The sequence below is a fragment of the Nocardia sp. NPDC051321 genome (assembly GCF_044455225.1).
In the GTDB taxonomy this organism is placed as follows: Bacteria; Actinomycetota; Actinomycetes; order Mycobacteriales; family Mycobacteriaceae; genus Nocardia.
On the sequence record NZ_JBITEM010000006.1, the window covers coordinates 313,230 to 370,900 of the forward strand.

Sequence of the window (57,671 nt, forward strand, 5' to 3'; positions counted from 1 at the left end):
TCTGCCGAGGGGCTCGGTAGCGGGTCACGCGGCCGCACCGTGCGGAACAGAGCAAAGTCCTGCACTCGAAACCGGTGGTCTGCCGAGGGGCTCGGTAGCGGGTCACGCGGCCGCACCGTGCGGAACAGAGCAAAGTCCTGCACTCGAAACCGGTGGTCTGCCGAGGGGCTCGGTGGCGGGTCATGCGGCGGCACCGTGCGGAGCAGAGCGAGGGAAACCGTGTGTTGCCCATAGCGCAACCGGGGTGCTGTCTGGTACAGACACACGCGCTGGACCAGGCACTAGGCGGATCCCTCGGGCGCGATCTCAGAACGGGTTATAGGCTCGCGAGCGTGGGAGTACCAACAGCAGTGCCTCTTTCGGCGGAGCCGAAGCTGGAAACAGGGTGGCCGAAGCGCGCGGAAAAGGCCCGCTTGCACTATGTCTCCGGAAAGGGAGGCACCGGCAAGTCGACGGTGGCCGCGGCACTCGCGTTGGCGTTGGCCGCGGGTGGGCGCCGGGTGCTGTTGGTGGAGGTGGAGAGCAGGCAGTCCATTGCCCAGCTGTTCGATCTGCCGCCGCTGCCGCCCACCGAGACCAGGATCGCCACCGCAGACGGCGGCGGCGAGGTGATCGCGCTCGCGCTCGACATCGAGCACGCGTTCCTCGAATACCTGGACATGTTCTACAACCTCGGCTTCGCGGGCCGGGCGATGCGCCGGATGGGTGCCATCGAGTTCGTCACCACCATCGCGCCCGGTCTGCGTGACGTCATCCTGACCGGCAAGATCAAGGAGACCGCGGTCCGGGTGGACAAGTCGGGCAAGCGGGTCTACGACGAGATCGTGGTGGACGCCCCGCCGACCGGCCGGATCGCCGGGTTCCTCGACGTCACCAAGGCCATGCTGGAGGTGGCCAAGGGCGGGCCGATCGCCTCGCAGGCCGAGGGCGTTTCCAAGCTGCTGCACTCGGATCAGACGATGATCCACCTGGTCACCCTGCTCGAGGCGCTGCCGGTGCAGGAGACCGCCGACGCCGTCGCGGAGTTGAAGGCGGCGGATCTGCGCATCGGCACGGTGATCGTGAACCGCGCCACCGAGGGGCAGTTGCCGTTCGAGCTGCGTGCCAAGGCCGCACAGGGCGAGGTGGACACCGATGCCGTCCGCGCGGGTTTGGCTGCGGCGGGGATCACCTTGGCCGACAAAGACTTCCAGGGGCTGATCACCGAAACCATCGAGCACGCGGCGACTTTGCAGGCGCAGGACGACAGCGCCGATGAGCTCGCCAAGGTCGACGTGTCTCGCATGTATCTGCCCGCGTTGCCGGAGGGCATGGACCTCGGTGGCCTCTATGAATTGGCCGAACATCTCAGTAAACAAGGGGTCCGATAGTGCGCGAGCGAACCAACAGCACAGCCGCCATCGGGGTGCGCATGACGGAGCCGAGCGTCGGCGAGGCGGAGTCATGAGCACGCCGAGTGTGGCCGCGTCGCTTGATGTTTCGGACATCATCGACGATCGGACCGCGAAGGTGGTGGTCTGCTGCGGCTCCGGCGGCGTCGGTAAGACGACCACCGCCGCCGCGATCGCGTTGCGCGCGGCGGAGCAGGGTCGAAAGGTGGTCGTTCTCACCATCGATCCGGCCCGGCGACTGGCCCAGTCACTCGGCGTCGCCGACCTCGGCAACACCCCGCAGCGGGTGCCGCTCGGCCCGGAAGCCAAGGGCGAGCTGCACGCGATGATGCTGAACATGCGGCGCACCTTCGACGACATGGTGCTCGAGCACACCAGCCCGGACAAGGCCGAGCAGATCTTCGCCAACCCCTTCTATCAAACCGTCGCGTCCTCGTTCGGCGGGACACAGGAGTACATGGCGATGGAGAAGCTCGGTCAGCTGGCCGGGCGCAAGGAGTGGGACCTGATCGTGGTCGACACGCCCCCGTCGCGCAACGCGCTCGACTTCCTGGACGCGCCGAAGCGGCTCGGAAACTTCTTGAACGGCAGGATGATCCGGGTCATCATGGCGCCGGGCCGCGGCGTCACCAGGCTGGTGACCGGCGCGATGAGCCTTGCGGTGCGCGGGGTGTCCACCATCGTCGGCGGGCAGATGCTCAAGGACGCGTCGAACTTCCTGCAGTCGCTCGACTCGTTGTTCGGCGGCTTCCAGGATAGAGCGGACCGCACCTACGCGATGCTCTCCAAGCCGGGCACGCACTTCCTGGTGGTTGCCGCGGCGGAGCCGGACGCGCTGCGCGAGGCGTCGTTCTTCGTCGACCGGCTATCCACCGAGCGGATGCCGTTGGCCGGGCTGGTCCTCAACCGGACGCATCCGGCACTCAGTTCGCTCTCCGGCGGTCACGCGTTGACGGTGGCCGAGCAGTTGGCCGAGAGCGATCCGCTCACCTCGGCCGTGCTGCGCATCCATGCCAGGCGGGTCGCCACCGACAAGCGCGAACAGCATCTGCTGCACCGGTTTACCGGAGCGCATCCGCGGGTACCGATCGTGGCGGTGACCGCGTTGCCGTTCGAAGTGTCGGATCTGGAGGCGCTGCGCGCGGTCGGTGACCAACTGACCGGTAACCGAGCATCTGCTTGATACATAGACGCATCGGCTATTGCAAACGGAAGTAATTGCGCTTTAAACGGAACTGAGCCCGCGTCAGCAGGCTCAGTTCCGAATGGTCACCGGGGCTACATTGCCACCTGATGCTGGCGCTGGGCCTGGAAGAAGTCGGCCCAGGAGGTCACCTCGGGATGCTGCTTGAGCAGCGCGCGACGCTGCCGCTCGGTCATACCGCCCCACACTCCGAACTCCACTCGATTGTCGAGTGCGTCGGCACCACACTGCATCAGCACCGGGCAGTGCCTGCAGATCGTCGCGGCTTTGCGCTGCGCAGCCCCGCGGACGAACAACTGATCGGGATCCACTTCCTTGCATCGGGCCTGGGCTACCCAGGCGATCCTTGCTTCGGCCTGCTCCACGTCCAATCGAGCGATGGGGGTTGTCATGTGCATTTGGTGTGCCCCTTTGCAGTCCGAACACCGGGTCAACGGCGCTCCAGAATCGCGTGTCAGCGTCGCAGCAACCCAAACCCCGCTGCGCTCTGCACCACATTCCACTTTGAGTGTTAGCTCTATCACACTGGGTTCTCAATCTAGGTAAAGGTATGGCCCTAGCGCAAGACCGCCCCCGGAATTTTTGGTACGTCCGTCCCTGCAAAATGCCGCAAGCGGCGGCAGGTCCGGCACATTCGCGGCGCGCCGTCCCGCGACACGCCAGACTCGCCCCCGCGACACGCCCAATCGTTCGTACGAATCGCCTTCGGGTAAACGCACGGAAGAGCGCTCGGACCCCACCCCGTAGGCTGGGGTTCGTGCCGATCACACAAACGCTCGCGAGGCTGGCCGGCAGCTGCGTGCTGGCCGCCGTGCTCGTCGCCGGGTTGATGTTCCCGCTCGCAGGTGGTTTCGGATTCGTCTCGAACCGGGCCGCCGACGCCGTCGACAACGTGTCCTCGGAACTGGTCGAGGGCACCGCGCCCGCCGTCTCGACCATGGTCGACGCGAATGGAACACCGATCGCCTGGCTCTACGAGCAACGCCGCTTCGAAGTTCCCAGCGACAAGATCTCCAACGACATGAAGCTGGCGATCGTCTCCATCGAGGACCGGCGCTTCGCCGAACACGCAGGTGTCGACTGGCAGGGCACGATGCGCGCGTTCCTCACCAACACCAGCAGCGGCGAGGTCCAGCAGGGCGCCTCGACGCTCGACCAGCAGTACGTGAAGAACTTCCAGCTGCTCGTCGTGGCCAAGACCGACGCCGACCGCCGGGCCGCCATCGAGACCACCCCCGCGCGCAAGATCCGCGAGATCCGGATGGCGCTCACCCTGGACCGCGAGCTGACCAAGGACGAGATCCTCACCAGGTACCTGAACCTGGTGCCGTTCGGTAACTCCTCCTACGGCATCCAGGACGCGGCGCAGACCTACTTCGGCGTCGACGCCTCCGACCTGAACGTGTCCCAAGCCGCGATGCTCGCCGGCATGGTGCAGAGTTCCTCGAAGCTGAACCCGTACAGCAACTCCGAGGGCGTGCTGGCCCGGCGCAACACCGTGCTGGACACGATGATCCAGAACATCCCCAGCCGCGCCGACGAGTTCCGCGAGGCCAAGACCAAGCCGCTCGGCGTGCTGCCCGAGCCCAAGGGCCTGCCCCGCGGCTGCATCGCGGCCAATGACCGCGGCTTCTTCTGCGACTACGCCATTCAATACCTGGCCAACGCGGGCATCAGCAGGGAGCAGATCGACAAGGGCGGCTACCTGATCAAGACGACGCTCGACCCTGCCGTGCAGGACTCGGTCAAGCGCTCGGTGACCGACGCGGCCAACCCGAACCTCGACAACATCGCGCAGGTGATGTCGGTGGTCGCGCCGGGCCAGGACTCGCATCCGCTGCTCGCCATGGCGAGCAGCCGCACCTACGGCTTGAACCGCGACGCCAACGAAACCGTGCAGCCGCAGCCGTATGCGATGGTCGGCGACGGCGCGGGCTCGATCTTCAAGATCTTCACCACCGCCGCGGCCATGGAAAAGGGCCTCGGCATCAACGCCCAGCTCGACGTGCCGACCCGGTTCGAAGCCAAGGGCATGGGTAACGGTGGTGCGCGCGGCTGCCCGGTCGCCACCTACTGCGTGGAGAACGCGGGCAAGTACAAATCGCCGATGTCGGTTACCGAGGCGCTGGCGACCTCGCCGAACACCGCGTTCGTCAAGCTGATCCAGGCCGTCGGCGTGACGCCGACCGTCGACATGGCCGTCCGGCTCGGCATGCGCTCCTACACCGAGGCGGGCAGCTCGGGCCACGGCAACCAGAGCCTGGCCGACATGATGAAGGAACAGAACCTCGGTTCGTTCACCCTCGGCCCGGTCGCGATCAACCCACTCGAGCTGTCCAATGTCGCCGCGACCCTCGGTTCCGGCGGTAAGTGGTGCCCGCCGAATCCGATCAAAGAGGTCGTCGACCGGTCCGGCAAGCAGGTGCCGCTCACCCAGCAGGCCTGCGAGCAGGTCATCGAGCCCGGCCTGGCCAACACCCTGGCCAACGCGATGAGCAAGGACGACGTCAGCGGCACCGCGGCGGGCGCCGCGCAGTCCGCGGGCTGGAACGCACCGCTGTCCGGCAAGACCGGAACGACCGAGAGCCACCGCTCCTCGGCCTTCGTCGGCTTCACCAACTCGCTGGCCGCCGCCACCTACGTCTATGGCGACAGCCCGACGCCCGGCGAGATCTGCTCGTTCCCGCTGCGCAACTGCGGCGACGGAAACCTGTTCGGCGGTAACGAACCCGCGCGGACCTGGTTCAACTCCATCAAGCCCGTGCTCAACCGTTTCCCGCCGCCGGCGCTGCCGCCGCTGGACGACAAGTACGTCCGCGGATCGAACAACGCGCAGGTGCCCGACGTGACAGGCCAGACCCAGGGCCAGGCGACCGCGGCACTGGTCGGCGCAGGCTTCCAGGTGACGCCGGTGACCGGTCCCGGCGCGCAGGCCAAGGGCACCGTGATGGGGACCTCGCCGAACGGATCGGCGATTCCGGGTTCGGTGATCACGCTCTACATCAGTGACGGCACGCAACGGGCCGCGCCGCCGCCGGGCCCACCACCGGGTCCGCCGGGGATCCCGGGGCTGCCACCGCCACCGCTGTTGCCGCCCATCCCGATCCCCATTCCCATCCCACGTTGACGAAAAGGGCCGCGAACCAATCAGGTTCGCGGCCCTTCACGTGGGAATCACCGGTTCAGAGTCGGGATTTCACCGCTGCGGACAGGCGCGAGCCATCGGCCTTGCCCTCCGCAAGCGCGGTGGCGACCTTCATGACCTGGCCCATCTGGCGCATGCCCGGCCGCTCGCCGAGTTCCTCGGCAACCTGCGCGATCGCGGTGTCGGCGACATCGGCGACCTCCGCCTCGCTGAGCTGGGTTGGCAGGTATTCGTCGATGATCCTGGCCTCGGCGTGTTCGTTGGCGGCCAGCTCTCCGCGCCCGTTCTGGGTGTAGATCTCGGCCGACTCGCTGCGCTTCTTCGCCTCTTTCTGCAGCACGGCGATCACGTCGGCATCGGAGAGTTCGCGCGCCTCGGAGCCTGCGGTCTCGGCCGTCTGAATGGCGGCGAGCAGCATCCGCAGCGTGGCAAGACGCAGCGTGTCCTTGGCTTTCATCGCGGCGGTCATGTCCGTCCGCAGTTGCGCTTTGAGTTCCGACATGAGGCTCACGGTAGCCGGTCGCTCGCAACCCGCCCACCACATTTGCGCAGCTGCGGCGAATCGTGGCGCTGTTTTACGGGGTGGATCGATGGCCGCAATGCAAGCGCTTGTGCGTAAACACACTCGGCGTTCCGCAACGGGGTCACCTATGCTGGGCAAATGCCCGTAATCTCGACCTCTGCTGTCCGCACGACCGCGTTGGGAGCCGCCGGGGCGGCCGTGGCCGGAATCGGCTACGCCTCGTTGGTCGAACGCAACGCCTTCGTTCTGCGGGAGGCCACGATGCCGGTCCTTGCGCCGGGGTCGTCGTCGCTGCGGGTGCTACACATCAGTGATCTGCACATGACGCCAGGCCAGCAGCGTAAGCAGCAGTGGCTGCGTGAACTGGATCGGCTGGAGCCGGATCTGGTCATCAACACCGGTGACAACCTCTCGCACCAGAAGTCGGTACCCGCGGTAGTCCAGGCCCTCGGCGGATTGCTTTCCCGCCCGGGGCTTTTCGTTTTCGGCAGCAACGACTACTTCGCGCCGGTGGCGAAGAACCCGATGAAGTACTTCAAGAAGGATCACCGCCGGGTCTACGGCGCCCCGCTGCCGTGGAAGGACCTGCGCGCGGCCTTCACCGAGCGCGGCTGGCTGGACCTGACGCACATCCGCCGCGACCTCGAGGTCGCGGGCATCCGGATCGCCACCGCGGGCGTCGATGACCCGCATCTGCACCGCGACCGCTACGACACCATCGCGGGCGCGCCGAACCCGTTGGCCGACTTGCGCATCGGCCTCACCCACTCCCCCGAGCCGCGCGTGCTCGATCGCTTCGCCGAGGACGGCTACGACCTGGTGATGGCCGGGCACACGCACGGCGGTCAGCTGTGCCTGCCCGGGTACGGCGCGCTCGTCACCAACTGCGGCATCGATCGGTCCCGGGTCAAGGGCGCGTCCAAGTGGGGCGAGCACACCCAGCTGCACGTCTCCGCGGGCGTCGGTACCTCGCCGTGGGCGCCGTACCGCTTCTGCTGCCGCCCGGAGGCCACCCTGTTGACGCTGGTCGCCGCGCCGCCGAAGCGGCCGTCGGCCGACACCGGCCAGGGCGTGTCCACCTCGGAGGCCGTCGCCCGCTAAGGTCGCGTGCCGAGACGTGTGTCAGGCAGGGGACAACTGTGAGTGGATTCGACGACCGGCGCAACGACCCGACCGTTCTGGGCCAGCCCGGTGCGGCGCACCCATATCAGCAACAGTCTTACGGCGCAGACCAATCCGATCCGGCCGGGTCGGACGCGGAAACCGCCGAGCAGCCCGCACCCGCGCGGCCGTGGAAACGGGATTCGGGTTTCCACGAGCAGGTGCAATGGCCGCAACCGGCGCCCGCGCCCGGGCAGCCCGATCCGACCGTCCAGTGGCAGCCGGGGGCGAACGCACCGGGCGCCGACCCCACCGTGCAAGGGCAGCCGGAGCAGGCACCCAACTATCAGTGGCAGCCGAGTCCGACCGCCCAGCCCACGCAGTGGCAGCCGGGCGGATCGGCTCCCGCGGCAAACCCGCAGTGGGGCAACGCCGGGTCGGCTCCGGCCACGAACGCACAGTGGCAGCCGGGTGGATCGACTCCGGCATCGAACTCGCAGTGGCAGCCGAGCGGTGGCGGTGCCACGCCCAGCGCATCGTGGCAGCAGGCCAGCGGTCAGCAGTGGCAGGCGCCCACCGTCGGCCGCGCCGACCCGACCGTCATGGCACAGCCGGTCGCCGGTGCTCCGGCGCAGTGGCAGGCACCAGGGCAGGCCGACCCGACGCTGTTGGCACAGCCGCAGTCTCGCGGTACCGGTGAGCCGGTCGGCCTCTGGCAGCCGAGCCTCGGCACCGCCGAGCCGAGCCCTAACTCGCCGGGCGAAGCGGCACCGACCATCCTCGGATATCCCAACGCCACTCGACTAGGCCAGCCCGATCCCACGCCGCAATGGCAGTCTGCGGCTCCCGCGCCGGCTTATGCCGCACCGCAGTACGGACAGCCGTCGGCCGGTGCGTACGCGCCACAGAGCGGGTTCGGCGGGCCGCCGCCACAGCACCTGCCGCCCGGCCACGGCGCGAGCGGGCCACCGCCGGGCGGGCGCGGGAAGGCGATGCTGCTGATCGGATTGGTGGTGCTGCTGGTCGCCGCGGGCGCGGTGACCGCGGTGACGCTGGCCGAGCGTGGGTCGAACAATGCCGACTCGCAACGCAATTCGCCCTCCATGGTGAGCGCGCTCACCACCAGCGAAGGTGCGCAACCGACACCGTCGAAGGTCACCACCGCACCGCCGACCCCGAGTAGCTCGGGCCGCCACGAGAATCCGGTCGTCCCCGGCTACCAGGTCGTTGTCGCGCCCGATCGCGGCGCGGCCTACGACGTGCCGCCAGGCTGGACGATCGCACCGGAGACCGCCATCGGCGGGTTCGGTGAGCCGCCGAACGCGGTGGCGGGCAAGGGTTATGCCAGCGACGGCAAGGGCTACTGCCCCGGATCGACCCGGACCGCGTCGTTCCTCACCGGCTCGAAGGACGCCGATTCCGGTACCGCCGCAACCGATATCGGCACCCGGACCGCCAAAGTCGCCTACACCGCCTCCGTCGACGCCCACCCGGCCCCGCCCGTCCCGCTCGAATCGCTGGACGGTTCGCAGCGCGGCATGTTCGTGGAGACCAAGGGCACCGTCACCCAGGCCAAGCCCGGCTGCGCCACCGCGTACTCCATCTACACCGCCGCCTTCCCTACCGAAAACGGCAGCTTCGTCATGGTGATCGCCGCCGACACCGGCGTCCCCAACGCGCTCGACGCCGACACCGCCAAGCGCATCTTCACGAGCATCCGCCCGCACGACGCCTGACCTCCCGCCAGGAATACCCCACTGAGCAGGCGGTTTAACGTCTACACCGTCCTTGTTGTAAGGTAGTCCAGGTTCGATTCACGGGGTGTGGCGCAGCTTGGTAGCGCGCTTCGTTCGGGACGAAGAGGTCGCAGGTTCAAATCCTGTCACCCCGACTCGTGGTTGAGACGAACGGTCTGCCCCCTGCCCTCACCGGCAGGGGGCAGACCCGTTTCCGGAGCCTGCCGCACGCGCAAACAGCAGCACAAGATCCCATCCAAACGGGCCTTTCAGGGTCTTCCCCTATTGCGCGCCAAGTTAGTATCTGCCATATACTATCTGCCAGATACTTAATTTCCCCCGATAACTGAAAGTCGGACACCCATGACCGATCAGCTGGTCTCGACTCGCGCCCGAATCCACGACGTAGACGCACTGCGCGGGTTCGCGCTGCTGGGGATCTTCATCGTCAACATCACGTTCATGTCCTCCGGATATCCCGGCAATCTGGTGACCGACCCCGCCTTCGACTCGTCGCTCGACGACCTGGTTCGCGCGCTGTCGTCGGTGTTCGTCGACATGAAGTTCTATCTGCTGTTCTCGTTCCTGTTCGGCTACAGCTTCACGCTGCAGATGACCTCGGCGGCGCGGGCCGGTGCCGCCTTCGAACCACGCATGCTGCGCCGGATCGTCGGGCTGTTCGTCCTCGGCGTGCTGCACATCGTGTTCCTCTACAGCGGTGACGTGCTCACCACCTACGCGCTCGCCTGCCTCGTGCTGTTCTGGATGCGCGGCGTCGGCGATCGGACCGCGCTGCGGGTCGCCGCCGCGCTGTACGGGTTCGTCTTGCTCGGCCTACTGGCGAGCGGCCTGCTCATGGACACGTCGGCGGTCTTGCCCTCGACGGCCGAGGCCGAGGACAACGGCAGGCAGGCCACCGCGGCGCTGCTCGGCGGGTGGAGCGACGTCATCGGGGACCACCTCGCCGGACTGCCACTGCTTGTCCTGCAAGCCATCACGCTGCAAGGGCCGACCGCGCTCGCCATGTTCCTGCTCGGCATGGTCGCCGGTCGCCGGAAGCTGCTGGCGCAGGTGCGCGGCGACGAACCGATGCTGCGCCGAATCCAGTGGATCGGGTTTCCGATCGGCCTGGCGGGCAGCCTGATCTTCACGATCGGCGGCGGTACCGGCAACGCCTTGCCCGTCGCGGTCAGCGTCCTCACCGCGCCGCTGCTGGCCGCCGCGTACGTCGCGACCCTGCTGCGAGTTATGCACAGCCCACGCACCGGTTGGCTGCGCGCGGCACTCGCGCCGGCCGGGCGGATCGCGCTGACGAACTATCTCGGTCAATCGGCCATCGGCTTGCTGCTGTTCACCGGCATCGGATTCGGTGTCGCGGGCCGTCTTTCACCGTTGGCGACGCTGGCGGTGGCGCTGCTCGTTTTCGTGGCACAGTTGGCGGTCAGCGCAGTGTGGCTGCGCCACTACCGATATGGGCCCGCGGAGTGGGTGCTGCGGTGGATCACCAACGCCCGCCGACCGGCGTGGCGCGCGGCGGAAAGCCGAACGGCGTAGCGAAGCAGTCGATTTTGGGTGGGCGCGGCCTGCATACTTGCTCTGCTGAACACCCAGCGGCGCAGACGGAAAGGCAAGGCCATGACCATGACCGGCCCGCTCACCGGAAAGACGGCCCTGATCACCGGCGCCGACACCGGGATCGGCAAGTCCATCGCCAAAACCCTTGCCGGACAAGGCGCGCGGGTGGTGATCCAGCATCCGCACGCGCCGGAGTCGGCCGCCGACGTGGTCAAGGCGATCACCCACGCGGGCGGCTCGGCGCTTGCCCTCGCGGCCGACATCGGCGATCGGGCCGAATACGAGGAGCTGATCCAGGCCATGCTCGACGAGTGCGGGCACTGGGACGTGCTGGTACAGACCCCGACGGCGGCGATAACGGCACCGCTGCGGGAGATTTCCGAAGAAGACTTCGACCTCGGCTTCGTCGCTCCCGCCAAAGCCGTTTTCTACGGCATCCAGCTCGCCGCGGCCCACCTTTCCGACGGTGGCCGCATCATCACCGTCGGATGCTGCGCCGCGCCCGGCAACGCCGTCGACAACGCGGCGATGAGCGCCATCGCGGAGTTCACTCGCGCGCTTGCCGCGGAGTTCGCGCCGCGGCGCATCGCGGTCAACGCGGTCAGCCCCGGTGCGGCGGCGCACAGCGCGGAAAAGAGCGAGCACGAAACGAGTTACACCACGGGGGCGAAATTCCTCGACCGCGTCAACGCTTCAACCGAGATCACCGAGGCGGTGGCCCTGCTGGTGAGCGACGACGCCGAAGCGGTGACCGCCGAACACATTCGAGTCGGCGGCGGCACCGCCTGAAAACTGCCGCTATGCAGGCAAACCGCCGGTGAAACCCGGGCAACGTGAACAGCGGGCCGAATCGGGTCGAACGCAGGCCTAACGACTCGATACGGCCGCAAGACTCCTCCTGAACGATCTCGATCCGGATCGTGCACACCGGGATCGCCTCGACCGACCGAGCAAACGCTTACGCTGTGTTTTATGACTCGTGTTACCGCGCAAGGGAGCACAGTGGGCAGCGCGATGGCGGAACCGTCGCCCGTGTATCGGAGTGCCGAGCTTTCCGATCTCGTTGATGTCGCGGCGATCGAGGCCGAGCGCTTCGGCGACCAGGCCTACCCGTACTTCGTGTTGCGCCAGCTCTTCGATCTACACGGCGCCAATTGGCTGGTCGTGGAGGTCGACGGCATCGTCCTCGGCCATGTACTCGTCGCGCTCACGCCGGATCGCCGCGGCTGGCTGCTCAGCCTCGCTGTCCGCGCGCACAGTTGCGGCCGCGGTTACGGATCTACCCTCCTACAAGAAGCGATCAACCTATGTAGGCAGCGCGCGATGCGCAGCGTGCGCATCACCGTCCGCCCGACCAACCAGTCGGCATACAACCTGTACCGGCGCATCGGCTTCGCCTGGACCGGCTACGAAGAACGCTACTTCGGCGCAGGCGAACCGCGCGATGTGCTCGAGTACAAGCTCGCCAACGCCTGACCGAGGGCCGCGTTCTACCCACGCCCCTCACCCACGGTGGCCTCGCGTTACCGACCACCGAAGCCTTTCAGGCACAGGAACTCTCGTTATTCTTCAGCGCTACCGATCCGCCGCTGGCCGCCTATAGGGCTGTGCCGCACGGAATTCCGATCACCAGCCTCCCATCCCCGCTGTCAACTCCGCCCAACTAAAAGTGTGCGCCCGTTTCAGCGGATTGCCAAGAGCGCCGTCCAACCCGATCCCTGCTCCGCGAGGTTGTTCCGCGCCATATCGTCGATCCGTATCCGGGGCTCAGAGCAGAATTGGTCAAGCCGTGAACGAGAGCGCCAGCGGAGCGAAATCGGGCAGCGGTGAGCAGATCCTTACGGCCAACTAACCTGTTGTCATATTGCTGAAACGCCAGCTCCATAGCGTTTGCAGGCATGTCGGCACCCCACTAGCAGTGATCGGAGTCGGCTGAATGATCACCGGCGTCCCAGGCAACTCAGTACCCACCGCGCGGGTGACCGCCGCGTATCGGCGGATCGCCGAGGCGGATCGGCCCGAGGTGTGGATAACCCTGCGCCCGGAGAGTGCGGTCGCCGCCGAGGCGGCGGCGGTCGAGCAAAGGCTCGCCGACGGCGCTTCGCTGGCGCTGGCCGGGGTACTGGTGGCGGTCAAGGACAACATCGATGTCGCCGGGCTGCCGACGACCGCGGCCTGCCCCGAATTCGCGTATACCGCCGAGGTGACCGCGGCCGCGATCGAGCGGCTGGTCGCGGCGGGTGCGATCGTGCTCGGCAAGACCAACCTCGATCAGTTCGCCACAGGGCTGGTCGGCACGCGCAGCCCGTACGGTGCCGTGCGGAACGCGCACGATCCCACGCTGATCTCCGGTGGTTCCAGCTCGGGCTCGGCGGTGGCGGTGGCGCTCGGTATCGCCGACATCGGAATCGGCACCGACACAGCGGGTTCCGGCCGGGTTCCGGCGGCATTGCACGGAATCGTCGGCGTCAAAGCCACGCTCGGCGTGATTCCGGCGCACGGTGTCGTACCCGCGTGCGCGGACTACGACGCGGTCACCGTTTTCGCCCGAGACCTCGCGAACGCGGTGGCGGCCGCGGCGGTGATGTCGGGCCCCGAACCGCGTGATCCGCGCAGCCGCGCCTGGCCCGCGGACGTCCGGCTGGCGGCGCCGCTGGCCGCGCGCATCGCGATTCCGCGCACCGCGGACCTGGCCGCGCTGAGCGGGCCGTATCGGGAGGCGTTCGCGCGCACCGCGGCCGTCGTCGCGGATTCCGGCGCCACGATCGAGGAGGTCGACATCTCCGTCCTGCTCGACGCCGCGCTCCTGCTCTACGACGGTGCGATCGTCGCCGAACGCCATGCCGCGGTCGGGACCTTCCTGGATACCGCACCCGCAGGCGCCGATCCCACGGTCGCCGCGATCATCGAATCAGCCGGAGCCACCACAGGTCCCGCGTTCGCCGCCGATCTGGACACCCTGGCCCGCGCCCGCGCGGCCGCCGCCGAACTGCTCAACGGTTTCGACGCACTGCTACTGCCGACAACCACCGAACACCCGAGTATCGCGGCGGTACAGGCGGACCCGGTCGGCATCAACAGACGCTTGGGCACCTACACCAACTTCTGCAACCTGCTCGACCTAGCGGCGATCGCGATCCCCGGCGAATCCACCGCCGCCGGTGCGCCTTTCGGCGTCATGCTGGTGACGCCCGCCTTCGCCGACCAGGTCGCCGTCGATCTCGCCGCCCGCATACTCGGTGCCGAGACCACACCGCTGCTGGTCGAACGTGGCGTCGACCTGGCCGTTTTCGGCGCACACCTGCGCGGCCAGCCACTGCACTGGCAGCTCGAAAAGATCGGCGCGCGCTTCGCCGGAGATATCCACACCACCGACGCGTACCGGCTGACCGCGCTGAACACCACACCCCCGAAGCCGGGACTCGTCCGGCACGGCGACGGTCTCGGTGCGCCCATCCTCGGTGAGCTGTTCCGCGTCTCCGAGGCCGGGCTCGGCAGCTTCCTCGCAGCCCTGCCCGCCCCTATGGCGTTGACCAGCATCGAATTGTCCGACGGCCGTTCGGTAATCGGCTTCGCCTGCACCTACGACGCCGCCACCACGTCCACCGACATCACCAGCTTCGGCGGCTGGAAGTCCTATCTCGAGCACGGCGCACAGCGTGCTTCGCTAGCTGTTGGGAGCTAGCGCGGCTATCGCGGTGACGAGTTCCTCGCCGGTGGGGAGCGGACTGGACGGATCGCTGATCCATTGCAGGGCTAGGCCGTTCACGAGAACGAAGTACAGCTTGCCGATCGCGCGGGCCTGCGGCTCGGTCAGCGCGGGGTGCAGTTCGCTGACCAGCTCGGCGAATCCGGCGATCGCGTGCTGGTGGACCGACGCCATATGGAGCTGATCGGCGGCCATCGACCGGTGGCCACGGATCAGGTTCTCGGCGCTGGCGACGATCCCGTCGCGGTGGCGGGCGAAGAGTTCCTCGACGCCGGTCCAGGTATCGGCAAACGCCTGCGCCCGTGATCGGTCGCGCGCCGCGCCGCGAATCCGCTCCGCCAGTTCGTCACCCAACATGTGACCTGTCGCCTGAGTGAAGGCCTCGGTGAGCAGGCGCTCCTTCGAGCCGAAGTGGTAGCCGATCGAGGCCAGGCTCACGCCCGCCTCGGTGGCGATGTCGCGTGCCGTCGTCTGGGCGAATCCGCGCTGATAGACGCAGGTGCGGGCGGCGGCGAGCAGTGCTTCTCTGTTTCCCATATCTCCACTGTACGGGCGTCTCACACATTTGTACTAGACATACGTGCAAGTATCGTGTAGACATATGTCTAAGACATTCAGATCAAGCAAGGGAAAAGATCATGAGCCTCAACCACTCCACCGAGCTCCGCGTCCTGATCGCCGGCGGCGGCATCGGCGGCAACGCGGTCGCGCTGCAACTGCTTCGGGCAGGCATCCGCCCCACCGTGGTGGAGCGGGCCGAGGCGCCGCGACCGGGCGGTCAGGCCGTCGACCTGCGCGGGCCGAGCTGCGAGGTGGCCGAGCGAATGGGCCTGATGCCGGGCATCCGCAAGTACCAGCTCGACGAGCGCGGCATGAAGTTCGTGGACGCCGCGGGCCGCGATGTCGTGCGGATGCCGACCGAGCTGTTCGAGGGCAAGGGCGCAGTCGCCGAAATCGAGCTCACCCGAGGCGATCTCAACCAGGTGCTGCTCGACGCGCTGGCGGCGGAGGGCGGTGTGGACTACCGCTACGGCGAGTGGATCGTCGAGCTCGACCAGGACGAGGCGGGCGTTGAGGTCACCTTCGCCTCCGGCGAGCAGCAGCGCTTCGACATCGTGATCGGCGCGGACGGCCTGCATTCCGGCACCCGCCGCATGGTGTTCGGTCCGGAGGAGCAGTTCTCGACCTACCTCGGCGGCTACATGTCCTTCTTCACCCTGCCGACCCCCGACAGCACGGAGAACAACTGGTTCACCATGCACTCGCTGGTCGGCGCGACCAATATCGGGCTGCGTCCCGACGCCGACCCGGCAACCTCCAAAGCCCTGGTCACGATCCGCACCGACGCCGATCCCGCACTGCGCCGCGACGTTTCGGCCCAGCAGGAGCTGATCCGGCAGCGGCTGGCCGGTGGCGCCTGGGAGGCGGCCAGGATCACCGCCGCCATGGCCGAGGCGACCGACTTCTACTTCGACGACCTGGCCAGGATCGACATGCCGACCTGGTCGAAGGGCCGGGTCGTGCTGCTCGGCGACGCCGGATACTGCGGCTCGCCGCTCACCGGCAACGGCACCGCGATGGCGCTGATCGGCGCGTATGTGCTCGCCGGTGAAATCGCCATGCACGCAGGCGATCCCGAGCAGGCGCTGGCCCGCTACGAGGAGGTGCTCCGCCCGTTCATCGCGAAGGCCCAGGAACTCCCGCCGGGCGGTCTGAAGGCCATGACCCCCAAGACCAGCTTCGGGATTCGCGCGGGACAGACCGTCAGCAAGCTGATGGCCTCGAAGGTGATGAAGCCGCTGATGATGAAGATGCTCAGCAAGACCGAGTCCTACGACCTGCCCGACTACTCGGCGCAGACCGTCGACCAGTAGTCCGGACGCGCAACGACCGGAACCGTGCCGCACGGTTCCGGTCGTTGCCGTCCGTGGCTACTCGACGGTCGTTCGCTGATCGAGCAGGAACGGAAGCGCGAAGTTACGGAGCATCATTCGCTCATCGTCTTCGCCGGCACCCGGCAGAGTCAGCAGGGACACCATCACCCGGACGAACCATTGGCCGAGTCGGCGGGCGGCGGGCGCGGACAGGTCCGGACGGAAGCCACTGACAAAGTCGGTCGCAAGGGCATCCACCACCTCGGATGAATTCGACAGCTGGGCAACGATTCCCGCATTGGCAGGCGCGAACCACACCGCAAGGTGCGGCGTTTTACGGACCTCGGCGATCAACGCGGTGAAGCCGTCCAGCATTTGCTCGCCAGGGTCATCGGCAGTCGTGACCACAGGATCGCGCCACACCCGCTCGACCACTTGACGCGCCTCCCGACCGGCGAACGCGACATACAAGGCTTGTCGATTGTCGAAGTAGCGGTAGAGCGTCGCCCTGGAACACCCTGCGGCCTCGGCGACTTCGGCCATGCCGACGCCGCTGACGCCCTTATCGATGAACAGCGCGCGCACCGCGTCGAGGATGCGCTCGCTCGCCAGTTCCGCGCGGCCGTCGGCCAACCAATCGCCGGTCACGCCACACACCGGAACGGGACGGTGGTCGGCCGACGGACGTAGGGACCGGGAGCGTATTCGACCGCATCGATATCCACCGCGAAGTTCGGGAAGCGATCGAGCAGTTCCTCCAGCGCCACCCGGGCCTGCATCCGCGCCGCGGCGGCGCCGAGGCAGTGGTGCGGACCGTGCCCGAAGGTGAGTATTCGCTGCGGATTCCGGTCGATATCGAGGTCTGCCGCGTCGGCACCGAAGGCGCGTTCGTCCCGGTTGGCGGAGCCGAACACCAGCAGCACCTTGCGACCGACGGGAATTGCCCTGCCGCCCAACTCGACATCGCGCGTGACCGTCCGCGCCAATCCCTGCACCGGCGCGGTCAGCCTGGCGAATTCCTCTATCGCCGTGCGGATCCGGTCCTTGTCCTCGGCCAGCGCGGCCCGTTGCTCCGGATGTTGTTGCAGCAGTTGCACCGCGCCGCCGAGCAGGCCGGTCGTAGTGTCGTTGCCCCCGGCGACCATCGTCCAGGTGTAGGCCAGAATCTGCACCAGGCCACGCACATCCGCGTCGTTCGCCGCCATGCCCGCCTGCACCAGCAGCGATACCGTGTCCTCCCCCGGATCGGTCCTGCGGCGCTTGATGAGTTCGGCGAAGTAGCCCATCATCGCCATCGAGGCGGGCAGTGCCTGGGTTTGCGCGCGATCGATGCTGCCGGCGACCACCGCGTCGGTCCAGCCGTCGAACTGGGCCCGATCCGGCTCGGGCACCCCGAGGTAGTAGGCCACCACCATGCTCGGCTGCGGTTTGAACACCTGCTTGACGATGTCGCCGCCGCCGTCCTCGGCGATCCGGTCGAGGCGGTCGCGGACGAATCGGCGCACCACCGGTTCCACCTCGGTGACCTGGCGCGGGGTGAACCCGCGGGCGACGAGTTTGCGAAAGTCGGTGTGCTCCGGCGGATCCTGCATGACCAGCGGCGGGTTGTCGGTGAGCCCGATCTGTGCCAGCTCGCCGTATTCCACGGTCAACCCGTCGCGCGAGGAGAAGGTCTCGCTGTCCCTGGCCGCCGCGTACACGTCCTCGTGCCGGGTGAGCACCCAGTAATCGTTGTCGGGACGCGTCGGCGGCACCACGTGATGCACCGGATCCTGTTCGCGCAGTGCGGCATACATCCCCCAGGGCGACGTCCAGGTGGCGCCGGAGCGGAGCTCGAAGACGGGAGCGGGCCGATACGCATCGATCAACATGTAGTGACGGTAAGACAAATAGACATTTATGTCTAGAACAAGTTCTACTTGTGGCGCCGGGCCGATCACCCTCCGAAACCGGTCCGGCCGCCCTTTCGAGTCGGGACCGTCGCCGCGCACCCGCGGCCTCGCGCATTCGCGATGCGCAAGCGCCTCAAGCGGTTACCTTCAGCAGTGGCAACACGGTGCTCGTTGCCGGTCAGCTCCCGGAAGAGCCAGCGAAAAGCGTGTCCGGTGTCCCGAGTGGCCCGCCGAGCCGGTCACCCCTCGTGGACCGGCCCGGCAAGCACCCTTCCCCCGGAGTCCGACCTGTCAACCCCTCGAAGACAGGTCGCGCTCCGTTCCCCACCCCCGGTGGTGGCTAGAACACCGAAGCCCCGGAACCCCCCCGCCCGGGGCGTTCGGTGTTGACACAAACAATGCACGCGCGGGCTTAGCACGGACTTAAGAACACCTTGCAGGTGCGAGGCCGCCGGTAATAAGGCCATGTGGGCGGCCAATGTGCCGGGTTTGTAGCAACCGGCCCCGGATAGCGGATGATGGAGGCAGGAGCGCCAAGGAGATTGGGAGCAACAATGGAAACCGTGGTGGTCTGGGCACTGGCCTGCCTGCTTTATTGGTGGGGCCTGCTGTAACCGTGGGCGGCAACCTGGCCGAAAACGGCTAGGTCTACTACACACTGTCGTAGCGTCGTGACATAGTCGCACGCGCGTCTCATTCGACCGCACTCACCCAACGACCGCCCGGCCAGATCTCGGCGCCGGGCCTCGGCCAAAGTCAACGGATTCTCTTGGTTCGCGGCGATTTTCACGATCGTCGCCGATCGGCATCGCCGGGCTGCGCACCCGCCGAGCTGTCGCCCGACCGCGCCGAGATCCGCTGTCCGCCACCATGAATGACGGATAGCGGAGAAACGTCAGCTCAGCGTTTTGACCGCGGTCTTGGTGACATCGGCGACCAGCTCGTTGCTCGGCTGGGCATCCTTGGCGGGCTTGCGGGACTGCACCGCGATGACCAGGGGCGCGCGCGCACCGTCGGGCCAGGTGACCGCCACGTCGTTGGCGCAGCCGTAATCGCCGGTGCCGGTCTTGTCGCCGGTGGTCCAACCGGCGGGCACGCCCGCGCGAATTCGCTTGTCGCCGGTGGTGTTCGCCTTCAGCCAACCGGTCAGCCGCTCGCGCTCCGGCGCACCGAGGGCATCGCCGAGCACGACCGCGCGATAGTCGGCGGCGAGCGCGGCCGGGGTGGTGGTATCGCGCTCGTCACCGGGGATCGCGGTATTGAGATCCGGTTCCCAGCGATCGAGACGGCTCACCTGATCGCCGAGGGTACGCAAAAAGTCGGTAAGTGCTCGAGGGCCACCGAGTTCGCGCAACAGCAGGTTGCCCGCGGTGTTGTCGCTCTGCGTGATCGCGGCGTCGGCCAGCTGGGCAGGCGTCATGCCCTCGGCCACCTTGGTGCTGGTCACCGGTGAGTAGCTGAGCAGATCGGCGGCGGTGTAGTGGATGACCCGATCGAAGTAGCCGGTGTCGAGCGGGTGGGCCTTCAACAGGGCCGCGGCGGCCAGCCCCTTGAAGGTGGACAGGAACGGGAAGCGCACGTCCCCGCCCGCGGCGACCGTCTTGCCGCTTCCGGTGTCGACCGCGAACAGGCCGATCTGCGCGGCGTACTGCTTCTCCAGCGCCGCGATCTCGGCGGCGGAATTGTCGGCCTGCGTGCTGGCGCTGGGTGAGTCGGTATGCGCAGCAGGGGTATCGGTGCCGCAGGCGGCGAGCAACGGTAGAACGAGAACGGCGGTGGCCAAGGCCACCCGGGAAGCACGCGTCAGCCGAAACATCCCATCACTGTGGCAGGCCAGTCAACGGCCCGCAAACAGAACTTCGGTCCGAATGACCTGCGGCTATTACCGAGGCAGGTGCGTGCCACCGGGGGCACGCACCTGCCTCACGTTCGAACTACCGCGCCGCTCAGCCCTGTGCGGGCGGCGGCGTCGAACCGCCTTCCAGACCCGCCCGGACACCCTCCTCGACCCGCTTACCGAGATCGGGATCCACATTGGTCCAGTACTCGAAGACCCGGCTCAGCACCGGTTCTCGCACGCCGCCGAGCACGTGCCCTACGATGTTGTTCACCAGTCGGTCGCGCTGTTCGTCGTTGAATACCTCGCGCACCAGGGTGCCCGCCTGGGTGAAGTCGCCATCCTCGGCGTGCTGCACGTAGCCCGCCCGCACCATCGTCGGGTCGAACTCCCACAGGCCGCCGTCGGGTGCCTGCGCCGGGTCGGCGTGCGGGCCGCCGAAGGAATTCGGCGCGTACACCGGCACGCTCGCGTCGTTGTAGGAGTACCGCATCGCGCCCTCCTTGGAATAGGAGTTCACCTCCGCGGCCCTTGGCCGGTTCGGCGGCAGTTGCGCGTAGTTGGTGCCGATCCGGTAGCGGTGCGCGTCGGCATAGGCGAACACCCGGCCGAGCAGCATCTTGTCCGGCGAAAAGCCGACGCCGGGAACGACATTCGACGGCTCGAAGGCGGCCTGCTCGATGTCGACGAAGTAGTTGCCCGGGTTGCGGTTCAGCGTCCACTTGCCGACCTCGATCAGCGGGTAGTCCCGGTGCGACCACACCTTGGTCAGGTCGAACGGGTTGAACCGGTAGCCCTCGGCGTCGGCGACCGGCATCACTTGCACGTGCAGCGTCCAGCTCGGGAACTCGCCGCGCTCGATCGCGTCCCACAGGTCCTTGCGGTGATAGTCGGCGTTCTCGCCGGCAATCCGGTCCGCGTCGGCCTGGGTGAGATAGTCGATGCCCTGGTCGGTCTTGAAGTGGTACTTCACCCAGAAGCGTTCGCCCGCGGCGTTGATCCACTGATAGGTGTGCGAGCCGTAGCCGTTCATGTGCCGGTAGGTCTTCGGGATGCCTCGATCACCCATCAGCCAGGTCACCTGATGCGCGGTTTCCGGACGCAGGGTCCAGAAGTCCCACTGCATGGTGTGGTCGCGAAGTCCGTTGCCGGGCAGGCGTTTCTGCGAGCGGATGAAGTCGGGGAACTTGATCGGGTCCTTGATGAAAAAGACCGGGGTGTTGTTGCCGACGAGGTCGTAGTTGCCGTCCTCGGTGTAGAACTTCACCGCGAAACCCCGTGGGTCGCGCCAGGTGTCGGGGCTGCCCTGCTCGCCGGCCACGGTGGAGAACCGGGCAAGTGACTCGGTCCGCGCACCCGGCTGGAACAGCTTGGCCTTGGTGTAGCGGCTGACGTCGTTGGTGACCACCAGCTCGCCATAGGCGCCCGCGCCCTTGGCGTGCACGATCCGCTCCGGTACCCGTTCCCGGTTGAACTGGGCGAGCTTCTCGATGAGGTAGTGATCGTGCAGCAGGATCGGGCCTTGGGTGCCCGCGGTGAGCGATTCGTTGTCGCTCCCCACCGGCGTTCCGGTGTTCGTCGTTGTCGGTTTGGTCATCTCGAACCCTCCTCGTTGACGCGAATGCCCGGGGTGGGCTGTGCCCCCGGGGCTCAATCAGGACTGATGCCGCTCTTGCGCGCGGCACGTCGGGCACAGGCCCCAGAAAACGACCTCCGCCTCGTCGATCGCGAATCCGTGGTCGTCAGCGGGTTCCAGGCATGGGGCGCTACCCACGACACAGTCGATGTCGACGACCGTGCCGCAGCCACGGCACACCAGGTGGTGATGGTTGTCCCCGGTGCGGGTTTCGTAACGCGCGGCCGAACCGGCCGGCTCGATGCGCCGCAGGATTCCGGCATGCACGCAGGCCCGCAACACGTCATAAACGGCCTGCGTGGACACCGAACCCAGGGCTTCCCGAACGGTGGCGGCCACCCGATCCGCATCGACGTGCGGCATGGCGGCGACCGCGTTCAACACCGCGATCCGCGGGGCGGTGACCCGCAGACCGGCTGCGCGCAACTGCGCCTGCGCATCGGTGTGGTTGGTGTGCATGCCAACGATCTTCCTCTTATTCTGGAATTAGTCAAGAAAATGAACCAGTAAATATAAGCGCTGGGTGCGGGGCCAGCGCGCAGCGAACAACACGGTCGGCACCAGTGAACTGTGATGAGAAACACAGGTAGACAGCTCTGGGTGCCGGTCAGATTCAGCACGATGTCCGTGGGGGGGGGGACCGGCATTTCGACACGGCGATCGAAGCAGGCGAATATGTTGGGCAGATCACATTCGGCGGAGCGGAATACTTCCGGGCAGGTGGTCGTTGATCACCACTGTCGGCGTCCGGACAGCCCCGGGCCTCACCCCATTTGTCGCTACGAGCGACCACCCGCCGAGAGGCGCTTGTGGGACGTCGACGCGAGTCGTGACGCTGCCGCGTTGGAGCGCTTGCGAGCGCGAATGCGCGAGGCCGCGCGTCCGGCGACTCAGCGCCGCCAGGTTTAGTGACCTGGCGGCGTTTGTGTTTTCCGGCCCGGCTCGCCGCCTTGTTGGCCGGTCCTGGCGGGCTCGCGCGATAGCCTCGTGCGCATGGGGCGATTCGGTGGGTTCCTCGTTGGGTTCGCTGTGTTATCGCTGGTCGCGGGCAATGTATTCGCCGGTAGCGCGCAGGCGGCGCCCAGTCGTGCGTCCGCCGAGGCACGATGCACGCCGCAATCGGGACGCGAGTTCGCGCGGGCGAAGCCAGAGCAGGTCGGTCTGGATGCCGAGTTGGTCGCCGACGCGCTGACCTTCGCCGCCACCCGAAATCGGTTGAATGTGCAGGTGTTCCGGCACAACTGCCTGATCGGCGAGGGACCGACGAACGCACAGACCGGGAACGTGGCGTGGAACATCTGGAGCTCCACCAAGAGCGTGGTCTCGCTGCTCGCCGGGATCGCCTGGGATCACGGCAAACTCGACATTTCCGCACCCATCGATCGGTACCTGCCGAGGGAACTCGGTGACGCCGAGCATCGCTCGATCACCGTGGAAAACCTGCTCACCGAGTCCTCTGGACTGGCGGTCGGCGCGCTCACCGAGGGCATCACCGGGGTCGTCCCGATCGATCCGAACAGCGCGGTGCAGGCACTGGGGATGCCGCTGGATCACCCGCCCGGCACGACATTCAGCTACAGCCAGCGCAATGTGGATCTGCTCAGCTATGTCCTCGAATTGGCGGTCGGTGAACCGTTGCAGCAATTCGCGCAACGCGAACTGTTCGATCCCCTCGGCATCCAACGCGGCGACTACTACTGGGCGCGCGATCGCTCCGGGCATACCTACGGCTACGCACATCTGATGATCCCGCCCAACGATTTCGCCAAACTCGGCTTACTCGTCAGCAACGACGGACATTGGGGCACAAAGCAACTCGTCTCGTCCCGCTATCTGCGGCTCGCGCTTCGACCGTCCTCGGCCAACGAATGCTACGGATATCTTTTCTGGCTGGGCCCCGGCTGCGCGGCCCCGCTCTATAACGTGCCCGACGATGTGTTCATGATGGACGGACTCGGCATGCAGAACGTTTTCGGCATTCCGAGCCTCGACCTCACCGTGGTCTGGACCGGATTCTTCGGCAATCGCAGCAGCAAGGGCTTGACCGGCACCCTGCAGAACCAGGCCGAACTGCCGTACGAGTTCTTCCGCAAACTGTTCGCGGCATTTCACGACCGGCCCATGCCCGACCTCGGCCCGTTTGTCGAGCCGCCAGTGCGATTGGACCCGAGAACGTATGTCGACCCGGACATTCTGCTCGCGGTGTTCGGCATCGGCCCCGACGCGTACCCGGGCTGCAATATTTTCTCCTGCCTGGACTACCCGCTTGCCCCGCCGTTTTGGGATACCGCGCCGGGTTGCGCGATCCTCGCCTGCCTCGGCCCCGACGCCCCGGGTATCCGGTGAATTTCGGGCGCAGCATAACTCGCCATTCGCCCGTCGCCGCCGAGTTCGCGCGATAGCCTCGTGCGCATGGGGCGATTCGGTGGGTTCCTCGTTGGGTTCGCTGCGTTATCGCTGGTCGCCGGGAATGTATTCACCGGCAGCGGACCGGTATCCGCCGAGCCGATGCGTTGCGCGGTGCAATCCGGCCGTGCGTTCACGCGCGCCACGCCCGAGCAGGTCGGCCTCGACAGCGCGCGGGTCGCGGACGCGCTGACCTTCGCCGCCACCCGGAATCGGTTGAATGTGCAGGTGTTCCGGCACAATTGCCTGATCGGCGAGGGACCGACGAACGCACAGACCGGGAACGTGGCGTGGAACATCTGGAGCTCCACCAAGAGCGTGGTCTCGCTGCTCGCCGGGATCGCCTGGGATCACGGCAAACTCGACATTTCCGCACCCATAGATCGGTACCTGCCCCCGGCACTCGGTGACGCCGAGCATCGCTCGATCACCGTCGAGAATCTGCTCACCGAGTCATCAGGGATGAAGGTCGGCGTGTTGACCGAGGGCGCCACCGGTGTCGTTCCGATCGATCCGAACAGCGCGGTGCAGGCTCTCGGTGTGCCGCTGGACAATCCGCCGGGCACGGTATTCAGCTATAGCCAGCGCAATGTGGATCTGCTCAGCTATGTCCTCGAATTGGCGGTCGGTGAACCGTTGCAGCAATTCGCGCAGCGCGAGCTGTTCGATCCGCTCGGCATCCAACGCGGCGACTACTACTGGGCGCGCGACCGCTCCGGGCATACCTACGGCTACGCACATCTGATGATCCCGCCCAACGATTTCGCCAAGCTCGGACTCCTCGTCAGCAACGACGGGCATTGGGGGACACAGCAACTCGTCTCCGCGCAGTATCTGCGACAGGCGCGCCATCCCTCCGCGGCCAACAAGTGCTACGGCTATCTGTTCTGGCTCGGGCCAGGGTGCGCGGAATTGGCGAGCAACCTGCCGTCCGACGTGTACATGATGTCGGGGCTCGGCATGCAGAACGTCTTCGTGCTGCCGAGTCTGGACCTGACGGTGGTGTGGACCGGATTCTTCGGCAATGTCAGTCAGTACGGCGTGACCGGGACCATTCAGAACACCGCGGAACTACCGTACGAGTTCTTCCGCAGGCTGTTCGCGTCGTTCCATGAGCGATCCATCCCCGACCCCGGGCCGTATGTGGAACCGCCGGTGCGACTGAACCCCAGTCAGTTCGTCGACCTGAACTTCGTGCTCGCGGTATTCGGCGCCGGGCCGTTCGCCTATCCGGGCTGTAATGTCTTGTCCTGCTTGAATTTCCCATTGGCGCCGCCCTTCGCGGATGCCGCGCCCGGATGCGCGATCTTCGCCTGCCTCGGCCTCGGTGCCCCCGGCATCCGCTGAATCACACACCGAGAAAGGGCAGCTCGCCGTCCTTGGCGCCGTGCGCGCGGAAGTGGTCCGGGGAGACGACGATGAACAGCGCGTCCGCCTCGGCGATCAGCTGGCCGTCGAGTTCGAGCCGCGCGTAGATGTGCAGTTTGCGGGCGCCCTCGCGACGATCCACGTGCGCGGACACCGTCATCGGGCGATGCAGCGGCGCGGGTTTGACGTAGTTCACCGTGAGTTTGGCGGTCACCGCGGGAATCCCGCCGCGGGTCGGCACGCTCCCCGAGGCCTCGTCCAGGACCGCCGCGACCACCCCGCCGTGCGCGAGACCCGGTGCGCCCTGATGCCTCTCGTCGAAGGTGCAGTCGCCGACGATGCGGCCGTCCACGAGCTTCGTCAGCATGGCCACTCCGGCGCGATTGGCCGGCCCGCAGCCGAAACAGTTCTCGCCATGCGCGGAGTCCGCGCCGTCCGGTGCCTGGCCCTCGGCAAGTCCGGTCATGCGCACCCCTCAATCAGGAATCAACTGTGTCCCGATTGAAGCTACGGCATGATCGGCCAGCGATCGCACCGGCCGATTCGTGGTGGCGTGATAGGTACGCGCTCCTGCGACAAGACCAGCGGCCGGTCATCCGCTACGGTTCAACCGATTTACCGCGTTGTCGTTAGGAGCCGAAGCGTGACCGACCGCGTAGCACCCACCCCCGAGGAAGAGAGCTTCAGCGCCCATCGGATGGGGGCATTCGCCGACGCGGTTCTCGCGATCGCGATCACCCTGCTGGTCATCGAGATCAAACGGCCGGAGGGCGAGGACCTGGCCAGCCCGCACGCCCTCGCCGAATTCCTCTGGCACGAGAAGGCGTCGTTCGTCGCATTCGTGCTGGCGTTCTTCCTGCTGTGGTCGGTGTGGCGCAGGCACCACATCCTCATCGACGAGGTCGACCGGCTGGACCGGGCGACCGCGGCCGCGCACGCACCGCTGCTGCTGTTCGCCGCCTTCCTGCCGTTCCCCACCGCGGTCTTCGGGCACGCGCCCGACAACAAGCTCGCCGACTGCCTGTTCGCCGCGACCGCCGCGGCGCTGTTCGGCTGCGAAGGTGTCGTGAAGGAGTTCGCTTGGCGGCGCGCGATATTGCGGCCCGGGGTGGATCCGTTGAAAATCCGGGTCAGCGCCAACGCGTCCGCCTCGGTCACCTTCGTCTTCGCCCTGACGGCCGGGCTGGTGTGGGTCACGCCGTACATCTGGTACATCTGGTTCTTCGTTCCGCTGGCCGCCGCGTTCGGCGGAAATCTGCTCGAACGCGTGCGTCCTGACGCCAGCGCGCGTGTGCGCGAGCGCCGGGCCGGGCAGCCGCAGGCGTAGCCCGGACGCTCGCGGGCGGTCAGCCGATCGGGGTGAGCCAGCCGTGCAGGTCGTCGGTGCGCAGCGCGGCGGCATGCCGCTTGCGCAGGGCCTGCGAGATCGGGCCCGCTTGCCCTTCGGCGACCGTGCGGCCGTCGACCTCGAAGACCGGGGCGGCGCCCGCGGAGGTGCCGGTGACGAAGACCTCGTCGGCGATGTAGAGCTCGGTCAGGTCGACGGCGCGCTCCTGGACCGGGATGCCGTCCTCGGCCGCCAGCGTGAGGATGGTTCTGCGGTTGATGCCGTCGAGGATGTCGCAGGACACGTCGGGGGTGATCAGCGTGCCGTTACGGACCAGGAAGATGTTGGCCGCGCTGAGCTCGCAGACGTGGCCGCTACCGTCGAGGAAAACGCAGTCGTCGTAGCCACTGTCGATCGCGTCCTGCTTGGCCAACACCGAATTCACATACGCGCCGTTGACTTTCGCGCGAGACGGAATCGCGTTGTCCGGAATGCGCCGCCACGGACTGGATTTCAGCCGCATGCCATCTTGCGGGACGATCGGCACCGCGTCGTAGACGAACATGCTGACCTGAATCGCACAGCCACGCACCCGGGTGCCCGGGATCGACTCGACGACATGCACTGTGGCACGGACGAATACATCATCGACCGGCGCGTTCCGACCGACGAGCTCGACTACCGCCGCATAGAACCGCGGGTAGTCCCATTCCACCGCGAACCGATCGATCCCGATGATCTTGCACGACTCCTCGAGCCGCCGAAAGTGATCATCCAGCCGGAATGCGGTACGCGCCGCCCCCGCCACATGAACCGGAAAAACGGTGTACACGCTGAGCCCGTACAACACCGCCGACGACGCGACCCCAACCGTAGCCGCCTCGGCCGCAACGATCCGGTCACCTAGATACACATGGGGATGGGGGTTTGCCATCGCCGGAGGCTAACAGCCGCGCGGACGACAGGGCGACCGCATTTCCAGCCGGTCCGCCATGGAGACGGTGGCCTACGCTCGATCGTGTGACTCAGGGACAGCGGGGTGGGCGGGGGGTGCAGGGGGCTGAGCGGCGGGAGGCGATACTCGAGGCTGCTCGGGAGGTGATTGCGGAGCGGGGGTATCGGGGAGCTTCGCTTGGGGCGGTCGCGGAGCGGGTTGGGCTTACTCAGCCCGGGGTGTTGCATTATTTTCCGAGTAAGGAACACCTGCTGGTCGCAGTGTTGGCGGCTCGGGATCGGTGGGATACGGCGGCGTTTCTGGCTGGCGAGTCGGATAGTTGGCGGCTGTCGCATCTGGAGCAGTTGGTGGAATACAACGCGACGCGACCTGGCGTTGTGCAGACGTTCGCGGCGTTGGCCGGGGAGAGTGTGACGGGTGGGCACCCGGCTCGAGAGTACTTCGTCGAACGGTACGCGCAGGCCAGGGCGGGACTGGCGGGGATGCTGCGGGCGGAATTCGGGGATCGGTTGGCGGGTGGGCGGACGCCGGAGCAGGTGGCACCGCTGCTGATCGCGGTGTTGGACGGGTTGCAGACGCAGTGGTTGCTCGATCCGGAGGCTGTCGATATGGGGGCGGCGTTCCGGGACTTCGTCGCGCTGCTCGGTCCCGGTGAGGACCCTGCCTGATAGCCCAGGATTTTATAACGAGCCGGTAACGACACCTACTATTGATTAGGTGAGCTTGGCGGTACCTGTGGACGCCCGCTGCCCGCACTCACGGGTTGTCAACGACATCCCGCCCATCCCGTCCGCAACGACCTTGGCAGACAAAGGAGTTCATCATGAGTCCAGCCGACATAGCCCGTGAGGAAGCCGTGACGGCGGCTCTCGGGAAGCTCGATCTCTCGGCCAAAGCCGGGTTGTTGATGGGGCAGGACATGTGGTCGTTGCCCGCACTGCCGGAGATCGGATTGCGGTCGCTGGTGCTGTCCGACGGCCCGATCGGGGTGCGCGGGGTGCGCTGGACCGCCGATGATCCGTCCATCGCGCTGCCGTCGCCGACGGCGCTTGCCGCGACCTGGGATCCGGAACTGGCCAGGCGGGCCGGTCGGCTGCTCGCGCAGGAGGCGCGGCGCAAAGGCGTGCACGTGGTGCTCGCGCCAACGGTCAACCTGCATCGATCTCCCTTGGGCGGAAGGCATTTCGAGAGTTACTCGGAGGATCCGCATCTGACGGGTCGCATCGGGACCGGCTATGTGCGCGGCGTGCAGGATGGCGGGATCGGCACCACCGTAAAGCATTTCGTCGCCAATGACGCCGAGACCGAACGCTTCACCGTGAACAATGTCGTCTCCGCCCGCGCGCTGCGCGAGCTGTATCTTGCACCGTTCGAGGCGATGGTCCGCGATGCCGGGCCGTGGGGCGTGATGGCCGCGTACAACCAGGTCAACGGCACGACGATGACCGAGCACGGCGAGCTGTTGAACGACACATTGCGCGGGGAATGGGGCTTCGACGGCATCGTCGTCTCGGACTGGATGGCGGCCAGATCGACGGTCGCGGCGATCACCGCGGGGCTGGATGTCGCGATGCCGGGTCCGCGCGGCGTGTACGGGGACGCGCTGGTCGCGGCGGTGCGCAACGGCGAAGTGGACGAGTCCGTGGTCGACGCGGCGGTGCGCAATGTGCTGCGGCTCGCGGCGCGCGTCGGGCTGTTGGAAGGCGCGGAGCCCGCGGTCGACACACCACCAGCAGAGCTCGACGGGGTGGCATTGGCGCGGGAGATCGCTTCTCGCGCTTTCGTTCTGGTGCGCAACGAAACGGTCGGGCAGCGCCCAGCCCTTCCCATCGACAAAGCTCGGCCGAAGGTCGCGCTGATCGGACTGGCCGCCAGGGATGCCCGTATCCTCGGCGGCGGCTCGGCCACCGTCTTCCCCGAGACCGTGGTGTCTCCGCTCGACGGACTGACCGTCGCGCTTCCGGAGGGCGCACTGACCTACGCGATCGGTGCCGCCCCAAGCGACGTCCTCGGCGCCGCGGACCGCGGATTCGATTTACACGCCCGCGTTTTCGACGCCGACGGCACCCTGCTCGGGGAAAGCTCGCTACCCAACGGCATGGTCAACTGGCTTGGCGAACTGCCCGACGGCATCGCCTACGACGCGCTGCACACCGTCGAGGTGCGTGGCACCTTCACCCCCGAGGAAACCGGCGCGCATGTGTTCGGCACCAAGGGAGTCGGTGATTTCCGGCTCGTCGTCGGCGACACCGTACTGTTCGACGGCGCCGAAACACTCACCGGCGCAGACCCGTTCGAAGCGTTCTTCGGCACACCGACGGAACGCGGCACGGTCGAGCTCACGGCGGGGGCGACGGTCGAGGTGACCATGACCCACACGCCGATGAAGTTCGCGGACATGCCCATCCAAGCGATCCTGTTCACCCTCGCGCACAGCGACCCGCGGCGCGACCCGGACGAGCTGATCGCCGAGGCCGTTGCGGCGGCGCGGGCGGCCGACGTCGCGGTGGTCGTGGTCGCCACCACCGAACAGGTCGAGTCCGAGGGTTTCGATCGCACCAGCCTGAAGCTGCCGGGCCGCCAGGACGAATTGGTCAGCCGGGTGGTCGCGGCCAACCCGAACACCGTCGTGGTCGTGAATGCCGGATCACCGGTCGAAATGCCTTGGCGGAACGCGGTGCCCGCGATCCTGTTGAGCTGGTTCCCCGGCCAGCAGGGCGGCGCGGCCCTCGCCGAGGTACTGCTCGGTGACACGGAGCCCGGCGGTCGTCTGCCCACCACCTGGCCCGCCGCTCTGGAAGACTGCCCGGTCTCGGAGGTCACCCCTACCGACGGCGAACTCGTCTACCGGGAAGACCTGTTCATCGGTTATCGCGCATGGGAGCGGGCGGGCACCACTCCGGCCTACCCGTTCGGGCACGGATCCGGTTACACCACATGGGCTTACGAGTCGATCACCAACCAAGACAGCACGGTGACGGTCCGGCTGCGCAACACCGGTACCCGCCGCGGCGGCGAGGTCGTGCAGGTTTACCTTGCGCCCGTGGCCGATTCGGCGCACCGCCCCGCTCGCTGGCTGGCCGGTTTCGCCCGCGTCGAAGCCGATCCCGGTGAACTGGTCGAAGCCGAGATCCGCATCCCGGACCGGGCATTCGAGATCTGGGACGACGGCGCGTGGCGAAAAGTGCCCGGCTCGTACGAGATCCAGGCCGGGCATTCGATCGCCGATCGCCGCCTGACGGCCGAGTACGCGACCGAGTAAACGACTGCGGCCGTGGATCCGGTAGGGATCCACGGCCGCGATGTCCGTTCAGCGTACTCAGCGATTGCTGAGCAGCACCTCGGCGATCTGAATCGTGTTGAGGGCGGCACCCTTTCGCAGGTTATCGCCCGAGATGAAGAGGGCAAGACCGCGACCGTCGGGAACACCCGGATCCTGGCGGATGCGGCCGACCAGCGATTCGTCGGCACCGGCCGCCTGCAGCGGGGTCGGCACGTCGACGAGCTTGACGCCGGGGGCCTTGGCCAGGATCTCCTTTGCCTGTTCGACCGAAAGCGGCTGGTCGAACTCGGCGTTCACCGACAGCGAGTGGCCGGTGAACACCGGGACACGCACGCAAGTTCCACTCACCAGCAGGTCGGGCAGGCCGAGAATCTTGCGACTCTCGTTGCGCAGCTTCTGGTCCTCGTCGGTCTCACCGGAGCCGTCGTCGACCAGCGAACCGGCCAGCGGCAGCACATTGAACGCGATGGGCGCGACGTACTTGTTCGGCGCGGGGAAGTCAACGGCGCTGCCGTCGTGCGTCAGCTTCTCGATGTCGTCGATCACCGCGCGCGCTTGCGTCGCAAGCTCTTCCACCCCGGCCAGACCACTACCGGACACCGCCTGGTAGCTGGACACGATGAGGCGGCGCAGGCCGGCGAGGTCGTGCAGCGGCTTCAGCACCGGCATGGCGGCCATGGTGGTGCAGTTGGGGTTGGCGATGATGCCCTTGGCCAGATTGCGGGTCTGCTCGGGGTTGACCTCGCTGACCACCAGCGGGACGTCGGGGTCCTTGCGGAAGGCCGACGAGTTGTCGATCACCGTGACACCCGCCGCGGCGAAGCGCGGGGCCTGCACCCTGGACATGGTGGCGCCGGCCGAGAACAGCGCGATGTCCAGGCCGGCCGGATCGGCGAGCTCGGTGTCCTCCACGACGATCTCGCCGCCACGCCACGGCAGCGTCTTCCCGGCCGACCGCGACGAGGCGAAGAACCGCACCTCGTCGGCCGGAAAGTTGCGCTCCTCCAGCAGCTTTCGCATCACGGCGCCGACCTGTCCGGTCGCGCCGACCACACCTACTCGAACACCCATGGTTTAACGTCCTGTTCCCGCGTGCACCACGGCGACCTCGTCGCCGCCGAGATTGAAGGCCCGGTGCAGCACCTGGACGGCCTCGTCCAGCTCGGTATCCCGGACCAGCACCGAGATCCGGATCTCGGAGGTGGAGATCAGATCGATGTTCACGCCCGCGTCGGCCAGCGCCTCACAGAACGTGGCGGTGACGCCCGGGTGGCTCTTCATCCCCGCGCCGACCAGCGACACCTTGCCGATGTGGTCGTCGTAGAGCACCTGCGCGAAGCCGATCTCGTCCTGCTGTTTGGTCAGCATCTCGACGGCTCGCGCGCCGTCGGTCTTGGGCAGGGTGAAGGTGATGTCGGTCTTGCCGGTATCGATCTTGGAGACGTTCTGCAGCACCATGTCGATATTGATCTCGGCATCGGCGACCGCGCGGAACACCTTGGCGGCGTAGCCGGGCACGTCGGGCAGCCCGACCACGGTGACCTTGGCCTCGCTGCGGTCGTGCGCGACGCCCGTGAGGATTGCTTGCTCCAAGGGGATGTCCTCCATCGATCCGTAAACGTAGGTGCCGGGCTTGTCGGTATAGGACGAGCGAACATGCACGGGCACGTTGTACCGGCGCGCGTATTCGACGCAGCGCAGCATCAGCACCTTCGCGCCGCAGGCCGCGAGTTCCAGCATCTCCTCGTAGGAGACCTGCTCGAGCCGCTGCGCGTCCGGCACGATCCGCGGGTCGGCGGTGAAGACGCCGTCCACGTCGGTGTAGATCTCGCAGACGTCGGCCTCGAGCGCCGCGGCCAGCGCCACCGCGGTGGTGTCGGAGCCGCCGCGGCCGAGCGTGGTGACGTCCTTGCTGTCCTGGCTGACGCCTTGGAACCCGGCGACCAGCACGATCTGCCCGTCGTCCAGGGCCTGGCGCAGGCGGCCCGGGGTGACGTCGATGATCTTGGCGTTGCCGTGCGCGCCGGTGGTGATGACGCCGGCCTGCGAGCCGGTGAACGAGCGGGCCTCGGCGCCGAGCGAGTGAATGGCCATCGCGACCAGCGCGTTCGAGATGCGCTCACCCGAGGTGAGCAGCATGTCCATTTCCCTCGCCGGTGGCGCGGGCGCCACCTGCTGGGCGAGGTCGAGCAGTTCGTCGGTGGTATCGCCCATGGCCGAGCAGACGACCACCACGTCGTGGCCTGCCTTCTTGGTCTCGACGATCCGTTCAGCGACGCGCCGGATGCGCTCGGCGGTGGCCACCGAGGATCCTCCGTACTTCTGAACAACGAGAGCCACGACAGGGTCCTCCAAGATCGACTACCAGCTGCTAACAGGCACCAAGCGTACCGGCCGTGGTCCAGCGGATTCCGGCTACCTCCTCAGCCGACCGGCGCGGCCGAGCTGCTTCGCTGGTCGGACTGGCGTTCGAACAGCACGTCGATGGCGGCTTCGTCACTGACGCAGTGATGAGGCCAGGCGCTGGTCAGCGGTTAGCCAGGCAACAACTGATTTCGCGAGCACATGGGTAACTCGTCAGGTATGGGCTAGCGAAACCCGATAAGCCACTGCCGGCCGCCGACATCACTGTTATCGCGCCTAAATCTGGCCTGAATACGCGGAGAGGCGGGACAGTGGAGTGATGAAGAGCACGGTATTAGCGGTGACCACGGGACGGACCGAGGTTGTGCAGGACATCACCGGCCAGTGCGCGTCGTTCGTGCGCGAGGCGTCCGGCGGCGGTGACGGGTTACTCAACCTGTTCGTGCCGCACGCGACGGCCGGTGTCGCGGTCATGGAGCTCGGTGCGCGCAGCGACGACGACCTGCTCGCGGCCCTGCGCGAGTTGCTGCCCGCCGACGATCGGTGGCGGCACGCACACGGGTCGCGCGGGCACGGACGCTCGCATGTGATGCCCGCGCTGATCGCGCCCTACGCAACGATTCCGGTCATCGATGGCGCAATGGCCTTGGGGACCTGGCAGTCCGTCGCACTGGTGGATCTCAATATCGACAACCCCGATCGGCAGGTGCGGTTGTCGTTCCTCGGTGACTAGCCGTCCGCGGGAACGGGTAGCCGGGCGAGTTCGGTGCGGTTGGCGACGCCGAGCTTGGCGTAGACGTGGGCCAGGTGGGTTTTCACGGTGCCGCGACTGATGAACAGGCGCGCGGCGATCGCCGGATTGGACAGGCCGTCGACGGCGAGAGCGACGACGGACCGTTCCATCGGGGTCAGGCTCGCCCAGCCGGAAGCCGGGCGGTTGCGTTTGCCGCGCGCTTTGGTGGCGTAGTCGATGGCCTGGGCGATGCCCATGGATCGGCCGCGTTGCAGGTGGTTGGCCAGATCCTGTGCTGCGACCCGGGAACCCAGCAGTGTGCGGGCGATGTCCACCGGCCGTCCTGGTGCCGACCCGGTGTCGGCGCGGGCGCGATCGGCGGCGCCGAGCAGCACGGCGGCCGACTCGGGGGTGCCGCGCCGGGCGAGCACCACCGCGAGCGCCTCGAGGCTTGCCACGCAACCGAGTACGAGCTCGCGGTCTGTCCGGATGCTCAGTGCCTCATGATGCAGGCGCAGTGCCTGCTCGATATCGCTGTCGTGCAATAGGAATGCTTGCTGGTCGAGTACGTCGGCGTGCACCGATGGGAGGGTCCGGAGCATCGGTTCGGCCGCCAAGGCGTCGAGAAGTGCTGCCGCCGCGTCGGATTCACCGATCTCCCGCAATGCGGCGGCAAGGACCGCCCTGGTCCATGGCGTCAACGGTCCATCGGCGGCTTCGCCGGGTGTGCGGCCTTCTTTGCGGCACCACACGATGGCCGCAGCGGGGTGTCCCTCGGCCAGTGCGAGCATGCCGTGCACGCGCTCCCAGCCCGGCACGAACGGCGAAGCTTCGCCGTCGAGCAAACGGTCGATCGGCGCGAGCGCCGCGGACGCATCATCGAAACGGCCCTGACACACTCGTATTTCGGCGAGGGCCGCGCGCGCCGAGCCCATGTGGTGAAAGTCGTGCAGCGGTTGGGCGGTGGCGACAGCCTGCTCGGCGAGTTCGGCGGCGCGCGGCAGATCGCCGGACCGGGCTGTCGCGGTGGCGAGCCAGGTGAGCGCGAAGCAGGCAAAGCCGCGATCATTGCGCTTACCCATGCCGACGAGGGCCTGGTCGAGTTGCGCGATGGCGTTGCGGTATTCGTCGCGGAACAGGTGGATCAGTCCGAGCAACGCTTGGGTCGAGTCGGCGACGAAACCGTCGCCGGCGTGCAGTGCGTCCTGGTGCAATACCTCGGCGTCGGCGTATGCCCGATCCAGGTCGATGCCGAGCTGCTCGACCGCGCACAACGAGCGGGCCAGTCTGCCCACCGCGTCCGCGCCCAGCTCGGCGGCCAATACCGCTGCGGCACGGGCCGATTCGTAGCCGACGAAACCATACACAGCCGTGTCGCACACCAGCGCCAAACCGGCAAGCACGCGCGCCTGCAGCTCGTCGCGCGCCCCCTCGCCTCGGTCGACGGCCAACCGCAGCACTCGCACGCCCTCGACGCCACGTGGTTCGAGGTACCAGAACCACGCCATCGCGGCGGCGAGCGCGCGTCCGCCGGACGGATCGTCGCGGCGCAATCCCCAATCGATGGCGGCGCGAATATTGGCCAACTCCACCGTGATTCGTGCCCGCCAGGCATCCTGGTCGGTGTTGCGCAACGGTTCGGCCTGCTCGACCAAGGCGAGATACACCGCGAGGTGGCGATCGCGCAGCCGCTCGGTTTCCGCGGCTTCGGCCAGCCGCAGCAATGCGTAATCCCGTACTACGCCCAGCATTCGATAGCGCGCCACCGCGCCGGTGGTATCCGCTGTCACCAACGACTTGTCGATCAACCCGCGCAATGTTCGCAACACGCGACCAGGTGGCGCAGCCAGCTCGGCCACCACATCGGCGGAAAAGCCCGGCTCGAACACCCCGAGCCTGCGGAACAGCACCCGCTCGTCGCCGTCGAGCAGCTCATGACTCCAGCGCATCGACTCGGCGAGCGTCCGCTGCCGGAACGGCGCGGTCCTGGCACCGCCATCGAGCACCGCGTACGGCTCGTGCAGCGAGTCCGCGAGCTGGGTCAGCGACAATGTGCCCGCCCAACCCGCGGCGAGTTCGAGGGCCAGCGGCAACCGATCGAGGCGGTCACAAACCTGGCGGGCCGCGGTGTGGCCCTGTGGTGTCGGCTCCCCCGCGTCCGCCCGGTCGAGGAACAGCGTCAACGCGTCCGCCAGCCCGAGCGCGGGCACCCGGCGCACCTGTTCACCGCCGACCCCGAGCGGCGCGCGGCTGGTCGCGAGCACACCGAGTCGTGGACACCGCTCGAGCAGGCCGGCGACCAGCGCCGCGACACCGTCGCCGAGCTGCTCGCAATTGTCGAGTACCAGCAGAGTTTCGCGGTCGGCGAGCCCGCGGGCCACGGTCGCGACGGGATCCGCACCGCCGGGTAGCAGCACATCGATGGCCGCGGCGACTCGCTGCACGACCGCCGCGTCGTCGCGTTCGTCCTCCAGCGCGACCCACCGGACACCATCCGGCCAGTCCTCGGACACGGTGCGCGCGACCCGAAGCGCGAGCCGCGTCTTCCCGCACCCGCCGGGCCCGACCAGGGTGACGACCTTGCCCGGTGCGACGGCGGCACCGATCGCCGCCAGTTCCTCGGTGCGGCCGATGAACGAGGACAGCTCGGTGGGTAGCGCGTCGGTGGAGTCTGGCATCGCGTCAGCAGTCTGACATGCCGGGCCCGCGCGGACGACCGATATCCAGCTCGGCCACCTCGGCCACCACATATCGGCCAGGTGGCAGATGTTCCGGAGCCGCCGCGACGGAAGCATCTATCTCAACGACGCAGACAGCGTCACAGACGAGAAGGAAACATCATGACGAACACAGGAAACCGCCGGGTCGTTGCCAACATATCGCTCTCGCTGGACGGCCGTACCAACGGTCCGGGCGGCGACTACGACATGAGCTGGATCGTGCCGCACGCCGTCAGCGACACCGCCCGTGACCGGATGGTCCAGATGACCGAGGCGGCCACCACCGCGCTGCTCGGCCGCAAGAACTACCAGGGTTTCGGCGGTTATTGGCCGACCGTCGCGGTCGACGCGAACGCCGACCCGCGCGACCGGGCCTTCGGGCAGTGGCTCGACGACGTCGAGAAGGTGGTCTTCTCCACCACCCTCACCGAGGCACCGTGGCAGCACTCGCGGATCGCGGACGCCGACCCGGTGGCGACCGTCAAGCACCTGCGCGAGCAGGACGGCGGCGACATCGTCGTGCTGGCCAGCAGCAGCGTGATCAAGGCGCTGCTCGCGGCCGACGAGGTCGATCGGATCCTTATCACCCAATGCCCCGAGATCGCAGGCGGCGGCGCCCGCCTTTTCGAGGACGGCCTCGCGGCGTCGAGTTGGTCGCTGACCGACCTGTCCACCACCGAGTCCGGCGCGCTGTACCTGATCTATGACCGGATCCGCGGCGAATGATCTGCCCCGGCGGCGGCCGTAGCGAAAGCTGATCGGCCGTCGCCATTGCCGGGTCAGGCTCGGGTGAACCAGCTGGTCTGATTGCCGTTGCTGAATTCCTTGCGATCGGTCGGCGTGAACAGCGTCGGCCGGAACTCGCCGTCGAAGGCGGGGATGCCGGTGCCTGCGACGACCGGGTAGCTCTTGATCACCAGCTCATCGATCTCACCGAGCAGTGCGGCGGCCAGCTTTCCGCCGCCGGCCAACCAGATATCCAGGCCCGCTTCCTGTTTGAGCTGCCGCACCAGGGCCACCGGGTCACGCTCGATCAGTTGCACGGCAGGGTCATCGATTCGGCCGAGCGTGCTCGAAACCACGTACTGCCGCATATGGCCGTACGGGCTGGTCAGCCCGGCCGCGAGGGCAGGCACGTAGGTGCCCCGGCCCATGACCAATGTGTCGAACTTCTGATTCGGCGCATCCGCCGCGATGCCGAAATGCGGCCGCACATGGGTGGGTAGCGTTTCCGGGTAATCCCGCGCGAGCCACGCCGTGAAGTCATCGGGTAGCGGATAGAAGCCGATATCCCCATCGGGGCCGGCGATGTAACCGTCGAGCGACATCCCGACGAAATAGACGAGTTTTCGCATAGCAGAACCTCTTTCGAAATGTGCCGGTCAGGCGCGGGTGAACCAGGTGACCTGCGCGCCGTTACCGAATTCTTTGCGTCGGACCGGCACGAAACGGGTCGGCCGGAACTCACCGGCGAAGACGGAGACGCCGCCGCCCGCGACAACGGGGTAGCTTTTGATGATCATCTCGTCGATCTCACCGAGCAGCTGGGCGGCGAGATTGCCGCCGCCGCAGAGCCAGATATCTTTGCCCTCTTCCTTTTTGAGCCGCCGCACCACACCGAGCGGGTCGGCGTCGACCAATTCGACGGCTGGCTCATCGATCCGGCCGAGCGTGCTGGACACCACGTACTGCCGTAGGTGTGCGTACGGACTGGGGAAGCCGGCGAACAAACCTGGCTCATAGGAGCCGCGGCCCATCAGCACCGTGTCGAAGTGCTTGTTCGGCGTGTCCAGCGCCATCCCGATGTGCGGCCGGAATTCCGTCGGGACGAACTCCGGGTACTCCGCGTTGATCGAGGCGCCCATCTCGTCGTCGGCGGGGTAGAAGTCGTATTCACCGCCCGGACCTGCGATGTATCCGTCGAGAGACACGGCAACGTAGTAGACAAGCTTTCGCAATCCGATACCGCCTAAGCTGTTGTACTCTGCATGTAGTGGTTTGAAGATAGTACTACAGATGGAGTGGTGTCAAGTGCGGACTAATCCTGAGCGCCGACAGGCGCTGCTCGACGCGGCGATCGAGGTCCTGGCCAGGGACGGAGCGCGTGGACTCACCTTCCGCGCGGTGGACAAGGAGGCCGCGGTGCCGACCGGAACCGCGTCGAACTACTTCGCCAACCGCGACGACCTACTGACCCAGGCGGGCAGTCGCTTCTACGAGCGGCTGGCGCCGAGCGCGGCCACCATGACCCAGCTTGCGGACGGCCCGAAGACCCGTGCGCACGTCACGAAGCTGATGAAGGACATCGTCGAGCGCATCGAGGCGTTCCGCACCGGCTACCTCGCGCTGCTCGAGTTGCGCCTCGAGGCGACTCGGCGACCGGAACTGCGCGCCGTGCTGACCGAACGGGTGCGCGCCGACATGGAGTTCAACGTGCGCAACCACCTCGATGCCGGACTGCCCGGCGACGAAAAGTCCGTCCAGCTGCTCTATTTGGCATTGAACTGGCTGATCGTCGACCGCCTCACGCTGCCAGGCGTGTTCACCGAAGCACAGAGCCAGGAGCTGATCGAGGCCGCCGTCGATCGCGTCGTCGGCGCCTGAAACCGCGCGGTCTCCATCGCCGAATCCTTGTGACCCGCGTCACCGATATTCGATAATGAGTCGATGATGGCGAATGTCGGAGACCGACTGCTCGTACACGGACACGTTGTGGGCCAGGGTGATCGCCAAGGGGAGATCATCGAAGTGCGCGGGCCCGAAGGCGCACCGCCCTACCTCGTGCGTTATGCCGACGGGCGCGAGTCGCTGGTGTATCCCGGGCCCGACGCGATTGTCGAACCGGCCACCTGACGCCTGGACTTGTCACAAATCTTCCGCGCGGAACTTGTTCAGCTACTTCCGATGTCCACTTTTGGACACATAAGGCCATGTCGGCAGCGCCCGTGGACTATCGGCCGCGCCGACGAGGTTGACGGAACAGATAACCGATAGAGAGAATCGGGCGCAGTTGTCCATCGGGGGTCGGAAGGTTTTACATGCGCACGAGAACCGATATTCGATTCGTCGTCGACGCCGATTCCGCGCAAGTGATGGATGCGCTGGCCGCTGTCGAAATGCTCCCGGAATGGTCGCCGGGATATCGCGACGCCCGAGTCGCCACCCGTGATGACGCGGGAAGGCCGATCCGGGTTTTCGTCAAGACCGAACTGCTCGGCAGTTCGGATATGCAAGTGCTGGAATACGATTGGACCGACAACCGGTCATCGTGGCAGGTCACCGACAGTACCCGGAGCGCGAAGGGCGGCGGCTGGTTCGAGGTCACCGGCGGCGCGGAGGGCACCGACGTCTGGTTCCACGCGGAGGACTACCTACCCATCCCGGTGCCCGGGCTACTACTCAAGCGCACCGTGCGCAAGCAGCACGAGATCGCGGTGCAGAATTTCATCGAGTTCGCCGAGTCGTTTCCGGAACCGGAAACCATCAAGCCGTATAGCTATAACGAATAACAAACGGTAGGCGCACGCTCATAGCGAAATCGGGCGACGCGCAGCCGAGCAAACACGCGCCGGCCCGATCGGGGTGCGACGATGTGCACCATGATCGGTTCCAAACGGGTTCGGCTCACGCCGGTGGCCGAAGGCGCGTCGGTGACGCAACTCGAGCTGTTCTTCGACCTGGTGCTCGTCTTCGCGTTCACCATGGTCACCGACCTGGCGGCGGAAGAGACCAGCGCGAAGAACATGCTGCGCGCGTTTCTCGTGCTCGCCCTGATGTGGTGGTTGTGGATCGCTTACTCCTGGCTCGGCAATGTGATTCGCGCCGACGAGGGCTTCGCCAGGGTCGCGATGTTCGTCGCGATGGGCGGCGCGTTCCTGGCCGCGCTCACCATTCCCGAGGCGTTCCATGACCTGGCAGGCGGCTGGTATGGCCCGCTGGTTTTCGCGATCGCCTATCTCGTGGTGCGGCTGGTGCACGTGGTGATGTTCTGGCTGGCGAGCACCGAGGACGCGCAGTTGCGCAACCAGGTGCTGCGCTGGTCCATCGGCTCGATCACCATCGGCACCACGCTGCTGGTGATCGCCGCGATGACCTCCGGCGCGGTGCAGATCGGGTTGTGGATCGCCGCCATCGCCGGCGACTACCTGTGGACCCTGCTCGCGGGCACCGACTGGCGGTTGAATTCGGCGACTCATTTCGCCGAACGGTACGGCCTGATCATCATTGTGGCGCTCGGCGAATCGATCGTTTCGATCGGCATCGGCGTAGCGGGACTGCCTATATCGTGGCCGATCGCGGTGGGCGCACTGCTCGGACTCGCGGTATCCGGACTGCTCTGGTGGACGTATTTCGATGTCGCGGCGTTGTCGATCGAACACGAGTTGAAGCACGCCGACGGCGCCAGGCAGATCAAGATCGCGCGGGGTGCCTACACCTTTTGGCATTTCCCGATGATCGTCGGAATCATCGGGCTCTCACTGGGATTGAAAAAAGTCCTCTACTATGTCGGCGACGCTTCCCATCACACGCTGAAAGACGCGCTGTACGGAATTCCGTTGTTCGCGTTGTACGGCGGAGTTGTGCTGTATCTGATCGCCTTGGTCGGCGCGAAACACTATGCGACAGGACAGATCAGCGCGCCACGAGTGGTCATCATCGTCGCCTTGCTCGCGCTGATCCCGCTGGCCGCCGCGCTGCCCGCCTTGGCGTCACTGGCGATCCTGTGCGCGGTGCTCGGCATCCTGATCGTCTGGGAAACAATCCAATTCGCCCAGCCGCGGGACGAGATCAGGCACGGGGTATCCGACTGAGGTGATGGCGCACGCTGTGTTCGGGCGGCGTCGGGCCGTACGCGGACGGCGGCACCCGGACATCGTTGCGCACCGCGTGCCGGATCTGATCGATGTTCTCCCGCAACACATCCGAGACCAGCTCGTCGGTGCGCGGGTCCTCGAGCACCTGGAACAGGATGCGGAACGTGGTGTCGGCGATCAGCCGGATGATGTCGTCGTGGAACGGGATGTAGCGCACCCGGCCTGCCTGCGGGTCCTTCTTGATCAGCTCCAGGATCATCTCGTCCATCTCGGCGCGGTTCTCCTGTAGCGCCGCCGCGATATTGCGGGTGTAGTGGCCGGTGCGCATCACCGACGCGACCTCGTCCATCACCGCGATGGTCATCGGCCGCTTGATCGTGTCCACGATGGTCATGACGAACCGGTTGACCACCGCGGCGGTGATCCGGTCGCCGAACACGCGGTCGGCGACGCGACCGAGCCGGACGGCGATCACCACGATCCGCAGCAGCCGGAAACCGCGGAAGAACGGGCTGGTCACCGGGATCATGCCGAGGACCTCGTACCAGTAGACGAACGGGAACGTCCACGGCCAGCCCGCCCGGCGCCAGCGCCACAGGAACTCGACGGCGAACACGCCACATATCGTCCAGTCGACGATCACGATCGCGTGATGGGTGTGCGCGGACACGTCGAAGAAGGTGATCCAGACGACCAGCGCCACCGAAACGATGGCCAGCGCCAACATGAAGAAGTCGGTCCATAGCGCGGGCGGCTTACGCGGGTAATCGCCCTCCGGAAGTTCCTCGCTGACCGGGGTATTACGCGCAGCTGTCACTGGATGTCCCTTCAACGCCGAACGGTCGTGCCGACACTAGTCGGCACGACCGCGCTTCGGCCGAACGCTACTTTCCGGAGCGGATGATGGCCTCGATATTGCGCTCCGCGAGCGCGGCGATGGTGAGCGACGGGTTGACCGTGCCGGTGCTGCCCGGAATGGCCGCGCCGTCCATCACATACAGACCGGGATGGCCGTGCACCCGGCCGTAGCCGTCGGTCGCCTTGCCGAGCACCGCGCCGCCCAGCGGATGCGCGGTGAACAACGCGTTCGCGTCGTAGCCGAGGGCGCCGTATTCGAGCACCGCGTCGGCTCGTTCGGCGATCCGGTGATCGACCGCTCGGGCCGCGGCCACCATGTCGTCGCGGTTCTGGCTCGGCCACGACAGACCGACCCGGTTGGCGGCCGCGTCGTAGCCGAACCGCGCGCGGGCCGGGTCGAGGACCATGCCGAGCGAGGCGAGCGCGCCCGTCTCGAACGGAATGCCTGGGATGTACCAGCTTTCCAGGCTGAGCGGCAGGCCCGACTCGTCGAAGATCCGGCTCGCGCTCGGCACGCCCTGGCCGAACCCGGCCAGCGCGCTCGCGCCACGGCCGAGCACCACGTCGCCGTTGGTCCCCCAGCCGTCGCCGATGTGCTCGTTGAGGTTGGGCAGTGCCCCCGTCGCCTGCGCGCGCACCAGCAGCTCCGAGGTGCCGACCGAGCCCGCGCCGAGGAAGAGCTGATCGCAGGTGAGGGTGCGGGTGCCGAGCACCTCGCCGGTCGGGGCCAGCTTGGTCACCCGGACCGAGAACCGCCCGCCCGGCTCCTGGGCGATCGACTCCACCTGATGACCGGGGAAGATCCCGGACCGGCCGGTGCCCTCGGCGTACTTCAGATAGTTCTGATTGAGGTCGAACTTGGCGCCGTTGGAATTGCCGAGGTTGCTGCGGGCTGCGGTGGCCGACGCCCGGCTGGCGCCGTTGAGCTCGGCGCGCAGGATGTCCCAGTTGAAGATCGAGTCATTGGGCATCGGCTGGTAGCCGGCCTTGCGCACCTGGTCGTCCCAGGCCCTGGAGTGCGCGAACGGCTTGGCGCCGTAGATGTCGCCCGGCATCGAGCTCAGCCGCAGCATCTCCCGCACCCGCGGGTAGTAGACGCGGTCCAGCTCGCCGTACTCGACCGTGCCGCCGAAGAGGTGGTCGAAGAAGCGGCGCTCGGGGGCGACCATGGCGCCGGTGAAGATCACCGATCCGCCGCCGACCGCCGCCGCGCGCCACACATCGATGCCGGGATAGTTGGTGCAGTCGAGGACGCCGCCGAAGCTGACGAACGTCATCGGCACCTTGCTGACGCCGGTGAAGTTGGTGCGATGCCAGAAGCCGCGTCCGTCCGGCAGGTCGTCGCCGGTGAAGATCTCCCGCCATGGATCGTTGGGCCAGCGCGACCCACGCTCGAGCACCGTATTGGCGATACCCGCCTCGGCCAGCCGCAACGCGGTGACCGCGGCGCCGAAACCGGAGCCGATCACGATCGCGGGCGTGTGCTCGGGTGGGTCGGGTAGCGGGGCGAAGATTTCCGGAACCCACGACTGGAACAGCAGGTTCCACACCGGATCGGCCGACGCCGGTCCGGCCGCCCGCAACGTTCCCGCGGCAGCACCGAACAGCGCGGCCGTACCCGCCGCTTTGAAGAAGGCGCGTCTACGCACCCAGCCACCTCCCTCATCACGCATGGCCGAGCGCAGATTACCGGTATTCCGCCTAGCTGAACAGTCGTTGCCTGACCGTCATCCGTTGTCTCCCTTCCATTGTCCCGGCCGACGGCGGCCCGCCGGTCGCGAGCAGCGGGAACGGAAGCGTGACGAACAGACCACGCCGACGCCCGCGGCAGGTGGACAAAAGGGGTCGGCCGGTCATTCCGCGAACGGTGCCCGATCGGCTTTGCAGGTCGCGCCGGGCGCGGGGAGCTGCTGGTCGATGAGGTAGCGCTCCTGCAAGCGGCGGGTGCAGTCGCCGGTGAGGTCGTGCCCGTAGCCGCCCTCGACAACGACGAGTCGCGCGTTGACCAATGCCTGCTGTGCCTTGCGCGCCGCGGTCAGCGGCGTGGCCGGATCGAAGCGATTGTTGAACAGCAGCGCCGGCACGTCCGAACGCAGGATCCACGGACCGGCGTAGCGCTGCGGGTAGCCGCCCTGCGGCGACGGCCACGAGGCGCACGACTGCCGAAGGTACAACCAGAACGCACCGAAGACAGAACCGTCGGCGCTCAATTCCTTTGCTATCGCAGGCCATTGCTCCGGCTCGCGCGGAAAAGTGTTGTCCGCGCAGGAGATCGCGTTGAACGAGTCGAGGAAGCCGGGCGGCACCGCGTTCGCGTCGAGGATGGCGCGCACCACATCGGGGTTGCCCGCGGGGCCGCGCTCGACTTCGGCGAGCAGCTGAGCCAGTGCGGGCCAGTCCTTGGGGTCGTACAGCATCAGCGTGTGCGGCGAGATGACGTCGGTATAGCTGACCGAACGGGCGCGCTCCCCTTCGCCGACCAGCACCGGCCCTTGCCGGAGCCGGTCAAGCAATGCGGTGTCGCGGGCGCGTAAATCCTCACCGCCGCTTGCCTTTTGGTCGCTACGAATCTGCCCGATCGGATCCGCCGGCGGCTTGCCCTGGCCGGCGAACGCGCAGCGCGACTGGCCCGCCTGGGCGCACAGCCGGAAGAATTCCGACAGCACCTCGTCGGTGCCCGTCGCCGCGGCATCGACCTCGGCGCGGGTGTCGGAGGTGTAGGCGTCCGGGTCGATCATCGAGCTCAGGTTCAGCGCGCGCACCCGATCGCCGAAGACCGCCCCATACACCTCGCCGAGATAGCTTGCGTACGAACCACCTTCGTAGGTCAGCCGCTTGTCACCGACGGCGCGGCGCAGCAGATCCAGGTCGCGGGCGGCGTCGACGGTGGTCAGATGCGGCAGCAGCGCCGCACTGTTCGCCGCGCAGCCCGCCGAAAGATCGCGGCTGAGGCGCGCCTGCGCGGCCTCCTCTTCGGCATTCACCGGCGGAATCCGCACCGCGGCCCAAAATCGTTGCTCCGCATCGGCATCGGCGAAGCAGCGCACCTGCGAGCTGCGCCCGACGCCACGCTGATCGAAGGTCACCACGTCGAAGCGACGGGCGATCTCGCCGGGGAACATCTCGCCGCCGCTCGCCCAATGAATGCCCGAGGCGCCGGGTCCCCCCGCCGGGGAGAAGAGGGTGCCGATGCGGCGCGACTGATCGGTCGCGGGCTGACGAACCAGCGCGAGCCCGAGCGTCGGACCGTCCGGATGCGCGTAGTCGATCGGTACCGTCGCCGTCGCGCACTGCAGCTTGCTCAGGGATTTCTCCTGGCACGGCGCCCAATCCAGCCGCGGGGTCGGCGCGGCATCGGCCTGGGCGACCAGATCGGCCACGGCCTGTTCATGTTTCTTCGGTGTGCCACAACCGCTCAATACCAACGTCGCCGCCAGCGCACCGACGACGACGATCCTCCACCCACGCATATCGAACATCTTGTGCCGCAACGGCACGGCCGTCGTCCACCACAGGGATGACTTGCACCCTGAGTTCTGCGCGCGCGGCGACCCTGAGGGCACCACTACGCCGGAACCGGTCGCGGCGCCGCGCCACGGATCGTCACCGTCACACGCCACCTCCTAGGACATCAACAGTCGAACCACGGCGATAAGGCCGACCACCACGATGACCGCGCGCAACGCGGTCGGCGGCATCCGCCTGCCCATCTTCGCACCGAGTTGCCCGCCGATGATGGAGCCGAGCGCGATCAACAGCACCGCCCGCCAGTCGACGTCGGCGATCACGATGAAGATCAGCGCGGCGACCCCGTTCACCAGCATCGCGAGCACGTTCTTGATGCCGTTGAGGCGCTGCATGTCCTCGTGCACGAACACCCCGAGCAGCCCCATCAGCAGCACACCCTGCGCCGCGCCGAAGTAGCCGCCGTAGACACCGGTCGCGAAGATCGCCACGAACAGGATCGGGCCGCCGTGCACGGGCGCGGGGCTGTCACCGTCCTCGCGCCGCCGCTTGACCCACCGCGACAGCCGCGGCTGCACGACAACGAGCACCAGCGCCGCGATGATCAGCACCGGCACGATCGCCTTGAACGCGGTCGCGGGCAGGGTGAGCAGCAGTACCGCGCCGGTGATGCCGCCGAGCAGCGACGCGGTGCCGAAGCGCAGCAATCGTTCGCGCTGGCCGGCGAGTTCCCGCCGATAGCCGTGCACGCCGCTGATCGCGCCTGGCACCAGGCCGATCGTGTTGGACACGTTCGCCGTCACCGGCGGCAGCCCGAAGGCGAGCAGCACCGGGAAGGTGATCAGGGTGCCCGAACCCACGATGGTGTTGATGCCGCCCGCGGCGATGCCCGCACCGAAGACCGCGAGCTGTTCCAGCCAAGTCATCCAAAAATCCGTTCGACGTCCCGTCGGACCGAAAGCAGTCCGTACAAGCGTTTGCTCCGTCCGAACGCTATCGGCACTGCCGGTCGAACGGACGACGGGACCGGGGTTCCAAGGTGTATTGCCACACGGTAAACTCGCCGACATCATGCAGCGGGCACTTCTTCTCAGCCGCCGCGACGGGGTCTGATCGGACCGGCTCCCGTCGCGGGGTTTCGCCGCGCCGGTCGACCCACCCTTTGGGAAACACCACACCCTCGGAGTAATCGCCATGTCCCCTGCTGACGCCTTCGTCTCCGGCTCGCGCACCATCACGCCGCCGTCCAAGCCCGCCCCCGCCGACCAGGCCGGGTGGAACGCGCAGAAGAACTCCTCGATGCCGACCTTCCGGTACCGGCCCTTCGCCGAGGAGGTCGAGCCGGTCACCGTGCCCGACCGCACCTGGCCGGACAAGATCATCGATGTCGCGCCAGGCTGGTGCGCGGTCGACCTGCGCGACGGCAACCAGGCGCTGATCGATCCGATGAGCCCGGCCCGCAAGCGCCGGATGTTCGACCTGCTGGTGCGGATGGGCTACAAGGAGATCGAGGTCGGCTTCCCGTCGGCCAGCCAGACCGACTTCGACTTCGTCCGCGAGATCATCGAGGACGGCGCGATCCCCGACGATGTCTCCATCCAGGTGCTGACCCAGTGTCGCGCCGAGCTGATCGAGCGCACCTTCGAGGCCTGCGCAGGCGCGCAGAACGTGATCGTGCACTTCTACAACTCCACCTCGATCCTGCAGCGCAAGGTGGTGTTCCGCGCCGATCGCGCGGCGGTCAAGAAGATCGCCACCGACGCCGCGACGCTGTGCCTGGAGATCGAGCAGCGCTACCCCGACACCAACTGGCGCTATGAATACAGCCCGGAGTCCTACACCGGTACCGAGCTGGAATACGCCAAGGAGGTGTGCGACGCGGTCTCCGAGATCATCGCGCCGACCCCGGCCAAGCCGCTGATCATCAACCTGCCCGCCACCGTCGAGATGGCGACGCCGAACGTCTACGCCGACTCGATCGAGTGGATGAGCCGCAACCTGGCCCGCCGCGAATCGATCGTGCTGTCGCTGCACCCGCACAACGATCGCGGCACCGCCGTGGCCGCCGCCGAGCTGGGCTACCAGGCGGGCGCGGACCGGATCGAGGGCTGCCTGTTCGGCAACGGCGAGCGCACCGGCAACGTCTGCCTGGTCACCCTGGGCATGAACCTGTTCTCCCGCGGCGTCGACCCGCAGATCAACTTCTCCGACATCGACGAGATCCGCCGCACCGTCGAGTACTGCAACCAGCTTGCCGTCGCCGAGCGCCACCCGTACGGCGGCGACCTGGTCTACACCGCGTTCTCCGGCAGCCACCAGGACGCCATCAACAAGGGCCTGGACGCGATGAAGGTCGCCGCCGACGACGCGGACGCCGACGTGGACGACATGACCTGGGCGGTGCCGTACCTGCCGATCGACCCCAAGGACGTCGGCCGCACCTACGAGGCCGTTATCCGGGTCAACTCGCAGTCCGGCAAGGGCGGCGTGGCCTACATCATGAAGACCGATCACGGGCTGGCACTGCCGCGCAGGCTGCAGATCGAGTTCTCCCAGGCGGTGCAGCGGATCACCGACGGCGAGGGCGGCGAGGTCACGCCGAAGGAAATGTGGGACGTCTTCGCCGACGAGTACCTGAGCCCGATCCGGCCGCTGGAGCGAATCCGGCAGAAGGTCACCGCGTCCGAGACCGACGGCGGCACCGACACGATTTCCGTTGTGGTGAAGGTCGACGGAGTCGAGCAGGAGATCACCGGCACCGGCAACGGCCCGCTCGCCGCGTTCATCGACGCGATCGCCGCGGTCGGTTTCGACGTGCGGGTGCTGGACTACTCCGAGCACGCCATGTCCGCGGGTGACGACGCGCAGGCCGCCGCGTACGTGGAGTGCGCGATCGGCGACAAGGTGGTGTGGGGCGTCGGCATCGCCACCTCCATCACAACGGCGTCACTGCGCGCGGTGGTCTCCGCGGTGAACCGCGCACACTGACCGCACGCGCGCGGCGGTCCTCCTCCGCCAACCGAGCACGCTGATAGCGCAGGTCGAGTACGGTAGAGCCGGGCGCGCGGGTCGATTATCGACCTCGCGTCCGGCTCTCGATCTTGCTGTCGGAGACCAGTTATCGGCGGCGTGTCATCCGGGCGCGTCTGCTCTTCACAGAGTGCTTGCGAGAGCGAATGCGCGAGGCCACATACCGCGACGCGAGGCCGCGAACCCCGTGCTAGCGTTGGTTTCGCACTCAAGCGCCGAGCTCTCTGCTCGTAGTACCGAGCAGATGGGGGAACTGTGACAACAAACGACCACAACCCGACCTCTCCGCCCTGGCTGCAGAGCCAATCGGTGGACACGGCCGACGGTACCGAGTCGGAGCAAGCCGCCGATTCGTCGGCAGAGCAGCCCGGCGACGTGGAAGTGACGGACTCCGAGAAGGCCGAAAAGCCGGACCAGCCGGATCAGGAACCGGCCGAGCCCGACTTCAGCGGCTCGACCGACCAGACCGTGTCCTACCCGCACGCGGCGATGCCGCCGCAGCCCTACGGCGCGCCCGAAGGTTTCGCGCCGCCCGCGCCCGCCGAGCAGTACGGCGGCTACCCGCCGGCCAACGCCGGGCCGTTCGCGCCACCCGGCGCATATGAGCCGTACCAGACCGGCCAGTACCAGCCGGTGAGCGCGCACAGCGGCAGCCACCAGATCGCGCCGGAACCGCAGCAGAACCAGAGCTACGGCGAGTACCGGCAGGAGATCGGCCCCGACGGCCTGGTCCGCCGGGTACCGCAGGAACATTCCGAAGCCGGTGCGCCGCAAGCCGATCAGCCGGCCGGGCCGATCTACAGCTGGGCCCCGCCGCCACCGCCGGTGACCCACCAGCCACCGCCGCCGCCCGCGTATCAGCCGCCGCCCGCCCAGCTGGGGCAACAGCCACCGCAGGGCCCGCCGATGGGACAGGTGCCACCGCCGAACTGGCCGGGTGGACCGAATCCGCATCAGCCCGCGCAGCCGTTCCAGCCGCAGCATGTGCCCGCGCCGGGCCAGCCGGGCCACTCGGTCAACGACCTGAACCTGCTCAAGCGCGCCCGCCGCGCGCCGCGCAGCGGTTGGCGGCGTGCGGTGCACAAGGCCACCGGCGGCGTGCTCAACCCCGGCGAGTCCGCGGCCGATGTCGTCTACCGCGACCTCGTCGACCGGGTGAATCAGCCGGTGCGCGGCGACTATCGGATCGCGATCCTGTCGCTCAAGGGCGGTGTCGGCAAGACCACCACCACGGTCGGCCTCGGCTCGACCTTCGCGTCGCTGCGCGGTGACCGCGTCATCGCCATCGACGCCAATCCCGACCTCGGCACGCTCGCGCACCGGGTGCCGCGCCAGACTCGCTCCACCGTGCGCAACCTGCTCGAGGACCAGCACATCAGCAGGTACTCGGACGTGCGCGCACACACCTCGCAGGCGCCGAGCCGACTGGAAGTGCTTGCCAGCGAACAGGATCCGGCCGTCTCCGAGGCGTTCAGCGAGGCCGACTACCGCAAGGCCATCGGCATCCTGCAGTCGTTCTACAACATCATCCTGACCGACTGCGGCACCGGCCTGATGCACTCTGCCATGGCGGGTGTGCTCGACATGGCCAGCTCGCTGGTGCTGGTCACCTCGCCCGCCATCGACGGCGCCCGCAGCGCCTCGGCCACGCTGGACTGGCTGGACCACCACGGCTACGGCAAGCTTGTCGAGCGCACCGTCGTCGTGGTCAACGCCTCCCGCCGCGGTGCCTCCACGGTCGACCTCGACCAGTTGCGCAAGCTCTTCCTCGACCGCACTCGCGCGGTCCAGGTGGTGCCGTTCGACGATCACCTCGCCGAAGGCGCGGAGATCGATCTGGAACTGGTGAGCAAGCCGACCCGGCGGGCCCTGCTGGAATTGGGTGCGATGGTCGCCGACGACTTCGGTTACGTCGGCGCGCAGCAGTATCGCCACCCCGGCCCGATGGGGCACTAGATATTCGAAAGATGTTGCGGCCCTGAGGCATACGCCTCGGGGCCGCACTCTTTACTAGTACTTTCCGAACAGCACCGCGGCGTTGTGGCCGCCGAAGCCGTACGAATTGTTCATCACGTACCGCACGTCGGTGTGGCGCGCCGCGCCGCTGACGATGTCGAGAGCGATGTCGCCGTCCTGGTTGTCCAGGTTCAGGGTCGGCGGTATCACGCCGTCACGCAGGCTCAGCACCGAGATCGCCGCCTCCAGCGCGCCGACCGCGCCCACCGAATGACCGAGCGCCGACTTGGGCGCGTAGATCGCCGGATGCTTGCCGATCGCGGCGGCAATGCCCTTGGCCTCGGCCAGATCTCCGAACGGCGTCCCGGTGGCGTGCGCGTTGACGTGGTCGACCTCGGCGCCGTCGACGCCCGCGGTCTGCAGCGCGCGGCGCATGGCGCGGGCATTGCCCCGACCCTCCGGATCCGGCGCGACCAGGTGATAGCCGTCGGCGGTCAGACCGGCGCCGAGCAACCGGGCAAGCGGCCGGGCACCACGGGCCAGGGCGTGCTCTTCGGTCTCCAGCACGAGCAAGGCCGCGGACTCGCCGAAGACGAAGCCGTCCCGGTCCCGGTCGAACGGGCGCGAGGCACGTTCCGGTTCGGCCACCCGCGAGCTCAACGCGCGCATATTCGTAAAGCCAGCCAGCGCAAGAGCATTGATCCGGCCTTCGACACCACCCGCGACAATGATGTCGGCCTCGCCAAGAATGATCGACCGCCAAGCGTGCACCAATGCTTCACAGCCCGACGAACACGCCGACACCGGCGTCACCACGCTCGCCCGCGCGCCGAGTTCGAGCCCGAGCACCGCGGCCGGGCCGTTCGGCATGGCCATCGGGATCGCGAACGGCGAGACCTTGCGATAGCCCTGATCGCGCAGGATGTCGTTCGAGTCGACGATCACCTCGGCGCCGCCGACGCCGGTGCCGATCGAGATGCCGAGCCGGTCCTTGTCCACCTCGGGCGCGCCGAGGGTGTCCCAGATCCGCTTGCCCATCACATAGGCCATCTGCTGGACATAGGACATGCGCCGTTTTTTGATCCGATCGAGCTCGGCGGTCGGATCGGCCTTGAACGTCGCGCCGATGTTGATCGGCAGCTGCTTGCTCTCGACCTCCGGATCATCGAGAAGCCGCACCCCGCTCTCCCCCGCCAACAGACCCTTCCAGGTGGACTCCGTGTCCGCGCCGAGCGCGGAGGAGACCTCGACCGCGGTCACCACCACACTTCGGAATCCGCCGTTGCGAGTAGAGAACTCGGTGATATCACGCATTACTGTCGCGTGTCCTTTCGTAAAGCAGCACCGCTGAAAGCCTGTCCAGCAATCTATTTGGCGGACCAGGGTGGCGACATGTGCGGAACTCTCACAGGACACACCCAGGAATTGTGGGAATGTGCCAACGACGCAACAACAGTCGGCCGCTTAGGCTCTACCCTCGACTCCCGTACCAGTGCCTTCGCGTCACACTATCTCGATCATCGCGAGATCCATCTGTGGAAAGCCGACAACCGCGATAACGAGTTCACCTCTCCCGCTTGGCGGTCGACTTAGGCGCGGACTCGGCGACCACACTCGCCGCGGCGTCGCGGAACGCGGCAAGCACCGCGGCGATGGCCGGGCTGCGCTCGGCACGCGGGCGGATGGCCAGCTCGAACATGCGGGCGGCGCGGACACCGGTGAGGCGCAGCAGCGAGAGGTCGGGGTGCGACACCGAGTAGCGCGGCATCAACGCGACGCCGTAACCACTCGCCACCAAGGCTTCGATCACTCGGAAGTCGTTGAGTCGCTGCGCTATTCGTGGCTGCACACCGGTGAGCGTGGCGATCGAGCGGAGCACGTCGTCGATCGGGTAGCCGCCACGCACGCTCAACCAGGTTTCGTCCGCCAGTTCCTCGGGAGCCACCGCGGCATGCCCGGCCAGCCGATGGAACGGCGCGACAACAACATCGATGGGCTCGCGCATGAGCAGGCGGACGGCGATACGCGGGTCGGCGATCGGCGCGGCGCGCTCGTCGCGATGGGTAAGCACCACGTCGAAGTCGGCGAGCAGCCGGGTGGCCTCGGACGGCGGCAGGTCGACGTCGCTCGCGACGAGGTCGACGCCGCTGTGCGAGAGCGCGGACAGCACCAGCGGCAGCAGCAGCGAGCCCGCCGACGGGAACAACGCGACCCGGACCCGGCCGCGCGGCGACCCCCGATAGTTGGCCATCTCCGCGACGGCGCGATCCATCGCGGCGAGCACCTCGTCCGCGCGCACCACCAGCGCCCGGCCCGCGTCGGTCAGCCGGACGCGGCGGCCATCGGGCTCGAGCAGCGCCACACCCGCCTCCCTGGCGAGCACCTTGAGCTGCTGCGAAACGGCCGACGGAGTCATCGAGAGCGCGGCAGCGACGGCGGCGATGGTGCCGCGATCGGCGAATTCGCGCAGCACGCGGAGTCGCTCGACCGACATCGGCGGCCCATCCTGCTGGTCAGCCACGGTTTTGCCGAGGCAGACCAGACACCGGGCAACGTGCAGCGATCATGAAGCAAAACTACATCAATAGTCCATATTAATTCGATTGTTCTGATGGTTAGTCCCGCGCACGATTGACCGCATGACCGCTCGTGATCGCCTGCTCGGACTGACCGTTGTGCTGCTCTGGGGACTGAACTTCCTCGCGCTGCGCGCGGGACTCGACCACTTCCCACCGCTCTTCTTCGCCGCGCTGCGCTTCGCGGTCATCGCGGTTCCGGTGCTGCTGTTCGTCCCGCGCCCGAAGGTCCGGTTGCGCTGGCTCCTGTTGTACGGCACCGGTTTCGGCATCCTGCAGTTCGCGTTCCTGTTCACCGCGATGCGGGCGGGCATGCCGACCGGACTCGCCTCGCTGGTGCTGCAGTCCTCCGCGCCGTTCACCGTGCTGCTCGGCGCGCTGTTCCTGCGTGAGCGGATCCGGCCGGTGCAGGTTGCGGGCATCGCGGTGGCGATGTCGGGCATGGCGGTGATCGGTTGGGACCGCCTCGCACACGCCTCGCTGCTGCCGGTGCTGCTGACGCTGGCGGCCGGGCTCGGCTGGGCCTTCGGCAATATCGGTGCGCGGCAGGCCACCGTCGAATCCCCGGGCCTCAACACCATGCACCTGACGCTGTGGATCGCCGTCGTCCCGCCGCTGCCGATGTTCCTGCTGTCCGCCGCGACCGAGGGCCCGACCACCGGCCTGCGCTCGGTGGTCGATTCCTTCTCCGCGACCGGCTGGCCCGCGCTGGTCGCGATCGCCTACACCGCCATCCTCGCGACTGTCGTCGGCAGCGGCCTGTGGACGTATCTGATGAGCCGCTACCCCGCCGGCGTCGTCGCGCCGTTCACCCTGCTGGTTCCGGTAGTCGGCATCGCCGCCGCCTGGGCGTTCCTCGACGAGACCCCGACCCCGCTCTCGTTGGTCGGCGGAGTGATCGTGATCGTTGGCGCGTTCGCCGCGACCGCGGGCAAGCGTTCGAAGGTCGACCGCGCTCAGGCCGCGGAACTCGACGCGGCGGCGGGAACCCCCGAACTCGTCAAGGCTTGATGCGGATATTTATGTGTGCCAAGAGGTTCGAGAAACCGTTGGCACAGGTTTGCCTATCCGATCGCCGATATCGCTATGCTCACATCCGCCGTCCGAATCAGCCTTCACCTCGGGCCAGGCGCGGGGCGGGTACGCCGGTGCGGACCTGCCGCTTTACAGTAGTGACAACGTGTAATAAAGGTCCCGAGGCTAGGCAACAGAGCGGCGCATGGCAGAAAATCGGTGGACCGTATCGCGGAGGACATTGCTTCGCGGAACGGCTGCGGCGGGGGTAGCGACAGCGGGGGCACTCACGGCCGGAGCGCTGAGATCGGGGCCTGCCGCGGGTAGTCCGGGCGGCAGGCGGGTCGCGGTACTCGGAGGTGGCGTCGCGGGCTTGACCGCGGCGCACGAGCTGATCGAACGCGGTTTCCAGGTAACGATTTTCGAGCGTCGCGCGTGGGGCGGCAAGGCGCGCAGCGTGCCAGTGCCCGGCACCGGTTCCGGCGGCAGGCCGGATCTGCCCGGCGAGCACGGTTTCCGTTTCTTTCCAGGCTTCTATCAGCACGTGCCGGACACCATGCGCCGAATCCCCTTCGCGGGCAACGCAAATGGTGTGTGGAATAACTTGGTTGCGGTGCCGGAGGCCCGCTTCGCCCGGCGCGACGGCGACGACTTCCGGCTGCCGCTCGGCCCGCGCGCCCGAACGGGGTTCACTCCGGACGGTTTCCGCGAGACGCTCGGCGCCACCATCTCGACAACGCTGAATATGCCTGCCACCGAAGGCATCTACTTCGCCAACCGCCTGCTGGTGTTCAACAGCAGCTGCGATGCCCGCCGCCTCGGTCAGTGGGAGCGCACCTCCTGGCGCGACTACGTCGGCGGCAATGCCCGCTCGCACGAGTTCCGCGCGCTGCTCTCGCGCACGCTGACCAGCATCATGGTCGCCGCGAAGGAGGACGTCGCCAGCGTCCGCACCATCGGCACCATGGGCGAACAGTTCCTCGGCAATCCCGCCGAGATCGGCAACGACGGCGGCCTCGACCGAGTGCTGAACGGGCCGACCAACGCCGTCTGGATCGAGCCGTGGCTGCAGCGGATGCGCGAGCTCGGCGTGCGGTTCGAGCTCGGCACCGAGGTGCGCGGGCTCGACGTGCGCGATCGCCGGATCGCCGCGGCCCGCGTGGTGGACGACTCCGGCGCACAACGCACCATCGAGGCCGACTACTTCGTGGTCGCCGTGCCCGCCGAACAGGCCCGCGCGCTGTGGTCGCCCGACGTGCTCGCCGTGCGCCCCGAACTGGCCACGATGGACCGGCTGTTCTCCGACTGGATGAACGGCATCCAGTTCTACCTACGCAGACCCGCCGATATCTCCCGGGGCCACACCGCCTATATCGACGCACCGTGGGCACTGACTTCGATCAACCAGAACCAGGTCTGGGCCCGCAAATTCACCGACTTCGGCGACGGCACCGTGCAGGACTGCCTGTCGGTCGATGTCTCCGACTGGAACACCCCGGGCATGCTGTACGGCAAGCCCGCCAAGGAGTGCACGCACGACGAGATCGCCCGCGAGGTCTGGGCGCAGATCGCGGCGCATCTCAACGACCGCGGCGACGTGCTGCGCGACGCCGACCTGCACTCCTGGCACCTCGATCCCGGCATCTCCTGGCAGGCTGGTCAACACCGCAACGCCAACGCCGACCCGCTGCTGATCAATACCGCCGGTTCGTGGGAGTTCCGGCCGGAACCGCACGGCGCGCTCGAAAACCTGTTCCTGGCAGGCGATTACGTCCGCACGAACGTGGACCTGGCGACCATGGAGGGGGCCAACGAGTCGGCGCGCGCCGCGGTGAACGCGCTGCTCGACGTGGACGGCTCGAATGCCGAACGCTGCAAGATGTTCACGCTGTACCGGGCGGTCGAGCTCGAACCACTGCGCCGGATCGACGCGGATCGTTACGCCGCGGGCCGGCCCAACCTGTTCGACGTCCAGCTCTGATGTGACGGATCTCCCGCTGCCCAACGCGATTCGGATGCTTGAATCGGGTATGCGCGAGCCCATCGATCAGATCACCGACCCCGCCGACCTGCGAAACCTGCTCGGCGAGGTGGGATCCCGCGCCGCAAACAAGGAGCGGGTCGCGCTGCATCCTCGGGATCGCGACTGGATTGCCGCTACCCCGTTCCTAGTTATGAGCACAAGCGACGCCGCGGGTAACTGCGACGCGTCGCCGAAGGGCGACCCGGCAGGCTTCGTGCGGGTCCTCGACGACCGGACCCTCGCGATTCCCGAGCGCCCCGGCAACCGGCGCGCCGACGGCTACTTCAACATCCTCGCCAACCCGCACATCGGCCTGCTCTTCGTCATCCCCGGCCGCAGCCAGACGCTGCGGATCAACGGGCGCGCCAGGCTCGTGCGCGACGCCCCCTACTTCGACGAGATGGTGGTGCGCGGCCATCGCCCCATCCTCGCCGTCGAGGTCGATATCGAGCAGGTCTATTTCCACTGCGCGAAGGCGTTCCTGCGCAGCAACCTGTGGCACCCGGAGCAGTGGCCCGACGACGGCCTGCCGTCCTGGGCGCACCTGGTCAAAGAGGTCCAGGCCGATATCACCGAAACCATCGAGGAACTCGAACATCACTACGCCCCCGCTAACTACAACAGCAAGCTGTACCAGGGCTAGCCCCCGCCCGGGTGGGCTACGCCACTGGCCCGGGCCGCGCCGGTGACGCGGGTCGAACATAGACTCGCGGCGTGGCAGACATTTCGGTGCGTGGGCGAATCGCCTTGCGGGCCGCGGCGGCAGCGTCGTGGGCCTCGCAGCGGGCGGGACGCGGCAAGGGATCGATGATCGGCGGGCTCATCGCGCTGCGGATCGACAAGACGATCATGGATCAGCTCGGCCGCGGTCGACGCACCGTGCTGGTGACCGGCACCAACGGCAAGTCGACCACCACCAGGATGACCACCGCGGCGCTCAGCACGCTCGGCGAGGTCGCCACCCAGGCCGACGGCGCCAACATGGACGCGGGCATCGTGGCCGCGCTCAGCGCCCATCGTGGTGTCGAGCTCGCCGCGATCGAGGTGGACGAGTTGCACCTGCCACACGTCACCGACGCGCTGAACCCCGCCGCGGTCGTGCTGCTCAATCTGAGCCGCGACCAGCTGGACCGGGTCGGCGAGATCAACATGATCG

The 57,671-nt window shown here is 67.3% G+C and carries 48 protein-coding genes, 1 tRNA gene and 1 pseudogene (1 of these 50 only partly in view); 29 read left to right on the forward strand and 21 right to left on the reverse strand.

Translation table 11 applies throughout. The annotated features are described in order from the left end of the window. Positions 1–350: 350 nt before the first annotated feature. Together ACIA8C_RS16380 and ACIA8C_RS16385 are read left to right on the forward strand one after the other, a co-directional pair. Complete coding sequence (locus ACIA8C_RS16380) at positions 351–1,370, forward strand: ArsA-related P-loop ATPase (RefSeq protein WP_397135691.1); 1,020 nt, start codon at positions 351–353, stop codon at positions 1,368–1,370. A 73-nt stretch (positions 1,371–1,443) separates the two neighbouring features. Beyond that, a complete protein-coding gene (locus ACIA8C_RS16385) occupies positions 1,444–2,574 on the forward strand; it encodes an ArsA family ATPase (RefSeq protein ID WP_397135280.1) in 1,131 nt (376 codons plus the stop codon). 95 nt (positions 2,575–2,669) lie between these two features. On the opposite strand, the gene ACIA8C_RS16390 is transcribed toward ACIA8C_RS16385, so the two are convergent. Then, the gene (locus ACIA8C_RS16390; RefSeq protein WP_014981178.1) at positions 2,670–2,993 is read right to left on the reverse strand and encodes a WhiB family transcriptional regulator; all 324 of its coding nucleotides are present in this window, start codon (positions 2,991–2,993) and stop codon (positions 2,670–2,672) included. Between the two features lie 359 nt (positions 2,994–3,352). Between ACIA8C_RS16390 and ACIA8C_RS16395 the strand changes: the two genes are divergently transcribed. Beyond that, complete coding sequence (locus tag ACIA8C_RS16395) at positions 3,353–5,722, forward strand: penicillin-binding protein (RefSeq protein WP_397135282.1); 2,370 nt, start codon at positions 3,353–3,355, stop codon at positions 5,720–5,722. Between the two features lie 55 nt (positions 5,723–5,777). Here ACIA8C_RS16395 and ACIA8C_RS16400 read toward each other — a convergent pair whose 3' ends face one another. Next, positions 5,778–6,242 carry a GatB/YqeY domain-containing protein gene (locus ACIA8C_RS16400; RefSeq protein ID WP_396991639.1) on the reverse strand — a complete coding sequence of 155 codons (465 nt, stop codon included), beginning with the start codon at positions 6,240–6,242 and terminating at the stop codon, positions 5,778–5,780. A 159-nt stretch (positions 6,243–6,401) separates the two neighbouring features. Here ACIA8C_RS16400 and ACIA8C_RS16405 point away from each other — a divergent pair, with 159 nt between their 5' ends. The 7 genes from ACIA8C_RS16405 (at position 6,402) to atzF (ending at position 14,360) form a co-directional block, all read left to right on the forward strand. Beyond that, positions 6,402–7,364, forward strand: a complete 963-nt coding sequence (locus tag ACIA8C_RS16405) for a metallophosphoesterase (protein WP_397135284.1) — start codon at positions 6,402–6,404, stop codon at positions 7,362–7,364. A gap of 38 nt (positions 7,365–7,402) precedes the next feature. Next, complete coding sequence (locus ACIA8C_RS16410; protein ID WP_397135286.1) at positions 7,403–9,100, forward strand: hypothetical protein; 1,698 nt, start codon at positions 7,403–7,405, stop codon at positions 9,098–9,100. Between the two features lie 81 nt (positions 9,101–9,181). Further along, positions 9,182–9,255 (forward strand) — tRNA-Pro (locus tag ACIA8C_RS16415). Between the two features lie 208 nt (positions 9,256–9,463). Continuing rightward, on the forward strand, positions 9,464–10,654 hold the full coding sequence (locus tag ACIA8C_RS16420) for a DUF418 domain-containing protein (RefSeq protein WP_397135288.1): 1,191 nt from the start codon (positions 9,464–9,466) through the stop codon (positions 10,652–10,654). 81 nt (positions 10,655–10,735) lie between these two features. Further along, complete coding sequence (locus ACIA8C_RS16425) at positions 10,736–11,464, forward strand: SDR family NAD(P)-dependent oxidoreductase (RefSeq protein ID WP_397135290.1); 729 nt, start codon at positions 10,736–10,738, stop codon at positions 11,462–11,464. Between the two features lie 183 nt (positions 11,465–11,647). After that, positions 11,648–12,151 carry a GNAT family N-acetyltransferase gene (locus tag ACIA8C_RS16430; RefSeq protein ID WP_397135292.1) on the forward strand — a complete coding sequence of 168 codons (504 nt, stop codon included), beginning with the start codon at positions 11,648–11,650 and terminating at the stop codon, positions 12,149–12,151. Positions 12,152–12,611: 460 nt separating this feature from the next. After that, a complete protein-coding gene (atzF, locus tag ACIA8C_RS16435) occupies positions 12,612–14,360 on the forward strand; it encodes an allophanate hydrolase (protein ID WP_397135294.1) in 1,749 nt (582 codons plus the stop codon). On the opposite strand, the gene ACIA8C_RS16440 is transcribed toward atzF, so the two are convergent. Then, positions 14,343–14,921 carry a TetR/AcrR family transcriptional regulator gene (locus ACIA8C_RS16440; protein ID WP_397135296.1) on the reverse strand — a complete coding sequence of 193 codons (579 nt, stop codon included), beginning with the start codon at positions 14,919–14,921 and terminating at the stop codon, positions 14,343–14,345. The two genes, atzF and ACIA8C_RS16440, sit on opposite strands and share 18 nt — an antisense overlap. A 101-nt stretch (positions 14,922–15,022) precedes the next feature. Between ACIA8C_RS16440 and ACIA8C_RS16445 the strand changes: the two genes are divergently transcribed. Then, positions 15,023–16,258 carry an FAD-dependent monooxygenase gene (locus ACIA8C_RS16445; protein WP_397135298.1) on the forward strand — a complete coding sequence of 412 codons (1,236 nt, stop codon included), beginning with the start codon at positions 15,023–15,025 and terminating at the stop codon, positions 16,256–16,258. Between the two features lie 57 nt (positions 16,259–16,315). Here the strand turns inward: ACIA8C_RS16445 and ACIA8C_RS16450 are convergent, their stop codons facing one another. The 5 genes from ACIA8C_RS16450 to ACIA8C_RS16470 all read right to left on the reverse strand — a co-directional run bounded on the left by ACIA8C_RS16450 (position 16,316) and on the right by ACIA8C_RS16470 (position 22,082). Beyond that, positions 16,316–16,843: a TetR/AcrR family transcriptional regulator gene (locus ACIA8C_RS16450; protein WP_397135300.1), complete on the reverse strand. Its 528-nt coding sequence runs from the start codon at positions 16,841–16,843 to the stop codon at positions 16,316–16,318. Positions 16,844–16,902: 59 nt separating this feature from the next. Next, on the reverse strand, positions 16,903–18,129 hold the full coding sequence (locus tag ACIA8C_RS16455) for a cytochrome P450 (protein WP_397135302.1): 1,227 nt from the start codon (positions 18,127–18,129) through the stop codon (positions 16,903–16,905). A gap of 916 nt (positions 18,130–19,045) precedes the next feature. After that, positions 19,046–19,966, reverse strand: a complete 921-nt coding sequence (gene bla, locus ACIA8C_RS16460; RefSeq protein ID WP_397135305.1) for a class A beta-lactamase — start codon at positions 19,964–19,966, stop codon at positions 19,046–19,048. A gap of 130 nt (positions 19,967–20,096) precedes the next feature. Further along, positions 20,097–21,584, reverse strand: coding sequence for a catalase (locus ACIA8C_RS16465; protein WP_397135307.1), 1,488 nt, complete (start codon positions 21,582–21,584; stop codon positions 20,097–20,099). Positions 21,585–21,641: 57 nt separating this feature from the next. Next, a complete protein-coding gene (locus ACIA8C_RS16470; protein WP_397135309.1) occupies positions 21,642–22,082 on the reverse strand; it encodes a Fur family transcriptional regulator in 441 nt (146 codons plus the stop codon). 534 nt (positions 22,083–22,616) lie between these two features. On the opposite strand from ACIA8C_RS16470, the gene ACIA8C_RS16475 reads away from it, so the two are divergent. Further along, positions 22,617–23,969, forward strand: a complete 1,353-nt coding sequence (locus ACIA8C_RS16475) for a serine hydrolase domain-containing protein (RefSeq protein WP_397135311.1) — start codon at positions 22,617–22,619, stop codon at positions 23,967–23,969. Between the two features lie 66 nt (positions 23,970–24,035). Further along, complete coding sequence (locus ACIA8C_RS16480) at positions 24,036–25,376, forward strand: serine hydrolase domain-containing protein (RefSeq protein ID WP_397135313.1); 1,341 nt, start codon at positions 24,036–24,038, stop codon at positions 25,374–25,376. 1 nt (position 25,377) lies between these two features. On the opposite strand, the gene ACIA8C_RS16485 is transcribed toward ACIA8C_RS16480, so the two are convergent. Beyond that, positions 25,378–25,863, reverse strand: a complete 486-nt coding sequence (locus tag ACIA8C_RS16485) for a PaaI family thioesterase (protein WP_397135315.1) — start codon at positions 25,861–25,863, stop codon at positions 25,378–25,380. A gap of 177 nt (positions 25,864–26,040) precedes the next feature. On the opposite strand from ACIA8C_RS16485, the gene ACIA8C_RS16490 reads away from it, so the two are divergent. Then, the gene (locus ACIA8C_RS16490; protein ID WP_397135316.1) at positions 26,041–26,724 is read left to right on the forward strand and encodes a TMEM175 family protein; all 684 of its coding nucleotides are present in this window, start codon (positions 26,041–26,043) and stop codon (positions 26,722–26,724) included. Between the two features lie 19 nt (positions 26,725–26,743). Here the strand turns inward: ACIA8C_RS16490 and ACIA8C_RS16495 are convergent, their stop codons facing one another. Next, on the reverse strand, positions 26,744–27,658 hold the full coding sequence (locus ACIA8C_RS16495; protein ID WP_397135318.1) for an aminotransferase class IV: 915 nt from the start codon (positions 27,656–27,658) through the stop codon (positions 26,744–26,746). Positions 27,659–27,822: 164 nt separating this feature from the next. Between ACIA8C_RS16495 and ACIA8C_RS16500 the strand changes: the two are divergent. The 3 genes and pseudogenes from ACIA8C_RS16500 to ACIA8C_RS16510 all read left to right on the forward strand — a co-directional run. After that, positions 27,823–27,882: pseudogene (locus ACIA8C_RS16500) on the forward strand (TetR/AcrR family transcriptional regulator); the annotation flags it as partial. Between the two features lie 15 nt (positions 27,883–27,897). After that, positions 27,898–28,347: a TetR family transcriptional regulator C-terminal domain-containing protein gene (locus ACIA8C_RS16505; RefSeq protein WP_397135693.1), complete on the forward strand. Its 450-nt coding sequence runs from the start codon at positions 27,898–27,900 to the stop codon at positions 28,345–28,347. Between the two features lie 155 nt (positions 28,348–28,502). After that, the gene (locus tag ACIA8C_RS16510; protein WP_397135320.1) at positions 28,503–30,941 is read left to right on the forward strand and encodes a glycoside hydrolase family 3 protein; all 2,439 of its coding nucleotides are present in this window, start codon (positions 28,503–28,505) and stop codon (positions 30,939–30,941) included. A gap of 57 nt (positions 30,942–30,998) precedes the next feature. On the opposite strand, the gene ACIA8C_RS16515 is transcribed toward ACIA8C_RS16510, so the two are convergent. Continuing rightward, entirely contained in the window at positions 30,999–32,033 is a 1,035-nt protein-coding gene (locus tag ACIA8C_RS16515; protein WP_397135323.1) for an aspartate-semialdehyde dehydrogenase, read from the reverse strand. 3 nt (positions 32,034–32,036) lie between these two features. Further along, entirely contained in the window at positions 32,037–33,302 is a 1,266-nt protein-coding gene (locus ACIA8C_RS16520) for an aspartate kinase (protein ID WP_357379849.1), read from the reverse strand. A 343-nt stretch (positions 33,303–33,645) separates the two neighbouring features. Here ACIA8C_RS16520 and ACIA8C_RS16525 point away from each other — a divergent pair, with 343 nt between their 5' ends. After that, positions 33,646–34,059 carry a secondary thiamine-phosphate synthase enzyme YjbQ gene (locus ACIA8C_RS16525; RefSeq protein ID WP_397135325.1) on the forward strand — a complete coding sequence of 138 codons (414 nt, stop codon included), beginning with the start codon at positions 33,646–33,648 and terminating at the stop codon, positions 34,057–34,059. Here ACIA8C_RS16525 and ACIA8C_RS16530 read toward each other — a convergent pair. Continuing rightward, positions 34,056–36,737, reverse strand: coding sequence for a LuxR C-terminal-related transcriptional regulator (locus tag ACIA8C_RS16530; protein WP_397135326.1), 2,682 nt, complete (start codon positions 36,735–36,737; stop codon positions 34,056–34,058). The genes ACIA8C_RS16525 and ACIA8C_RS16530 overlap by 4 nt on opposite strands. 162 nt (positions 36,738–36,899) lie before the next feature. Between ACIA8C_RS16530 and ACIA8C_RS16535 the strand changes: the two genes are divergently transcribed. After that, entirely contained in the window at positions 36,900–37,505 is a 606-nt protein-coding gene (locus tag ACIA8C_RS16535; protein ID WP_397135327.1) for a dihydrofolate reductase family protein, read from the forward strand. 53 nt (positions 37,506–37,558) lie between these two features. On the opposite strand, the gene ACIA8C_RS16540 is transcribed toward ACIA8C_RS16535, so the two are convergent. Both ACIA8C_RS16540 and ACIA8C_RS16545 read right to left on the reverse strand, forming a co-directional pair. Next, a complete protein-coding gene (locus ACIA8C_RS16540; RefSeq protein WP_397135329.1) occupies positions 37,559–38,134 on the reverse strand; it encodes a dihydrofolate reductase family protein in 576 nt (191 codons plus the stop codon). A gap of 27 nt (positions 38,135–38,161) precedes the next feature. Beyond that, positions 38,162–38,737, reverse strand: a complete 576-nt coding sequence (locus ACIA8C_RS16545) for a dihydrofolate reductase family protein (protein WP_397135331.1) — start codon at positions 38,735–38,737, stop codon at positions 38,162–38,164. A gap of 58 nt (positions 38,738–38,795) precedes the next feature. On the opposite strand from ACIA8C_RS16545, the gene ACIA8C_RS16550 reads away from it, so the two are divergent. The 4 genes from ACIA8C_RS16550 (at position 38,796) to ACIA8C_RS16565 (ending at position 41,590) form a co-directional block, all read left to right on the forward strand. Beyond that, a complete protein-coding gene (locus ACIA8C_RS16550) occupies positions 38,796–39,383 on the forward strand; it encodes a TetR/AcrR family transcriptional regulator (protein WP_397135333.1) in 588 nt (195 codons plus the stop codon). 66 nt (positions 39,384–39,449) lie between these two features. Beyond that, positions 39,450–39,632, forward strand: a complete 183-nt coding sequence (locus tag ACIA8C_RS16555) for a DUF1918 domain-containing protein (protein WP_397135335.1) — start codon at positions 39,450–39,452, stop codon at positions 39,630–39,632. Positions 39,633–39,817: 185 nt separating this feature from the next. Then, complete coding sequence (locus tag ACIA8C_RS16560) at positions 39,818–40,288, forward strand: SRPBCC family protein (RefSeq protein WP_397135337.1); 471 nt, start codon at positions 39,818–39,820, stop codon at positions 40,286–40,288. A gap of 90 nt (positions 40,289–40,378) precedes the next feature. Next, positions 40,379–41,590 carry a low temperature requirement protein A gene (locus ACIA8C_RS16565; protein WP_397135339.1) on the forward strand — a complete coding sequence of 404 codons (1,212 nt, stop codon included), beginning with the start codon at positions 40,379–40,381 and terminating at the stop codon, positions 41,588–41,590. Here ACIA8C_RS16565 and ACIA8C_RS16570 read toward each other — a convergent pair. The 4 genes from ACIA8C_RS16570 to ACIA8C_RS16585 form a co-directional block, all read right to left on the reverse strand. Beyond that, positions 41,568–42,410: an ion transporter gene (locus ACIA8C_RS16570; protein WP_397135341.1), complete on the reverse strand. Its 843-nt coding sequence runs from the start codon at positions 42,408–42,410 to the stop codon at positions 41,568–41,570. The two genes, ACIA8C_RS16565 and ACIA8C_RS16570, sit on opposite strands and share 23 nt — an antisense overlap. A 67-nt stretch (positions 42,411–42,477) precedes the next feature. Beyond that, the gene (locus ACIA8C_RS16575; protein ID WP_397135343.1) at positions 42,478–44,100 is read right to left on the reverse strand and encodes a GMC oxidoreductase; all 1,623 of its coding nucleotides are present in this window, start codon (positions 44,098–44,100) and stop codon (positions 42,478–42,480) included. Between the two features lie 204 nt (positions 44,101–44,304). After that, positions 44,305–45,921 (reverse strand): alpha/beta hydrolase, encoded by a 1,617-nt coding sequence (locus ACIA8C_RS16580; protein WP_397135345.1) that lies wholly within the window; start codon positions 45,919–45,921, stop codon positions 44,305–44,307. 153 nt (positions 45,922–46,074) lie between these two features. Then, positions 46,075–46,842, reverse strand: a complete 768-nt coding sequence (locus tag ACIA8C_RS16585) for a sulfite exporter TauE/SafE family protein (protein WP_397135347.1) — start codon at positions 46,840–46,842, stop codon at positions 46,075–46,077. 268 nt (positions 46,843–47,110) lie between these two features. On the opposite strand from ACIA8C_RS16585, the gene leuA reads away from it, so the two are divergent. Next, entirely contained in the window at positions 47,111–48,904 is a 1,794-nt protein-coding gene (leuA, locus tag ACIA8C_RS16590) for a 2-isopropylmalate synthase (RefSeq protein WP_397135349.1), read from the forward strand. Between the two features lie 531 nt (positions 48,905–49,435). Further along, a complete protein-coding gene (locus ACIA8C_RS16595) occupies positions 49,436–50,902 on the forward strand; it encodes an AAA family ATPase (RefSeq protein ID WP_397135695.1) in 1,467 nt (488 codons plus the stop codon). A gap of 54 nt (positions 50,903–50,956) precedes the next feature. Here ACIA8C_RS16595 and ACIA8C_RS16600 read toward each other — a convergent pair whose 3' ends face one another. Continuing rightward, positions 50,957–52,216: a KasA/KasB family beta-ketoacyl-ACP synthase gene (locus tag ACIA8C_RS16600; RefSeq protein WP_397135351.1), complete on the reverse strand. Its 1,260-nt coding sequence runs from the start codon at positions 52,214–52,216 to the stop codon at positions 50,957–50,959. A 250-nt stretch (positions 52,217–52,466) separates the two neighbouring features. Continuing rightward, positions 52,467–53,396 carry a LysR family transcriptional regulator gene (locus tag ACIA8C_RS16605; protein WP_397135353.1) on the reverse strand — a complete coding sequence of 310 codons (930 nt, stop codon included), beginning with the start codon at positions 53,394–53,396 and terminating at the stop codon, positions 52,467–52,469. 145 nt (positions 53,397–53,541) lie between these two features. On the opposite strand from ACIA8C_RS16605, the gene ACIA8C_RS16610 reads away from it, so the two are divergent. The 4 genes from ACIA8C_RS16610 to ACIA8C_RS16625 all read left to right on the forward strand — a co-directional run. Further along, positions 53,542–54,489, forward strand: a complete 948-nt coding sequence (locus ACIA8C_RS16610; protein WP_397135355.1) for an EamA family transporter — start codon at positions 53,542–53,544, stop codon at positions 54,487–54,489. Positions 54,490–54,697: 208 nt separating this feature from the next. Next, positions 54,698–56,473: an FAD-dependent oxidoreductase gene (locus ACIA8C_RS16615; protein WP_397135357.1), complete on the forward strand. Its 1,776-nt coding sequence runs from the start codon at positions 54,698–54,700 to the stop codon at positions 56,471–56,473. A gap of 49 nt (positions 56,474–56,522) precedes the next feature. Further along, positions 56,523–57,158 (forward strand): pyridoxamine 5'-phosphate oxidase family protein, encoded by a 636-nt coding sequence (locus ACIA8C_RS16620; protein WP_397135359.1) that lies wholly within the window; start codon positions 56,523–56,525, stop codon positions 57,156–57,158. A 71-nt stretch (positions 57,159–57,229) separates the two neighbouring features. Further along, on the forward strand, positions 57,230–57,671 hold the 5' portion of the coding sequence (locus ACIA8C_RS16625) for a MurT ligase domain-containing protein (RefSeq protein ID WP_397135361.1). The gene runs 794 nt beyond the window's last position; only the first 442 of its 1,236 coding nucleotides appear in the window; the start codon lies at positions 57,230–57,232; its stop codon lies beyond the right edge, outside the window.

Coding starts and splice junctions, on each gene's coding strand:
- ACIA8C_RS16600 (WP_397135351.1), bottom strand. CDS start 52,216: ATGCGTGATATCACCGAGTTCTCTACTCGCAACGGCGGATTCCGAAGT.
- ACIA8C_RS16465 (WP_397135307.1), bottom strand. CDS start 21,584: ATGACCAAACCGACAACGACGAACACCGGAACGCCGGTGGGGAGCGAC.
- atzF (WP_397135294.1), top strand. CDS start 12,612: ATGATCACCGGCGTCCCAGGCAACTCAGTACCCACCGCGCGGGTGACC.
- leuA (WP_397135349.1), top strand. CDS start 47,111: ATGTCCCCTGCTGACGCCTTCGTCTCCGGCTCGCGCACCATCACGCCG.
- ACIA8C_RS16525 (WP_397135325.1), top strand. CDS start 33,646: ATGAAGAGCACGGTATTAGCGGTGACCACGGGACGGACCGAGGTTGTG.
- bla (WP_397135305.1), bottom strand. CDS start 19,966: ATGTTTCGGCTGACGCGTGCTTCCCGGGTGGCCTTGGCCACCGCCGTT.
- ACIA8C_RS16535 (WP_397135327.1), top strand. CDS start 36,900: ATGACGAACACAGGAAACCGCCGGGTCGTTGCCAACATATCGCTCTCG.
- ACIA8C_RS16455 (WP_397135302.1), bottom strand. CDS start 18,129: ATGTTGATCGATGCGTATCGGCCCGCTCCCGTCTTCGAGCTCCGCTCC.
- ACIA8C_RS16515 (WP_397135323.1), bottom strand. CDS start 32,033: ATGGGTGTTCGAGTAGGTGTGGTCGGCGCGACCGGACAGGTCGGCGCC.
- ACIA8C_RS16440 (WP_397135296.1), bottom strand. CDS start 14,921: ATGGGAAACAGAGAAGCACTGCTCGCCGCCGCCCGCACCTGCGTCTAT.
- ACIA8C_RS16425 (WP_397135290.1), top strand. CDS start 10,736: ATGACCATGACCGGCCCGCTCACCGGAAAGACGGCCCTGATCACCGGC.
- ACIA8C_RS16470 (WP_397135309.1), bottom strand. CDS start 22,082: ATGCACACCAACCACACCGATGCGCAGGCGCAGTTGCGCGCAGCCGGT.
- ACIA8C_RS16400 (WP_396991639.1), bottom strand. CDS start 6,242: ATGTCGGAACTCAAAGCGCAACTGCGGACGGACATGACCGCCGCGATG.
- ACIA8C_RS16405 (WP_397135284.1), top strand. CDS start 6,402: ATGCCCGTAATCTCGACCTCTGCTGTCCGCACGACCGCGTTGGGAGCC.
- ACIA8C_RS16550 (WP_397135333.1), top strand. CDS start 38,796: ATGGAGTGGTGTCAAGTGCGGACTAATCCTGAGCGCCGACAGGCGCTG.
- ACIA8C_RS16430 (WP_397135292.1), top strand. CDS start 11,648: ATGACTCGTGTTACCGCGCAAGGGAGCACAGTGGGCAGCGCGATGGCG.
- ACIA8C_RS16605 (WP_397135353.1), bottom strand. CDS start 53,396: ATGTCGGTCGAGCGACTCCGCGTGCTGCGCGAATTCGCCGATCGCGGC.
- ACIA8C_RS16495 (WP_397135318.1), bottom strand. CDS start 27,658: ATGGCAAACCCCCATCCCCATGTGTATCTAGGTGACCGGATCGTTGCG.
- ACIA8C_RS16420 (WP_397135288.1), top strand. CDS start 9,464: ATGACCGATCAGCTGGTCTCGACTCGCGCCCGAATCCACGACGTAGAC.
- ACIA8C_RS16530 (WP_397135326.1), bottom strand. CDS start 36,737: ATGCCAGACTCCACCGACGCGCTACCCACCGAGCTGTCCTCGTTCATC.
- ACIA8C_RS16565 (WP_397135339.1), top strand. CDS start 40,379: ATGATCGGTTCCAAACGGGTTCGGCTCACGCCGGTGGCCGAAGGCGCG.
- ACIA8C_RS16475 (WP_397135311.1), top strand. CDS start 22,617: ATGGGGCGATTCGGTGGGTTCCTCGTTGGGTTCGCTGTGTTATCGCTG.
- ACIA8C_RS16585 (WP_397135347.1), bottom strand. CDS start 46,842: ATGACTTGGCTGGAACAGCTCGCGGTCTTCGGTGCGGGCATCGCCGCG.
- ACIA8C_RS16485 (WP_397135315.1), bottom strand. CDS start 25,863: ATGACCGGACTTGCCGAGGGCCAGGCACCGGACGGCGCGGACTCCGCG.
- ACIA8C_RS16385 (WP_397135280.1), top strand. CDS start 1,444: ATGAGCACGCCGAGTGTGGCCGCGTCGCTTGATGTTTCGGACATCATC.
- ACIA8C_RS16595 (WP_397135695.1), top strand. CDS start 49,436: ATGCCGCCGCAGCCCTACGGCGCGCCCGAAGGTTTCGCGCCGCCCGCG.
- ACIA8C_RS16620 (WP_397135359.1), top strand. CDS start 56,523: ATGCGCGAGCCCATCGATCAGATCACCGACCCCGCCGACCTGCGAAAC.
- ACIA8C_RS16555 (WP_397135335.1), top strand. CDS start 39,450: ATGGCGAATGTCGGAGACCGACTGCTCGTACACGGACACGTTGTGGGC.
- ACIA8C_RS16510 (WP_397135320.1), top strand. CDS start 28,503: ATGAGTCCAGCCGACATAGCCCGTGAGGAAGCCGTGACGGCGGCTCTC.
- ACIA8C_RS16610 (WP_397135355.1), top strand. CDS start 53,542: ATGACCGCTCGTGATCGCCTGCTCGGACTGACCGTTGTGCTGCTCTGG.
- ACIA8C_RS16540 (WP_397135329.1), bottom strand. CDS start 38,134: ATGCGAAAACTCGTCTATTTCGTCGGGATGTCGCTCGACGGTTACATC.
- ACIA8C_RS16445 (WP_397135298.1), top strand. CDS start 15,023: ATGAGCCTCAACCACTCCACCGAGCTCCGCGTCCTGATCGCCGGCGGC.
- ACIA8C_RS16480 (WP_397135313.1), top strand. CDS start 24,036: ATGGGGCGATTCGGTGGGTTCCTCGTTGGGTTCGCTGCGTTATCGCTG.
- ACIA8C_RS16615 (WP_397135357.1), top strand. CDS start 54,698: ATGGCAGAAAATCGGTGGACCGTATCGCGGAGGACATTGCTTCGCGGA.
- ACIA8C_RS16390 (WP_014981178.1), bottom strand. CDS start 2,993: ATGCACATGACAACCCCCATCGCTCGATTGGACGTGGAGCAGGCCGAA.
- ACIA8C_RS16560 (WP_397135337.1), top strand. CDS start 39,818: ATGCGCACGAGAACCGATATTCGATTCGTCGTCGACGCCGATTCCGCG.
- ACIA8C_RS16580 (WP_397135345.1), bottom strand. CDS start 45,921: ATGCGTGGGTGGAGGATCGTCGTCGTCGGTGCGCTGGCGGCGACGTTG.